Origin of the sequence: Bacillus sp. NPDC094064 (assembly GCF_050279585.1) — a bacterium.
Classification (GTDB): domain Bacteria; phylum Bacillota; class Bacilli; order Bacillales; family Bacillaceae_G; genus Bacillus_A.
In genome coordinates this window covers 230,687-288,357 of the sequence record NZ_JBNNUI010000003.1, presented here as the reverse complement: position 1 = coordinate 288,357, position 57,671 = coordinate 230,687, and the positions used below count along the sequence as shown (strand labels likewise).

Below are 57,671 nucleotides of genomic sequence, written 5' to 3'. Positions count from 1 at the left end.
TTTAAGCCAAGCAAAAACATTCCGCGAAGCAACGAATGTTACTGGTATTGTTTTAACGAAGTTAGATGGCACTGCTAAAGGTGGTATCGTATTAGCGATTCGTAACGAAATGGATGTACCGGTGAAATTCGTTGGATTAGGAGAGCAGATGGATGATCTGCAACAGTTCGATCCGGAACAATATGTGTATGGTTTATTTGCGAACTTAGTAGAAACAGAAGAAGTATAAGCGAAAGAAGCGGTATTTTCCGCTTCTTTTTCTATAAAAATATGTGATGTTAAGAAAAAAACTTGACACTCTTTTGTACTCCATGTAAACTAATTCATGTAAAGGGAAATCACTTAACAAAGGATGATCCAACATGCTCGAAAAAACAACGAGAATGAACTATTTATTTGATTTTTATCAATCGTTGTTAACGCAAAAACAAAGAAGTTATATGTCGCTTTATTATCTAGATGATTTATCTCTTGGTGAAATTGCGGAAGAATTTGATGTAAGTCGCCAAGCCGTGTATGATAACATTAAACGGACTGAAGCGATGCTTGAAGAATATGAAGAAAAATTAGTATTACTTCAAAAGTTTCAAGAGCGACAGCGACTTGTTGCAAAGCTAAAACAGCTAATCAGCGAAGAAGAGCATGTGAATGAAGAAATGAAACAAGTTGTTGAAGCTATCGAAAAATTAGATTAGGAGGGCGGCAATATGGCATTTGAAGGATTAGCCGACCGACTTCAACAGACAATGCAAAAAATCCGCGGCAAAGGAAAAGTTTCTGAAGCCGATGTGAAAGAAATGATGAGAGAAGTTCGTCTTGCTCTTTTAGAAGCGGACGTTAACTTTAAAGTAGTAAAAGATTTTGTAAAGCGTGTGTCTGAACGTGCTGTCGGACAAGATGTAATGAAAAGTTTGACACCTGGACAACAAGTAATTAAAGTGGTACAGGAAGAACTTACAGAACTTATGGGCGGAGAGCAAAGCAAAATTGCTGTTGCTAATAAGCCGCCAACTGTTATAATGATGGTTGGTCTGCAAGGTGCGGGTAAAACAACGACGACAGGTAAGCTTGCGAATTTGCTACGTAAAAAGCATAATCGTAAACCGATGCTTGTTGCAGCGGATATTTACCGTCCAGCAGCTATTAAACAGCTTGAAACATTAGGGAAGCAATTGGACATGCCTGTATTCTCTTTAGGAGATCAAGTAAGTCCTGTTGAAATTGCGAAACAAGCGATTGCAAAAGCAAAAGAAGATCATCACGATTATGTTTTAATCGATACAGCAGGTCGTCTGCATATTGATGAAGAACTAATGGATGAATTAGCGAAAGTGAAAGAAGTTGCGAAACCGGATGAAATTTTCCTTGTTGTCGATGCGATGACGGGACAAGACGCGGTAAATGTTGCACAAAGTTTCCATGAACAGTTAGGTTTAACAGGTGTTGTATTAACGAAATTAGATGGTGATACGCGCGGTGGTGCTGCATTATCTATTAAGGCGGTAACAAATACACCAATTAAATTTGCTGGTATGGGTGAAAAACTAGATGCAATTGAAGCGTTCCATCCAGAACGTATGGCATCCCGTATTTTAGGGATGGGAGACGTCTTAACATTAATTGAAAAAGCGCAAGCTACAGTTGATGAAGAGAAAGCAAAAGAACTTGAGCAAAAAATGCGTACGCTTTCGTTTACACTTGACGATTTCCTAGAACAACTTGGACAAGTGCGTCAACTTGGACCGCTTGACGAATTGTTAGGAATGCTTCCTGGTGCAAATAAAATTAAAGGGCTGAAAAATGCGCAAGTTGATGAAAAGCAAATTGGGCATATTGAAGCGATTATTCGTTCTATGACTAAATTAGAGCGAGAACAACCGGAAATAATCAATGCTAGTCGTAAAAAACGCATTGCCAAAGGTAGCGGTACAACGGTACAAGAAATCAATCGTTTAATCAAGCAATTTGATGATATGAAAAAGATGATGAAAACGATGACGGGAATGCAAAAAGGTAAGAAAAAAGGACTAGGTGGATTGAAGTTTCCATTCATGTAAGGAAAAAAGATGGCTCTGTTAAGAAAAAATACTTTACAAAGCAATAGTCTTTTTGCTAATATAATTATCTGTGTGAAATAAATTCGGAGGTGCTTTATAAATGGCAGTTAAAATTCGTTTAAAACGTATGGGAGCTAAAAAAACTCCTTTCTATCGTGTAGTTGTTGCAGATTCTCGTTCTCCTCGTGACGGACGTTTCATTGAGGAAATCGGTACTTACAATCCGGTTGCTCAACCAGCTGAAGTTAAGATCAACGAAGAAGCAGCATTAAAATGGTTAGGAAATGGTGCTAAACCATCTGATACAGTTCGTAACTTATTCTCTAACCAAGGTATCATGGAGAAATTCCACTTATCTAAACAAGGTAAGTAATTGAGGCAATGACTATGAAGAAGTTAGTCGAGACGATTGTCAAGCCTCTTGTCGATCATCCTGAAGATGTAAAAGTTACACAGGAACTTTACAACGGAGAGATAAAGTATCGATTAACTGTACATCCTGAGGATGTTGGAAAAGTCATTGGAAAGCAAGGGAAGGTTGCGAAAGCGATTCGAATGCTCTTGTATTCAGTGGGACATCATAATGATGAGAAAGTAACACTGGAAATTCAATAAACGTAAAAAGGGCGAGGAGTTAATTCCTCTCCCTTTTTTAACATTTAAAGAGAAGTTGCATGTTCCATATGTGAAATGGAGATGCTTAATTTATATAGAAACCAGGGGTGACATACTGTTTATGACAAAATGGTTTAATGTAGGGAAAATTGTAAATACTCATGGCGTAAGAGGAGAAATTCGTGTGATTTCTCGTACTGATTTTCCAGAAGAGCGATATAAAGTAGGAAACACTTTATACATATCGAATGAGAAAAGTACAGACTACCTTCCGGTAAAAGTAACTTCTCATCGTCAACATAAGACATTTGATTTATTAACATTTGAAGGATACAACAATGTAGATGAAGTAGAGAAGTTCAAAGGTTCTTTAATAAAAGTGCCAGAAGAGCAGCTAGGCGAACTAGCTGAAGGTGAATACTACTATCATGAAATTATCGGTTGCAGTGTTGTGACAGAAGAAGGAGAAGCACTAGGAACAATTAAAGAGATTCTATCTCCTGGTGCAAATGATGTTTGGGTAATTAAACGTCCAAAGGGTCAAGACCTTTTAATTCCTTATATTGATGACGTTGTACTTCAAGTTAATATTGAAAATAAATTAGTAACCATTCATGTAATGGAAGGATTGCTATAATGAAAATTGATATTTTAACGTTGTTTCCAGATATGTTTACGGGTGTGTTTGGATCTTCAATTTTAAAGAAAGCACAAGAAAAAGAAGCTGTAGAGCTTCGTGTTGTCAATTTCCGTGATTATACGACTAGTAAACATAATAGTGTAGATGATTATCCGTATGGTGGGGGCGCTGGGATGGTATTAACCCCGCAGCCTATCTTTGATGCGGTGGAAGATTTAACGAAAGAAACAGAGCGTAAGCCGAGAGTGGTCTTAATGTGTCCGCAAGGGGAAAGATTTACTCAGAAGAAAGCGGAAGAGCTTGCAGAGGAAGAACATGTAATCTTTGTATGTGGGCATTATGAAGGCTATGACGAAAGAATTCGTGAACATCTCGTAACAGATGAAATTTCTATTGGTGATTACGTATTAACTGGTGGAGAACTAGCTTCTATGGTTATTACTGATAGTGTCGTACGTCTATTGCCAGGAGTGCTAGGGAACCATGCTTCGCAAGTAGAAGATTCGTTTAGTACAGGTTTGTTGGAGCATCCACACTATACACGTCCAGCTGATTTTCGTGGTATGAAGGTACCGGATGTACTAATGTCAGGAAATCATAAAAATATTGATGAATGGCGCCATAAAGAGTCCTTGCGTCGTACGTATACACGTAGACCGGACTTACTGGAAGAACGAGAATTATCTAAACAAGAAGAGAAATGGCTAGAACAAATTAAAGAAGGCCGATAAGGACTTGATATATTTTCTATTGCAACAGTCCTAGCAATATGCTATTATAACATTTGTGCTACTGAAATCAGTAGCCGTATTAACGATGTTCCGCTGTAATTTATTAAGACTTTATAAGAACATCTGTTTAAAGGAGAGAATTTAATATGCAACAATTAATCGCAGAAATTACAAAAGGCCAATTAAAAACTGACCTTCCTTCATTCCGTCCTGGAGACACTTTACGTGTACACGTAAAAGTAGTTGAGGGAACTCGTGAAAGAATTCAGCTTTTCGAAGGTGTTGTAATTAAACGTCGTGGTGGCGGAATCAGTGAAACATTCACAGTTCGTAAAATTTCTTACGGTGTAGGTGTTGAGCGTACATTCCCAATTCACACGCCAAGAATCGCGAAAATCGAAGTACTTCGCCGTGGTAAAGTACGTCGTGCTAAGTTATACTACTTACGTAACCTTCGCGGTAAAAAAGCACGTATTAAAGAAATTCGATAAGACATGTATGGGAGCTTGTAAATGCGCAAGCTCCCTTTTTCCAATCTATATAAAATTTTGATATAATACGAGCAGCTTACATAACCGTGGAGGGGAAATACATGAAGAAAGAAAAGAGTTCACTTTGGGAATGGATCAAGGCAATTTTGATTGCTGTTGTATTAGCGGGCGTTATTAGACAGTTTTTCTTTGCACCAATTCTCGTAGATGGAGTATCGATGGCATCTACTTTACACGATCGCGATCGAATGATTGTCAATAAAATTGGTTATCACATAGGAGATCCAAAACGATTTGATATTATCGTATTCCGGGCAACGGAAGATAAGGACTATATTAAGCGTATTATTGGCCTACCAGGCGATGAAATAGAGTATCGTAATGATACACTATATGTTAACGGAAAGGCTTATGAGGAGCCATATTTAGACAAGCAGAAAAAACAAATTGCTGACGGACCGCTTACATATGATTTTACTCTTGAAGAAATGACAGGGAAGAAAACTGTTCCAGAAGGTCAATTATTCGTTTTAGGCGATAATCGTCGTTTTAGTAAAGATAGCCGTTCGATTGGTACAATTTCAATGGACCAAGTGATTGGAAAAGCAAATATACTATATTGGCCGTTAAAAGATGCTCGTATTGTGAAATAAAAGAAAAAGAAGGTGGCAACATGGTAATTCAATGGTTCCCGGGACATATGGCAAAGGCTAGACGCCAAGTAACAGAAAAATTAAAGTTAATTGATGTTGTAATTGAGCTTGTAGATGCTCGATTACCTTTATCATCTCGAAATCCAATGATTGATGAGATTATTACGCATAAACCGAGGCTTGTTGTTTTAAATAAAGCAGATATGGCAGATGATCGTTTAACGAAACAATGGATTGCATATTTTAAAGAAAAAGGTCATATGGCAATTTCAATTAACGCGCAAGCTGGACAAGGTATGAAGGAAATTGCAGCGGCTTGTAAAGTGTTGGTTAAAGAAAAGTTTGATAAAATGGTTGCAAAAGGTATTAGACCGAGAGCGATTCGTGCATTAATTGTAGGGATACCGAATGTTGGTAAATCTACATTAATTAATAAATTAGCAAAGAAAAATATTGCTAAAACAGGAGATCGTCCAGGTGTGACAACAGCCCAGCAATGGATTAAAGTTGGGAAAGAAATGGAACTGTTAGATACACCGGGTATTCTGTGGCCTAAATTTGAAGATCAATTAGTGGGTCTTCGATTAGCGACAACAGGCGCAATTAAAGATTCCATTTTAAATTTACAAGATGTTGCTGTTTACGCACTACGTTTTATGGAGAAACATTATCCAGAACGTTTGAAAGAGCGCTATAATTTAAATGACATTCCAGAAGACATCGTGGAGTTATTTGATGCGATTGGAAAAAATAGAGGTTGCTTAATGGGCGGCGGAATGATTGATTATGATAAAACATCTGAACTTGTACTTCGTGAACTTCGTGGTGGCAAACTTGGAAAAATGACGTTTGAAACACCAGAAGAGTTTGCAGAGCAGACAGAAGATGCAGAAAAAGTAGAAGAAGTATAAGACGTGCGTTTGTACGTCTTTTCTTTTTTGTATATAAAGGGAGTGGCATGAATGCAAAAAGTGACTATTCAAGAAGCGGAACATTTACTGCAAGAAATTATGAGTGAAGAAGATGACCGCTTTCAACTATTAATGAAAGATGAGCGAAAAGGGGTACAAAAGCTCATTTTGAAGTGGTATAAACAAAAAGAGTTAGCGCAGAAAGAAAAAGAAAAGTTTTTCGAAATGTCCAAGTATGAGATTGCATTACGTGAAAAAGGTCTCGCATATATCGCAGGTATTGATGAAGTAGGGCGTGGACCGTTAGCTGGGCCTGTTGTGACGGCAGCTGTTGTCCTTCCGGAAGATTTTTATATTCCAGGGTTAAATGACTCGAAAAAGCTGAGTGAGGCGAAGCGAGAGCGTTTTTATGATGAAATCAAAGCACAAGCAATTGCAATTGGAGTTGGAATTGTATCACCGCAAGTTATTGATGAGATAAATATTTATCAAGCGACGAAACAAGCGATGTTAGATGCTGTTGCGAATTTATCTTGTACACCACAATATTTATTAATTGATGCGATGAAACTCCCTACACCAATTCCGCAAACATCCATTATTAAAGGTGATGCGAAAAGTATTTCTATTTCAGCTGCATCCATTATTGCGAAAGTAACGAGAGATCGTATGATGAAAGAGCTTGGAGAAAAGTATCCTGCATATGGATTTGAACAACATATGGGGTATGGAACAAAACAACATTTAGAGGCGATTGAAGTGCATGGCGTATTAGAGGAACATCGAAAATCGTTTGCACCTATTAAAGATATGATTCAAAAATAAGCTGCGAAAACGCAGCTTATTTTTTATTTTGACATATAAACATTACTATTTTCAAAAAAGAATAAAGCGATTTCAGTTTTCTGACACTTTATTGTAGACAGCGTGCCAATCATCTTATACAATGGCAATGTAATGTTTTTTAAACATTAAAAAACTTTTCGAGTAAAACAGGAAAACAGGGGAGGATGGGACCATGAATATCCATGAGTACCAAGGTAAGGCAGTCCTTAGAAGCTATGGGGTTAGTGTTCCGAACGGGAAGGTTGCATTTACAGTAGAAGAAGCTGTAGAAGCAGCGAAAGAATTAGGAACGGATGTATGTGTAGTAAAAGCACAAATTCACGCTGGTGGACGCGGCAAAGCTGGCGGAGTAAAAGTTGCAAAAAATTTAGATGAAGTTCGTACATATGCAGAGAGCATTTTAGGAACTACACTTGTGACACATCAAACAGGTCCTGAAGGTAAGGAAGTAAAACGCTTACTTATCGAAGAAGGTTGCGATATTAAAAAAGAATATTATGTAGGTCTTGTGTTAGATCGTGCAACTTCTCAAGTTGTTTTAATGGCGTCTGAAGAAGGCGGAACAGAGATTGAGGAAGTAGCAGAAAAAACACCTGAAAAAATCTTTAAAGAATATATTGATCCAGCAGTAGGCTTACAAGGCTTCCAAGCGCGCCGAATCGCATTTAACATCAATATTCCAAAAGAGCTTGTAGGACAAGCTGTGAAGTTTATGATGGGCTTATACCGTGCGTTTATCGAAAAAGATTGCTCTATCGCTGAGATTAACCCGCTTGTTACAACAGGTGACGGTAAAGTAATGGCGTTAGATGCGAAATTAAACTTTGATTCTAATGCGTTATATCGCCATAAAGACATTTTAGAACTTCGTGATCTTGAGGAAGAAGATGCAAAAGAAATTGAAGCTTCTAAATATGACTTAAATTACATTCCTTTAGATGGAAATATCGGTTGTATGGTTAATGGTGCAGGTTTAGCGATGGCTACAATGGATATCATTAAACATTACCATGGTGATCCAGCTAACTTCTTAGATGTTGGTGGCGGTGCGACAGCTGAAAAAGTTACAGAAGCATTCAAAATTATCCTTTCTGACAAAAATGTAAAAGGTATCTTCGTTAACATTTTTGGTGGCATTATGAAGTGTGATGTTATCGCAGAAGGTGTTATTGAAGCAACGAAACAAGTAGGTCTTGAATTGCCTTTAGTTGTACGTCTTGAAGGTACAAACGTAGAGTTAGGTAAGAAAATTTTAAATGAGTCTGGCTTAAATATTGTTGCAGCAGAATCTATGGCAGACGGTGCACAAAAAATTGTTTCACTAGTGGGCTAATAGAAAGCGGGGGAGAAAAATGAGCGTATTAGTTAATAAAGATACAAAAGTTATTGTTCAAGGTATTACAGGTTCTCAAGGGTTATTCCACACAAAACAAATGATTGAATACGGTACGAAAATTGTCGGTGGTGTAACGCCAGGTAAAGGTGGCACTGATATTGAAGGTGTACCAGTATTTGATACTGTAGAAGATGCAGTGAAAGCAACAGGCGCAAACGCTTCAGTTGTATACGTTCCACCCGCTTTTGCGGCTGATGCAATTATGGAAGCGGTTGATGCAGAAATCGATTTAGTAGTATGTATTACTGAAGGAATTCCTGTATTAGATATGGTAAACGTAAAGAGATATATGGCGGGTAAACATACACGTTTACTTGGACCGAACTGCCCAGGTGTTATCACGCCTGATGAATGTAAAATCGGTATTATGCCAGGATACATTCATAAAAAAGGTCATGTTGGTATCGTGTCTCGCTCTGGTACATTAACGTATGAGGCTGTACATCAGTTAACACAAGAAGGTATTGGTCAATCTACTGCTGTAGGTATTGGCGGAGACCCAGTTAACGGTACAGACTTTATTGATGCGTTAAAAGCATTTAATGAAGATGAAGAGACACATGCTGTAATTATGATTGGTGAAATCGGCGGTACAGCGGAAGAAGAAGCAGCTGAATGGGTAAAAGCTAATATGACAAAACCTGTTGTGGGCTTCATTGGTGGCCAAACTGCGCCTGAAGGCAAACGTATGGGCCATGCTGGGGCAATCATTTCTGGTGGTAAAGGAACTGCTGCAGAAAAGATTAAAACAATGGAAGCTTGTGGTATTAAAGTAGCAGAAACACCAGCTGTTATGGGTGAAACATTAATCTCTGTTTTAAAAGAAAAGGGATTATTTGAGACTTGTAAAAACTATTAATCTTTTCGAAAGACACCTTCTTATTAGAGGTGTCTTTTTATAGTTCTTCTGTTTACATAATAAAAATTATGGGTAAGGAGAAATGAGATGAAACGAGAACGATTATTACACCTTCATTACATGTTAGCCGACCATTGGAAGGCGATAAAAAGGTTACTGTATGTCGATCCAGAATTGAAAAAAATATACACTTTTAATGCAAAACAAATGGAACACTACATGGGAATATCCTCGAAAAAATCTTCAGAATTAGTACATTTTCTTCAAAGTTCAAATCTATCGCAATATATATCTTATTTAGAGAAAAATCAAATCTTTTATATGACTATATGGGATGAAGAATACCCACAATTATTACGTGAAATACAAGATCCGCCCTTTGTTTTATATGGAAAAGGAGAGAAGGGTTTTCTCAATAAAGCAAATAAACTAGCGATTGTTGGAACGAGAGAGCCGACTTTATATGGTCATGAGAGTTTAGCGTCTATTGTACACCCGTTATTAAAAAGAGAATGGCTTATTGTTAGTGGGTTTGCAAGGGGGATAGATACAATGTCTCATGAAATTACAGTAAGACAGCATTGCCCAACTATTGCGATATTAGGACATGGATTATCTTATATGTATCCAAAAGAAAATAGGCATTTGTATGAAGCGTGGAAGGAATATATATTGTTATTGACAGAGTATCCGCCGCACTATGCGCCAAAAAAATGGTATTTTCCAAAACGAAACCGAATTATTAGCGGTATAAGTAAAGGTGTTTTAGTTGTAGAAGCGAAATCGAGAAGTGGAACACTTATTACTGCGGACCTTGCGTTAGAGCAAAATAGGGAGGTATTTGCGCTTCCTGGACCTATATTTATAGAGGGTGCATCGGGAACGAATCATCTTATTCAACAAGGTGCAAAACTAGTAAGAAATGCAGAAGATATCTTAGAAGAGATTTTAAATTAACCTTATATTTTTATGTTTTTATTAAACAATTATTGACAAATGGTAGATTGGCACTGTATGGTATATTCATTCTTGATTGACAAAAACAAGAGAAATCAATAAGATTAATGAAGACTTGAATCCACCTCTTAAGGAGGCACTAGCATGTCAGATTACCTCGTAATCGTGGAGTCGCCTTCTAAGGCGAAGACCATTGAGAAATATTTAGGGAAAAAATACAAAGTTGTCGCGTCTATGGGACACGTTCGCGATTTACCTAAAAGTCAAATGGGGATAGAAGTAAAGAACAACTTCACCCCGAAGTATATTACCATTCGTGGTAAAGGTCCCGTCTTAAAAGACTTAAAATCAGCGGCAAAAAAAGCAAAGAAAGTCTATCTCGCGGCCGATCCAGACCGCGAAGGGGAAGCTATTGCTTGGCATTTAGCCAATACGTTAAATGTGGACGTTGAATCAGATTGCCGAGTTGTGTTTAATGAGATTACAAAAGATGCAATCAAAGAATCATTTAAACATCCTCGTGCGATTAATATGGATTTAGTAGATGCACAACAAGCAAGACGTATACTTGATCGCCTTGTTGGTTACAATATTAGTCCTTTATTATGGAAGAAAGTAAAAAAAGGACTAAGTGCAGGACGCGTACAATCTGTAGCAGTTCGTTTAATTATCGAACGTGAAAAAGAAATTGAAAGCTTTGAACCTGAAGAATTCTGGACAATTAAGACAGAATTTGTGAAAGGGAAAGACACATTTGAAGCAAGTTTTTATGGTGTAGATAGTGAAAAAGTTCAATTAACGAATGAAACGCAAGTGAATGAAATAATTGAACAGATGAAAGATAATGCGTTTTCAGTTGAAAATGTAACGAGAAAAGAGCGCAAACGTAATCCTGCATTACCGTTTACAACATCTTCCTTGCAACAAGAAGCTGCACGTAAGTTGAATATGCGAGCAAAGAAAACAATGATGCTTGCGCAGCAATTGTATGAAGGGATCGATCTTGGAAAACAAGGGACTGTAGGTCTTATTACGTATATGAGAACTGACTCAACACGTATCTCAGAAACAGCTCAAACAGAGGCTCGTACTTACATTACTGAGGCGTTTGGTACGGAATACATAGGAACAGAAAAGAAGAAAGAAACGAAAAAATCAAATGCGCAAGATGCGCATGAGGCGATTCGTCCAACTTCGGTAATGAGAAAGCCAGAGGAACTAAAAAGTTTCTTAAGCCGTGACCAACTTCGATTGTATAAATTGATTTGGGAGCGATTTGTTGCAAGTCAAATGTCGTCTGCTATAATGGATACTGTGACAGCGAGACTCATTAATAACAATGTTCAGTTCCGTGCTAGTGGATCGGTTGTAAAGTTCCCAGGATTTATGAAAGTGTATGTAGAGTCAAAAGATGACGGGGCTGAAGAAAAGGATAAGATGTTGCCACCTTTAGAAGTAGGGGAAACTGTATTTTCTAAGGATCTAGAACCGAAGCAACATTTTACACAACCTCCACCGCGTTATACAGAGGCTCGTTTAGTAAGAACACTTGAAGAGCTTGGAATTGGAAGACCATCTACGTATGTGCCAACACTAGAAACGATTCAAAAACGTGGATATGTAGGCTTGGATAATAAACGTTTCGTTCCAACTGAACTTGGTGAAATAGTAATCGAACTTATTTTAGAATTTTTCCCGGAAATTATTAACATTGAATTTACTGCCAATATGGAGCAAAGCCTTGATGAAGTAGAAGAAGGAAATGCGAATTGGGTAAAAATTGTTGATGATTTCTACGTAGGCTTTGAACCGCGTTTAGAAAAAGCGGAAAAAGAAATGCGTGAAGTGGAAATTAAAGATGAACCAGCTGGGGAAGACTGTGAATTGTGTAACCACCCAATGGTCTTTAAAATGGGTAAGTATGGGAAATTTATGGCTTGTTCGAATTTCCCAGATTGTCGTAATACAAAGCCGATTGTGAAAGAAATCGGTGTTACTTGTCCGAAGTGTGATAAAGGTCAAATTATTGAACGCCGAAGTAATAAGAAGAAACGTCTTTTCTATGGATGCGGTACATATCCAGAATGCGACTTTGTATCTTGGGATAAGCCGATTGGCCGTAAGTGTCCGAAGTGCGAAGGTATGCTTGTAGAGAAAAAGTTGAAAAAAGGCGTGCAAGTACAATGTATTTCGTGCGATTATGAAGAAGAACAACAAATGTGAGCGTAACTGCTCACATTTTTTTCGGGAAGAAAAGGAAAGGTGATATATAATATGACAACACAAGTAGTAAACGTCATTGGCGCAGGTCTTGCAGGAAGTGAAGCAGCTTACCAAATTGCAAAACGCGGCGTTCAAGTTAAATTATACGAAATGAGACCAGTAAGGCAAACACCGGCTCACCACACAGATAAATTCGCTGAATTAGTATGTAGTAATTCACTTCGTGCAAACACATTAACAAATGCAGTTGGAGTTATTAAAGAAGAAATGCGTTTAATGGATTCAGTAATTATTCGTGCAGCGGATGAGTGTTCTGTACCAGCTGGAGGTGCTTTAGCTGTAGACCGTCATGAATTTGCGGCGAAAGTAACTGAGTATGTGAAAAATCATCCAAACGTAACTGTTATGAATGAAGAGGTCACTGAAATTCCAGAAGGACCAACTATTATTGCGACAGGTCCACTTACTTCTCCAGATCTTTCTGCACAATTAAAAGAACTAACAGGTGAAGATTATTTTTACTTCTATGATGCTGCAGCGCCAATCGTTGAAAAAGACAGCATTGATATGAATAAAGTATATTTAAAATCACGTTATGATAAAGGTGAAGCGGCATATTTAAACTGTCCAATGACAGAAGAAGAATTTGACCGTTTTTATGAAGCTTTAATTGCTGCTGAGACAGTGCCTTTAAAAGAATTTGAAAAAGAAATTTTCTTTGAAGGTTGTATGCCGGTAGAGGTTATGGCAAGTAGAGGAAGACAGACGCTAGTGTTTGGACCGATGAAGCCTGTTGGGTTAGAAGATCCGAAAACAGGGAAAACGCCATATGCTGTTGTTCAGTTACGTCAAGATGATGCAGCAGGAACATTATACAACATTGTAGGTTTCCAAACACATTTAAAGTGGGGACCACAAAAAGAAGTATTACAGCTAATTCCAGGGTTAGAAAACGCAGAGATTGTACGTTACGGCGTAATGCATCGTAATACGTTTATTAATTCACCTAACTTGCTTCGCCCAACATATCAATATAAACAACGAGATGATTTATTCTTCGCTGGCCAAATGACTGGAGTAGAGGGATATGTTGAATCGGCAGCATCAGGATTATTAGCGGGTATTAACGCTGCTCGACTTGTAAAAGGTGAAGAACCAGTTGTATTACCACCTGTAACTGCAATGGGAAGCATGGCGAACTATATTACAGCGACAAATGCGAAAAACTTCCAACCAATGAATGCAAACTTCGGTCTATTCGCACCGTTAGAGAAGAAAATTAAGAAGAAAGCAGAACGAAATGAAGCGTATGCTACACGTGCTTTAGAAACGATTCAAAATTTTGTAAATATTTAGTTAAATATCTTGCAAAGGCTACTAAGTTGTGATACGATTTAGTAGCCTTTATTGAGGTGAGTTATGTGAATGTGAAGAAATTGTTACAATTATTCGTTGGATATTTACAAATTGAAAGAAATTATTCAAAATATACAATTGCAAGTTATCAAAATGATTTAGAACATTTTGTGCAATTTATGGAGCGAGAAGGCATATCCTCTTTTTTAGATGTTACATACGCAGATGTTCGTTTGTACTTAACGACGTTGCATGATGAAAAGTTAGCCCGTAAATCTGTCGCAAGAAAAGTATCAAGCTTACGAAGTTTATATCGTTTTTTGATGCGTGAAGGTTATCGGACAGATAACCCGTTTGCACTTGCGTCACTCCCCAAAAAAGAATTGTCAATCCCAAAGTTTTTATATGCTGAAGAGCTAGAGGAATTATTTGAAGTTTCTGATACGGAAACACCACTGGGTCAAAGAAATCAAGCACTATTAGAGTTGATGTATGCGACTGGGATCCGTGTTAGTGAATGTGTCAATTTACAACTTACCGATATTGACTTCGCGGTGGGAACAATTTTAGTGATGGGAAAAGGAAAAAAACAAAGGTATATTCCGTTCGGAAGCTATGCACAAGATGCTTTAATTACTTATATAGAGAACGGGAGAAAACAGTTAGCTAACAAGACTGAAGAACACTCTCATATGGTATTTTTAAATGCGAAAGGTACGCCGTTAACAAGTCGGGGTGTACGTTATGTATTAAACGAACTCATTAAGAAGGCTTCAGTGACAATGCGGATAAGTCCCCATATGTTAAGGCATACATTTGCTACACATATGTTAGATGAAGGGGCGGATTTACGTACTGTACAGGAGTTGTTAGGTCATGAAAATTTGTCGACGACACAAATTTATACGCATGTCTCTAAAGAAAGATTGCGTTCTGTTTACATGAAGCATCACCCGCGGGCATAAATTGCTTTTAAAGCTATAAAAACATATAAAGGAGTTTTTTCTATGGGAAATTTCCACGCTACAACGATATTTGCAGTTCATCATAATGGAGAATGTGCAATGGCTGGAGATGGTCAGGTGACAATGGGAAATGCTGTTGTAATGAAACATACAGCTCGTAAAGTTCGCAGACTTTTCCAAGGTAAAGTTTTAGCTGGTTTTGCAGGTTCAGTTGCTGACGCATTTACTCTTTTTGAAATGTTTGAAGGGAAATTAGAAGAGTATAATGGCAACTTGCAGCGTGCTGCTGTTGAAATGGCAAAACAATGGCGTGGCGATAAAATGTTACGTCAGCTAGAAGCGATGCTCATTGTCATGGATAAAACAACTATGCTCCTTGTTTCAGGTACAGGAGAAGTGATTGAACCGGATGATGGCATTTTAGCAATTGGATCTGGTGGGAATTATGCACTTTCTGCAGGTCGTGCTTTAAAGCAATATGCAAGTGAACACTTAACAGCGAAACAAATTGCGAAAGCGAGTTTAGAGATTGCTGGCGATATTTGTGTTTATACGAACCACAACATAATTGTTGAAGAATTGTAGAATCGTAAGGGAGGCATTTTATATGCATTTACATTTTACTCCGCGCCAAATTGTGGAAAAATTAGATCAATACATTATCGGTCAAAAAGATGCGAAGAAAGCGGTTGCTGTAGCTTTGAGAAATCGATACCGCCGAAGTAAATTAGCTGAAGATTTACGTGATGAAATTGCACCTAAAAATATTTTAATGATTGGACCAACAGGTGTTGGGAAAACAGAGGTAGCACGACGAATGGCGAAACTCGTTGGAGCACCTTTTATTAAGGTTGAAGCTACGAAATTTACAGAAGTTGGATATGTAGGTAGAGATGTAGAGTCGATGGTACGTGACCTTGTGGAAACGTCAGTTCGTATTGTGAAAGAAGAAATGGTAATTAAAGTACAAGACAAAGCAGAAGAGCAAGCAAACCAACGACTTGTTGAAATTTTAGTGCCAAGTCCGGAGAAGCAATCTGGATTCAAAAACCCATTAGAAATGCTTTTTGGCGGCGCTCAAAATTCGAATCAAACATCTGATGCAGAGGAAGATGTTGAAATCGAAAAGAAACGTCAAGATGTGGAAAGAAAGCTTGCTGCAGGACTTCTTGAAGATGAAATCGTATCGATTGAAGTGACTGAACAGCAGTCTTCCATGTTCGATATGTTACAAGGAACTGGCATGGAACAAATGGGGATGAATTTCCAAGATGCATTAGGAAGTTTTATGCCGAAAAAAACGAAAAAACGTAAACTTTCTGTAAAAGAAGCAAGAAAACTCTTGACAAATGAAGAGGCACAGCGCTTAATTGATATGGATGAAGTTACACAAGAGGCTGTTTATCGTGCTGAACAGCTCGGGATTATTTTTATCGATGAAATTGACAAAATTGCTGGTAAGCAGTCGAATAGCGTAGATGTATCACGTGAAGGCGTGCAACGTGACATTTTACCAATTGTAGAAGGATCGAATGTTGCGACAAAATACGGATCAGTAAAAACGGATTATATTTTATTCGTTGCAGCTGGAGCGTTCCATATGTCTAAGCCGTCGGATTTAATTCCGGAATTGCAAGGGAGATTTCCGATTCGAGTAGAATTAACAAAATTATCGACAGATGATTTTGTGAAAATATTAATCGAGCCTGACAATGCGCTAATTAAACAATATATGGCATTATTAGCGACTGAAGGTATAGAAATTGAATTTTCAGACGAAGCTATTCGTAAGATTGCTGAGATTGCTTATCAAGTTAATCAGGATACAGATAATATTGGAGCAAGAAGACTTCATACGATTATGGAGAAACTCCTTGAAGATTTATCGTTTGAAGCATCTGAAATTACGTTAGAGAAAATAACGATAACACCTCAATACGTTGAGGAGAAATTAGCAACAATTGCTAAAAATAAAGATGTGAGCCAGTTTATTTTGTAATAGTGTCATCAGGTGACTCGCCCTAGTTTCCAAGTGATGAAAAAATATGTAAGTAATATGTAGGAGGAACTTTTGAAATGGAATTATTAGCAAAAACGAGAAAATTAAATGCGTTATTACAGAGCGCAGCAGGGAAGCCTGTAAACTTTAGAGAAATGTCTGACACGATGTGTGAAGTAATTGAAGCAAACGTGTTCGTTGTAAGTCGTCGTGGTAAATTACTAGGTTATGCAATTCACCAACAAATCGAAAACGAGCGTATGAAGCAAATGCTTGCAGAGCGCCAATTCCCAGAAGAATATACACAAAGCTTATTTAACATTACAGAAACATCTTCAAACTTAGATGTGAACAGTGCTTACACAGCATTCCCGGTAGAAAACAGAGAATTATTCGGTCAAGGTTTAACTACAATCGTACCGATCGTTGGTGGCGGTGAACGTCTAGGTACATTAGTATTAGCTCGTCTTGGTCAAGAATTCTTAGATGATGATTTAATTCTTGCTGAGTACAGCTCAACTGTTGTAGGCATGGAAATCTTACGTGAAAAAGCAGAAGAAATCGAAGAGGAAGCACGCAGTAAAGCTGTTGTTCAAATGGCGATTAGCTCATTATCTTACAGTGAGTTAGAAGCAATTGAGCACATCTTCGAAGAATTAAATGGAACAGAAGGTTTACTTGTTGCAAGTAAAATTGCTGATCGCGTAGGGATTACTCGTTCTGTAATCGTAAATGCACTACGTAAATTAGAAAGTGCTGGTGTTATTGAGTCTCGTTCTTTAGGTATGAAAGGAACATACATTAAAGTGCTAAATGACAAGTTTCTACAGGAACTTGCTAAATTAAAAACAAACTAATTTATAAAAACTCTCCTCACTTGAGGAGAGTTTTTTTGTATATAAGAGATTGATGTTGTTTGTGAAAAGCGCCATAATCATGTTTTGTTAGAAACTATTATGTGTATTTCACTTTTTTGCTTAAAAGAAATACAGGTTGGTAATACTAGAATTCGAGTGTGAATAAAGAAAGTTTTACATTGTTCGCATTTTCGACTTGATTGTAATATTTCAGTATGATATAGTAAGCAGTGGTGTCAGTACAAAGTACACACGTTTACCGATTTAAGTGTTGGTGCTACGTTTGTAGTTTCGCTTAGAGATGAAGTAAACGGAGGATATCAAAAACCATTTAGGAGGAACTATATTATGTCAGTAATTTCTATGAAGCAATTGCTTGAAGCTGGTGTTCATTTCGGACATCAAACTCGTCGTTGGAACCCAAAAATGAAGCGTTACATTTTCACAGAGCGTAACGGTATCTACATCATCGACTTACAAAAAACTGTGAAAAAAGTTGAGGAAGCTTACAGAACGATGCGCGACATCGCTGCTGAAGGTGGAGACATCTTATTCGTAGGTACTAAAAAACAAGCACAAGAAGCTATTAAAGAAGAAGCAACTCGTGCTGGTATGTACTTCGTTAACCAACGTTGGTTAGGTGGAACTTTAACAAACTTCCAAACAATCCAAAAACGTATCAAGCGTCTTAAAGACATCGAAAGAATGCAAGAAGATGGTACTTTCGAAGTACTACCTAAGAAAGAAGTTGTTCAACTTAAAAAAGAGTTAGAGCGTCTTGAGAAATTCTTAGGCGGTATTAAAGATATGAAAGGTCTTCCAAGTGCATTATTCGTAGTAGACCCTCGTAAAGAGCGTATTGCAGTTGCTGAAGCACGCAAATTACACATTCCAATCATCGGTATCGTTGATACAAACTGTGATCCAGACGAAATCGATCACGTTATCCCAGCAAACGATGATGCAATTCGTGCTGTAAAACTTCTTACATCTAAAATGGCAGACGCGATCCTTGAAGCAAAACAAGGTGAAGAAACTGTTACTGCGTAACAAAGTTGGAAAGGTGATAAGGGGTTCGGCCTTTTATCACCTTTTTTAAGGTATAAACACCTTTATAAAAGGTATAAATACATATTTTAGGAGGATGAAAAGTATGGCAATCACTGCACAAATGGTAAAAGAATTACGTGAAAAAACTGGCGCAGGTATGATGGACTGCAAAAAAGCTTTAACAGAAACTAATGGTGACATGGAGAAGGCAATTGACTTCTTACGTGAAAAAGGTATTGCGAAAGCTGCTAAAAAAGCAGACCGCATTGCTGCTGAAGGTTTAACTTTCATCGAAACAAACGGTAACGATGGTTTAATCTTAGAATTAAACTCAGAAACTGATTTCGTTGCGAAAAACGAAGGTTTCCAAACTTTAATTAAAGAATTAGCTGCTCACCTATTAACTAACAAACCAGCTAACGTTGAAGAAGCTATGGCTCAAACAATGGAAAATGGTAAAAAAGTAGAAGAGCACATCAACGAAGCAATCGCTAAAATTGGTGAAAAACTTACACTTCGTCGTTTCGAAATCGTATCAAAAACTGATGCAGATGCATTCGGCGCTTACCTACACATGGGTGGACGCATTGGTGTACTAACAGTTCTTGAAGGTTCAACTGATGAAGCAGCTGCTAAAGATGTTGCAATGCACATCGCTGCAGTTAACCCTAAATACATCGACCGCGATGCTGTAACAGCTGAAGAAGTTGAGCATGAGCGTCAAGTATTAACACAACAAGCATTAAACGAAGGCAAGCCAGAAAAAATCGTTGCAAAAATGGTTGAAGGCCGTCTTGGCAAATTCTTCGAAGAAATTTGCTTACTTGACCAAGCATTCGTTAAAAACCCTGATATGAAAGTTCGTCAGTTCGTTGAGTCTAAAGGCGGAACATTAAAAGGATTCGTTCGCTACGCTGTTGGTGAAGGTATCGAAAAACGCGAAGACAACTTTGCTGAAGAAGTAATGAACCAAGTAAAAGGTAGCAACTAATACAGATTAGGGAACACTTTGTGTTCCCTTTTTTAAAATAAAGATGTAAGCAATTGGAGGTTCATTATGAGTAAACCGAAATATAATCGTGTCGTTTTAAAGCTAAGCGGAGAAGCTTTAGCTGGCGAACAAGGATTTGGAATTAACCCATCTGTTATTAAATCAGTTGCGGAACAAGTAAAAGAAATTGCAGAGCTTGATGTAGAGGTTGCTGTTGTTGTTGGTGGCGGGAACATTTGGCGTGGAAAAATTGGAAGTGAAATGGGCATGGATCGTGCAGGAGCAGATTACATGGGCATGTTAGCTACAGTTATGAATTCGTTAGCACTTCAAGATAGCTTGGAGAATATCGGAATCCAAACTCGCGTACAAACTTCAATTGAAATGCGTCAAGTGGCAGAACCTTACATTCGTCGTAAAGCAGTTCGTCACTTAGAGAAGAAACGTGTTGTTATCTTTGCAGCAGGTACAGGTAATCCTTACTTCTCTACAGATACAACGGCAGCGTTACGCGCAGCTGAAATCGAAGCGGACGTTATCTTAATGGCGAAAAATAATGTGGATGGCGTATATAATGCGGATCCATCTATTGACCCGACAGCTACGAAATACGAAACACTTACTTACTTAGATGTATTAAAAGAAGGTTTAGGTGTAATGGATTCTACAGCTTCTTCTTTATGTATGGATAATGACATTCCATTAATTGTATTCTCAGTTATGGAAAAAGGTAATATTAAACGCGCCGTTTTAGGTGAAAATATTGGAACAGTTGTAAGGGGGAAATAAACATGGGACAACAAGTATTGAAGTCTTCGAATGAAAAAATGGAAAAAGCAGTTGCTGCTTATTCTCGTGAATTAGCAACAGTTCGTGCTGGCCGTGCAAACGCGTCTGTATTAGATAAGGTACAAGTTGATTACTATGGTGCACCAACACCAGTTGTGCAATTAGCGAACATTACAGTTCCTGAAGCACGTTTACTTGTAATTCAACCTTATGATAAAACTTCTATCGGTGATATTGAAAAAGCAATTTTAAAAGCAGATTTAGGCTTAAACCCTTCTAATGATGGAACTGTAATTCGTATTGCATTCCCTGCATTAACAGAAGAGCGTCGTCGCGATCTTGTAAAAGTTGTAAAAAAATATGCTGAAGAAGCAAAAGTTGCGGTTCGTAACGTACGTCGTGACGGAAATGATGATCTTAAGAAGCTTGAAAAAGCTGGCGAGATTACAGAAGATGATTTAAGAGGATATACTGAAGATATCCAAAAAGAAACAGATAAATATATTGCAAAAGTTGACGAAATCGCAAAAAACAAAGAAAAAGAAATCATGGAAGTGTAATAGCGATACTTTCGCAAATATGACCCTCTTCTTAAGGGGGTCTTTTTACACTTTTAGGCATACGTCTGCTTGCTGGAGGGTATGAATGATGTTTAAAAACTTTCCTTTTTTTAAAGGTAAAAAGGACACATCGTTTGATCATCTCGTTGAAGAAGTGAAAAAAGGATACATCCCAGAACATATTGCTATCATTATGGATGGTAATGGAAGATGGGCAAAGAGGAGAGCAATGCCTCGTATTGCGGGACATCATGAAGGTATGCAAGTTGTAAAAAAAATTACAAAATTTGCAAGTAAACTTAATGTGAAAGTATTAACTCTCTATGCTTTTTCAACTGAGAACTGGAAAAGACCGAAGAAGGAAGTTGATTATTTAATGAAGCTTCCAGAAGAATTTTTAGGTACATTTTTACCAGAATTGATTGAAGAGAACGTACAAGTCCGAGTAATAGGGCAACAAGATCGTCTTCCTACGCATACACGCAGAGCGATGGAGAAGGCCATGGAAGATACGAAAGAGAATACGGGATTAATTCTTAATTTCGCGTTAAACTATGGAAGTCGAGATGAAATCGTTTCTGCTGTGCAACATATGATGAAAGATAGTGAGGAAGGAAAGATTCGTGTAGAAGATGTAAGTGAAGAAATGCTTTCTTCCTACTTAATGACGAGTTCTTTACCTGATCCAGAGTTGTTAATCCGTACGAGCGGAGAGCTACGTATTAGTAATTTCATGCTATGGCAAATTGCATATTCGGAATTTTGGTTTACAGATGTGTATTGGCCAGACTTTACCGAGGAACATTTGCTAAATGCGATTACAGACTTTCAGCATAGAGGGCGCAGATTCGGAGGCGTGTAGAAAGAGAGGGTTTGGTAGTGAAACAGAGAATTATTACTGGAGTGGTTGCTGCCGCGCTATTCATTCCCATCGTAATTTACGGTGGCGTGCCTTTTACGGTTTTAGTGTATGCACTTGCTTCTATAGGTTTATATGAATTAATTCGTATGAATAAGCTTACGCTTATTTCAGTACCAACAGTTTTAGCTGCAATATTATTATGGATTATTTTAATTCCAAGTAGTGCATCAGAACTGTTTACGTGGATTGGGTTAGGTAAGTTAGAAATCACATTTGTGATTGTTCTATTACTTTTATCATATACAGTCCTTTCTAAGAATACATTTACTTTTGACAATGCTTCATTTTTACTAATGGCCACGACATATGTTGCAATGGGATTCTTATATTTAAATGAAACGAGAATATTAGGAATTAAATATGTGTTTTGCGCATTATTTGTTATATGGGCTACTGATTCAGGCGCATATTTCGTAGGAAAAGCATTAGGAAAGAGAAAACTGTGGCCAGAAATTAGTCCAAATAAAACGATTGAAGGCTCATTAGGCGGAATTGTTTGTGGAATTGTTGTGGCACTGGTTTACAATATGTTCTTCCCAGTTGAAGCGAATGTATGGATTTTAATTGTGCTGACAATTATCATTTCTATTTTTGGACAAATTGGTGATTTAGTACAATCTGCTTTTAAACGTCATTATGGCGTAAAGGATTCAGGTACAATTCTACCTGGACATGGTGGTATATTAGATCGAACAGATAGTTGGTTATTCGTTTTACCAATTCTCTACTTCTTATTACAATACAATTAATAAATGAACGAGGGGTTGGAGTCATGAAAAACATTAGTTTATTAGGTGCAAGCGGATCAATTGGTACACAAACTTTAGATGTATTACGCTCGCACCCAGACCAATTCCGTCTCGTTGCTTTTTCTGTAGGGAAAAACATTGACTACGCAGTAAAGGTCATTCAAGAATTTTCTCCGCAAATCGTCTCTGTGCAAAGAGAGGAAGATGTTTTAAAATTACAAGCTGTTTCTGGTAATACAAAAATTGTATATGGTAGTGAAGGGCTTTTAGAAGTAGCATTACATCCAGATGCGGAGATTGTAGTAAATGCTGTTGTAGGTAGTGTAGGGTTGTTACCAACACTTCGTGCGATTGAGGCGAAAAAAACAATTGGAATTGCAAACAAAGAAACGTTAGTAACTGCAGGGCATCTTGTAATGGAAGCGGCACGAAAACATAATGTTTCGTTACTTCCAGTAGATAGTGAACATTCAGCTATTTTTCAATGTTTGAATGGTGAAAATGAAAAAAGAATTTCTCGACTAATTATAACGGCTTCTGGTGGAAGTTTCCGTGATAAAACGAGAGATGAATTGCATCATGTGACCGTGGAAGATGCGCTTCGACATCCGAACTGGTCAATGGGTTCGAAAATTACAATTGATTCTGCTACAATGATGAATAAGGGACTAGAAGTAATTGAAGCACATTGGCTTTTTGATATCCCTTACGAGCAAATCGATGTTGTTTTACATAAAGAAAGTATTATTCATTCTATGGTTGAATTTGAAGATCGTAGTGTAATGGCACAGCTTGGCTCACCTGATATGCGAGTACCAATTCAATATGCACTTACATATCCTGATCGATTGCCTCTTGCAGACACAAAACAGTTGAATTTATGGGAAATAGGGACGTTGCATTTTGAAAAAATGAATCAAGAACGATTCCGTTGCCTACGTTTTGCGTATGAAGCTGGTAAAGCAGGTGGAAGTATGCCAGCTGTAATGAACGCAGCGAATGAAGTAGCTGTTGAAGCTTTTTTACAAAAGAGAATTGGTTTCTTAACAGTAGAAGACCTCATTGAAAAAGCAATGAACCATCACAATGTCATTGCACGTCCGAGCTTAGAGGAAATTCTGGAAATTGATGCAGCCACAAGACGGTTTGTGATGGAACAAATTTAGCAAAGGTGGTTATGGAATTGGATACAGCGATTGCCTTTATATTAATTTTCGGTGCACTCGTATTTTTCCATGAGCTAGGGCATCTATATTTCGCAAAAAGAGCAGGTATTTTATGCCGCGAGTTTGCGATTGGTTTTGGTCCGAAAATATTCTCATTTGAAAAGAATGAAACGGTGTATACGATTCGTTTACTGCCCCTTGGTGGCTATGTAAGAATGGCTGGTGAGGATGCGGACACAGTTGAGTTAAAGCCTGGGAAAAAGGTTGGTCTTGTATTAAATGAAAAAGACGAAGTTGTGAAATTAGTTTTTGATGGATATGAAAAGTATCCAAATGTTCGCGTTATTGAAGTCGAACAAGCTGAATTAGAACATAATTTAACAATTTCGGGCTATGAAGAGTACGAGGAAGAGCTACAAACATTCCAAGTGAATGAAAAGGCTCGTATCATTACTGCTGGCGAAGAAATTCAAATTGCTCCGTATAATAGGCAGTTCGGCTCTAAAAAATTGGGTCAACGCGCTTTAACAATCTTTGCAGGTCCTGCAATGAACTTCATTTTAGCATTTGTTATTTTTGTGATTCTTGGATTTGTACAAGGGGTTCCCGTTGACAAACCAATGGTCGGAAAAGTAATGGAGAATAGTGCTGCAGAGCAAGCTGGATTAAAAGAAAATGATACAATTCAAGCAATTGATGGGAAAAACACGAGTACATGGAAAGATGTTGTTGCTATTGTACGTGAAAACCCGAATAAAGAAATTACGTTACAAGTAAAGCGTGATAATGAACAGTTTAATGTAAAAGTAACGCCAACGCTCGATAAAGAAGGCAAAGACGAAGTTGGTAGAATTGGTGTTTACTCTCCTGTGGAGAAAACAGTAATGGGTTCTATTAAATCAGGATTTGAACAAACTTATCAGTGGACGAAGTTAATTTTTGAATCGCTTGTAAAATTAGTAACTGGTCAATTTTCTATTAACGAATTATCAGGTCCAGTAGGGATTTATAATCTAACCGATCAAGTAGTAGATTATGGATTTACACGTGTACTAAGTTTAGCGGCAGTTTTAAGTATTAACCTCGGTTTATTTAATTTATTACCAGTTCCAGCTTTAGACGGTGGACGTTTATTCTTCTTCTTAATTGAAGCATTACGAGGGAAACCTATTGACCGTCAAAAAGAAGGAATGGTTCACTTTATTGGCTTTGCATTATTAATGTTACTTATGTTAGTTGTAACATGGAATGACATTCGTAAGTTTTTCTTGTAAAATAAAGTGGAACTTATAATGAAATAGAGCTCGTAGAATAAAATCCCTCACCTAACTCGAGGTGAGGGGTTTTACTGCGTGTAAGAGTAAAATGAAGAGGTGCGAATAAATGAAACAAAGTATGGTATTCAGTCCTACATTACGTGAAGTTCCAGCTGATGCTGAAATTAAAAGTCATCAATTATTACTTCGCGCAGGTTTTATGCGTCAAAATGCTTCTGGTATTTATAGTTTTCTACCATTCGGTTTAAAAGTACTGCATAAGGTAGAACGTATCGTTCGAGAAGAAATGGAACGTGCAGGAGCTGTAGAATTATTAATGCCGGCTATGCAAGCTGCAGAATTATGGCAAGAGTCAGGTCGTTGGTATTCTTACGGATCTGAATTAATGCGTATGAAAGATCGTAATGCTCGTGAATTTGCATTAGGAGCTACACACGAGGAAGTAATTACTGATCTTGTACGTGATGAAGTAAAATCATATAAAAAATTACCGTTAACATTATACCAAATTCAAACGAAGTTCCGCGATGAACAAAGACCTCGTTTTGGTTTATTACGTGGAAGAGAGTTTTTAATGAAAGATGCATACTCTTTCCATGCTACACAAGAGAGCTTAGATGAAGTATACGATCGCTTATACAAAGCATACTCTAACATTTTTGCTCGTTGTGGTTTGAATTTCCGTGCAGTTATTGCTGACTCTGGAGCAATGGGCGGAAAAGATACACATGAATTTATGGTATTATCTGAAGTTGGTGAAGATACTATTGCATACTCTGATACATCTGATTATGCAGCGAACATCGAAATGGCTCCTGTTGTAGCTACGTATACGAAGAGTGACGAAGAGGAAAAAGCACTTGAAAAAGTAGCAACGCCAGATCAAAAAGCAATTGAAGAAGTATCTGCATTCTTAAACATTGAAGCTGATAAGTGCATTAAGTCTATGGTATTTAAAGTAGACGAGAAATTAGTAGTTGTACTTGTTCGTGGTGATCATGAAGTAAACGATATAAAAGTGAAAAATGTATACGGCGCTTCAGTTGTTGAGCTTGCTTCTCATGAAGAAGTAAAAGAACTATTAAATTGTGAAGTTGGTTCATTAGGACCGATTGGTGTAACAGGTGATATCGAAATTATCGCTGACCACGCTGTAGCATCAATTGTTAACGGATGTTCAGGAGCGAACGAAGAAGGATTCCATTATGTAAATGTAAATCCAGAACGTGACTTTAAAGTGAGTCAATATACAGATTTACGCTTCATTCAAGAAGGAGACCAATCTCCAGATGGAAACGGAACAATTCTTTTCGCACGCGGAATTGAAGTTGGTCACGTATTCAAATTAGGAACTCGTTATAGTGAAGCAATGAACGCAACATTCCTAGATGAAAACGGGAAAACACAACCACTTATTATGGGTTGTTACGGCATTGGTGTATCTCGTACAGTGGCAGCAATTGCAGAGCAGTTTAATGATGAGAGCGGTTTAGTTTGGCCTAAAGCTGTCGCACCGTTCCATGTGCATGTAATTCCAGTAAACATGAAATCTGATGCACAACGTGAAATGGGTGAAAACATCTACAACTCATTACAAGAGCAAGGTTATGAAGTATTATTAGATGACCGTGCAGAACGTGCAGGTGTTAAATTTGCAGATGCAGATTTATTCGGCCTTCCAGTTCGTGTTACAGTTGGTAAAAAAGCAGACGAAGGTATTGTAGAAGTGAAAGTACGTGCTACAGGCGAGTCTGAAGAAGTGAAAGTAGAAGAACTTCAAACATATATTGCTAATATTTTAAAATAAGAAGAGGTACCTCGTAATGAGGTACCTTCTCTTTCTTTGTAAACGTATTTTGTAAAAGAAGAAGGGAGAAATCTTTCTTTGTAGTACGTTTCAATTTATAATAGCAAATGGAAGGAGAGTGCTTATGTCTTTAACAAATGAACAACAAGAGCGATTTCAAATTTTGCTCCAGCAGTTGCAAATACCAGAAGACCTTATAAATCAATATTTACAAGGCGGTGGTATTGAAAAGCTAGTTATTGATAAAGCAAATAAAAGTTGGCATTTTGACTTACAAGTGCCGCGTATTTTGCCGACGGAATTATATGAATTGCTAGAAACAAAGCTTAAGCAATCATTTTCTCATATTGCAAGAACAACATTTGCATTAGAAACAGAGAATAAACAATTTACAGAAGAAGAAGTGAGGGCGTATTGGCCACTTTGTACGGAACGAATTACATTTTCACCTATGTTTGCGTACTTAAAAAAACAACTTCCACAAGTGAATGGCGTGAAGTTGCTAATAAATGTGAATAATGAGCTAGAATCTACTGCTCTAAAGAAAAATGTTGCGAAACCAGTAGGTGAACAATATGAAGCTTTTGGATTTCCACGTTTTCAGTTAGACACACATATAAAACAAAATGTAGAAGAGATGCAAAAGTTTCGTGAGCAAACGCAGCAAGAAGACCGCGAGCGTGTTATACAAGCTATGGAAGAAATGGCGAAGAAGCAAGCTGAAGAAAGCAGCGTTGTACATGAAGGACCGATTACACTCGGGTATCTTATTAAGCCAGATGAAGAGATTACACCGATGCGAGAAATTCAAGATGAAGAAAGAAGAAAAACGGTTCAGGGATATGTCTTCCATGTGGAAACAAAAGAGCTTCGTAGTGGACGTACTTTATTAACTTTAAAAATAACGGATTATACAGATTCTATTATGATCAAAATGTTCTCACGTGATAAAGAAGATATTCCAATGCTACAATCCTTGAAAAAAGGAATGTGGGTGAAGGCTCGTGGTTCTGTCCAAAATGATACATTCGTTCGAGATTTAGTAATGATTGCAAATGATATTAATGAAATAACAGGACCTTCTCGTAAAGATAAAGCGCCAGAAGGTGAAAAACGAGTGGAGCTGCACCTTCACACTCCAATGAGTCAAATGGATGCTGTTACGCCTGTCTCTAAGCTTGTTGCCCAAGCAGGGAAATGGGGGCATGAGGCTATTGCGGTTACAGACCATGCTGTTGCTCAGTCGTTCCCAGAAGCGTATTCCGCTGGTAAAAAGGCTGGGGTTAAAGTTATATACGGTGTAGAGGCCAATTTAGTTAATGATGGTGTGCCGATAGCATATAACGAAGCGCATCGTTTACTGGCAGAGGAAACGTATGTTGTTTTCGACGTTGAGACGACAGGTTTATCAGCTGTATACGATACAGTTATTGAGTTGGCGGCTGTAAAAGTAAAAGGTGGCGAAATTATTGACCGCTTTGAATCTTTTGCAAATCCGCATCAACCATTATCGGCGACGATTATTGAATTAACAGGTATAACAGATGATATGTTAACCGATGCGCCAGAAGTGGACGAAGTGTTTAAAAAGTTTGAGGAATGGATGGGCGACCATACACTTGTTGCTCATAACGCAAGCTTCGATATGGGCTTCATTAACGTAGGATTTAAAAAGGCGGGGTTAGAAAAAACGAATAACCCAGTTATTGATACGTTAGAACTTGCACGATTCTTATTCCCGGAAATGAAAAATCATCGATTAAATACGATGTGTAAAAAGCTTGATATTGAATTAACACAACATCACCGTGCGATTTATGATACTGAAGCAACGGGATATTTACTTGTGAAAATGTTAAAAGATGTGATTGAAAAAGGCTTTGAATATCACGATCAATTAAATGATAGCATGGGACAAGGGGATGCGTATAAACGTGGACGCCCAAGTCATATGACATTGCTTGCTACATCGGACGTTGGATTGAAAAATTTATATAAACTTGTTTCATATTCTCACCTGAATTACTTTTACCGTGTACCACGTGTACCAAGGTCACTATTAAAAAAATACCGTGAAGGAATTTTAGTAGGAACAGCTTGTGATAAAGGTGAAGTGTTTGAAGCAATGATGCAAAAAGCTCCTGAAGAGGTAGAAGAAATTGCACAGTTCTATGATTACATTGAAGTAATGCCTCCAGAAGTGCTACGTCATTTAGTAGAACGTGAACTTGTTCGAGATGAAGGACAATTAAAAACAATTATTTCTAACTTAGTAAAACTAGGTGAGACGTTAGATAAACCAGTTGTCGCTACAGGAAACGTGCATTACTTAGACCAAGAGGATGCAATGTATCGCAAAATTTTAGTAAGTTCACAGGGCGGAGCCAATCCGTTAAACCGACATTCGTTACCGCCTGTACATTTCCGTACAACAGATGAAATGTTAGAGTGTTTCTCATTCTTAGGTGAAGACTTAGCGAAAGAAATTGTCGTAACGAATACACAAAAGATTGCATCATTAATTGGCGATGTTCATCCAGTAAAAGACGATCTATACACACCGAAAATTGAAGGTGCTGATGATGAAACACGTGATATGAGTTATAAAATGGCGCGTAGTATTTATGGTGAAGAGTTACCTGAAATTGTAGAAGCGCGTATAGAAAAAGAATTGAAAAGTATTATTGGACACGGATTCGCCGTTATTTATTTAATTTCACATAAGCTTGTGAAAAAATCGTTAGTAGACGGATATTTAGTAGGTTCGCGTGGATCGGTAGGTTCATCATTCGTTGCAACGATGATGGAAATTACAGAAGTAAATCCATTACCACCGCATTATGTATGTCCGAATTGTAAGCAATCAGAATTCTTTAATGATGGTTCTGTAGGTTCTGGTTTCGATTTACCGGATAAAGAATGTCCGACTTGTAATATTCCATATGTAAAAGATGGTCATGATATTCCGTTCGAAACGTTCCTTGGATTTAAAGGAGATAAGGTACCCGATATTGATTTGAACTTCTCTGGGGAATACCAACCACGTGCCCATAACTATACGAAAGTACTGTTCGGTGAAGATTATGTATATCGTGCAGGAACGATTGGTACAGTTGCGGAAAAAACTGCTTATGGATATGTAAAAGGTTATGCAAATGATCATAATTTAACGATTCGAAATGCAGAGATTGACCGCTTAGTAGCAGGATGTACCGGTGTAAAACGTACAACTGGACAGCATCCAGGTGGTATTATCGTTGTGCCAGATTATATGGACATCTTTGATTTTTCGCCAATACAGTTTCCGGCAGATTCAATAGGGGCTGAGTGGAGAACGACACACTTTGATTTCCACTCGATTCATGATAATTTATTGAAACTTGATATACTAGGACACGATGATCCGACAGTTATTCGTATGTTACAAGATTTAAGTGGTATTGATCCGAAAACAATCCCAACGGATGATCCAGAAGTAATGAAAATTTTCTCAGGTCCGGAATCGTTAGGTGTAACGGAAGAACAAATTAACTGTAAAACAGGTACACTTGGTATACCGGAGTTTGGTACGAAATTCGTAAGGCAGATGTTAGAAGAAACGAAACCGACGACATTCTCAGAGTTAGTCCAAATTTCTGGACTATCACATGGTACGGACGTATGGCTTGGTAATGCAAACGAGTTAATTTATAACGGTACATGTACGCTGAGTGAAGTTATCGGTTGTCGTGATGACATCATGGTATATTTAATCTATCAAGGTTTAGACCCATCATTAGCCTTCAAAATCATGGAGTCGGTACGTAAAGGTAAAGGTGTACCAGAAGAATGGGAAGAGGACATGAAAAGTAATAACGTACCAGGTTGGTATATTGATTCATGTAAGAAGATTAAGTACATGTTCCCTAAAGCCCATGCGGCTGCTTATGTACTTATGGCTGTACGTATTGCATACTTTAAAGTACATTTCGCGCTTCTATTCTATGCGGCTTACTTTACAGTTCGTGCAGATGACTTTGATGTAGAGGCGATGGCGAAAGGCTCGGCATCTATACGTGCGAGAATTGATGAAATTGCGCAAAAGGGACTCGATGCAGCGCCAAAAGAGAAGAGTTTATTAACGGTACTAGAAATGACACTTGAAATGTGTGAACGTGGATACTCATTCCAAAAGGTTGATTTATACCGCTCGCATGCAACGGAATTTATTATTGATGGGGACTCATTAATTCCTCCATTTAATGCAGTGCCTGGTCTTGGTACAAACGCTGCTTTAAGCATTGTAGAAGCACGTAAAAATGGAGACTTTTTATCAAAAGAAGACTTACAGCAACGCAGTAAGGTTTCGAAAACGATTATTGAGTATTTAGATAGCCAAGGTTGCTTAGGCGACTTGCCGGATCAAAACCAGTTATCGCTGTTCTAATAGGTAGGAAAAGTCTTTGCAAATCAATATTTCCTATGATATACTATTAACCGAGATAACCATGTCATGTATATTTTGCAAAGAGAAGAGTGGGGAAACCCACTCTTTCGTGTTACTATCTATGTTTTATCTACGTGGGTAGGTGAGACATTTCTGTCGTATATACATATTTTGTTACAAGTTTTACTTCTTAAATTTGGTAATACTAAGACAGATAATCCCTGCTGAACAGCAGGGGCTTTTGTTAGCTAACGAGAAAGAATAAGATAGACCGTTTTTATATGGATGGAGTCTTTTTCTTTTAAATGGTACATGGCGGCAGGAAGGAGGCTGTTTATGGATAAGAAAGTCACAGAAGTTGTAGAAGCATTTGCGCAGCCGATCGTTGAAGAGTTAAATCTTGAACTTGTAGATGTAGAATATGTGAAAGAAGGACAAGACTGGTTCTTACGCGTATTTATCGATTCTGAAAAGGGAGTCGACATTGAAGAATGTGGTGCAGTAAGTGAACGTTTAAGCGAAGCTTTAGATAAAGAGGATCCAATTCCTCATCTCTACTTTTTGGATGTATCATCTCCTGGAGCGGAACGCCCATTAAAGAAAGAGAAAGACTTCCAGCAAGCGGTAGGAAAACAAGTGGCAATTAAAACATATGAGCCGATTGACGGCGAAAAAATGTTTGAAGGAAAACTGCTTTCTTACGATGGTACAACAATAACATTATTATTAACAATTAAAACACGTAAAAAAGAAATCCAAATTCCAATGGATAAAGTTGCAAATGCGCGACTTGCTGTTACGTTTTAGTTAGAAGGGGGATCTTCATGAGCACTGAGTTATTAGATGCTTTGCTCGTATTAGAATCTGAAAAAGGTATTAGCAAAGACATTATTATTGATGCAATTGAAGCAGCTTTAATCTCTGCTTATAAGCGCAATTTTAATCAAGCACAAAACGTTCGTGTGAGCTTTAACCCACAAGTGGGAACAATTCAAGTTTTAGCACGTAAAGACGTAGTAGATAATGTGTTTGATCCACGTCTTGAAATTTCTGTAGAGGAAGCAAGACAAATTAATCCAAACTACCAAGATGGTGACGTACTAGAAATCGAAGTAACACCAAAAGATTTCGGTCGTATTGCAGCGCAAACTGCTAAACAAGTTGTAACACAACGAGTGCGTGAAGCAGAGCGCGGTGTTATTTACTCTGAATTTAGTGACCGTGAAGAAGATATTATGGTAGGTATTGTACAACGTCAAGATGCTCGTTTCATCTATGTAAGCTTAGGGAAAGTAGAAGCTTTATTACCTGTAAGTGAACAAATGCCTAACGAGCAATACAAACCACACGATCGTATTCGCGTATTCATTACGAAAGTAGAAAAAACAACAAAAGGACCACAAATTTACGTATCACGTACACATCCTGGTCTTTTAAAACGTTTATTCGAAATGGAAGTTCCTGAAATTTATGATGGAACGGTAGAGATTCGCTCTGTAGCACGTGAAGCTGGCGATCGTTCTAAAATCTCTGTATATGCAGAGAACATTGATGTGGATCCAGTAGGTTCTTGTGTAGGACCGAAAGGACAACGTGTACAGCGCATTGTAGACGAATTAAAAGGTGAAAAAATTGACATCGTTCGCTGGTCAAATGATCCAGTTGAATATGTTGCAAATGCTTTAAGCCCATCACAAGTTGTTAAAGTACTTGTAGATGAAGAAGAAAAAGCGACAACTGTTGTTGTTCCAGACCACCAGCTATCATTAGCTATCGGTAAGCGTGGACAAAATGCGCGCCTTGCGGCTAAATTAACAGGCTGGAAAATTGATATTAAGAGTGAGTCTGATGCGAAACAACTTGGTATTGTAACAGAAGAAGATAGCGTAATCGCATTCGGATTCGATTCTGTTGAAGACGAAATCGAATAGAGGTGATGAGTATGAGCAATCGAAAAGTTCCGTTACGAAAATGTGTTGCGACGCAAGAAATGAAATCAAAACGAGAGCTCGTTCGCATTGTTCGTTCCAAAGAGGGAGAAGTGTCCATTGATTTAACTGGAAAAAAATCAGGACGAGGTGCATACTTGTCAAAAGATAAAGAAAGCATTCTTCAAGCTCAAAAGAAAAATGTTTTGGAACATCATCTAAAAGCGAAAATCGACGGTTCTCTATACGAAGAGCTTCTTGAGCTTGTTGAGAAGGAGTCGAAATAAGTGTCCGATTGGAAATCGTTTTTAGGACTAGCAAACCGGGCTCGAAAAATTATTTCGGGTGAAGAACTTGTTTTAAAAGAAGTACGAAGTGGCAAAGCAAAACTTGTATTGCTATCTGAAGATGCGTCAGTGAATACTACAAAACGCATCACAGATAAAACGACGTACTACAACGTACCAATGAGAAAGGTCGAAAATCGACAACAATTAGGGCATGCGATTGGGAGAGATGAGCGAGTCGTTGTAGCTGTGTTAGATGAAGGCTTTGCGAAAAAGCTGCGTAGCATGCTCGATACAAATTACCGGGGGTGAAGGTATGAGTAAAATTCGAGTGCATGAATATGCAAAACAACATAATATCTCAAGTAAAGATCTTATGACAAAACTAAAAGAAATGAATATCGAGGTTTCGAATCATATGACAATGTTAGACGATGAAGTAGTAAACAAATTAGATAATGAATACCAAGCAGAAAAACCTTCTGTTGCAGATGAGTTTGAAGTAGAAGAAAAAGTTGTTCGTAGTAAAAAGAACAGCAACAAGAAAAAGAAAAAAGGTAAAGGTAACGAAGACAAGCGTCAAGATAACTTTGCTGGAAGACAACAAACACAAATAGTAGAAACACCAGATAAAATTACTTTCTCTGGAAGCCTTACAGTAGGTGAGCTTGCTAAAAAATTAAGCAAAGAGCCGTCTGAAATTATTAAGAAACTCTTCATGCTAGGAATTATGGCAACAATTAACCAAGACTTAGATAAAGATACAATTGAGTTAATTGCTACTGATTACGGTATTGAAGTAGAAGAAGAAGTAATTGTAAGTGAGACTGAATTTGAAACATTCATCGATGAGCAAGATGATGAAGAGAACTTAAAAGAACGTCCAGCTGTAGTTACAATCATGGGACACGTTGACCATGGTAAAACAACATTACTTGACTCTATTCGTAACTCAAAAGTAACTGCTGGCGAAGCAGGTGGAATTACTCAGCATATTGGTGCATACCAAGTTGAAGTAAATGATAAGAAGATTACATTCTTAGATACACCTGGTCACGCGGCGTTTACAACGATGCGTGCTCGTGGTGCGCAAGTAACTGATATTACAATCCTTGTTGTTGCAGCTGATGACGGTGTTATGCCACAAACAGTTGAAGCGATTAGCCATGCGAAAGCAGCTGGAGTACCAATTATTGTAGCTGTGAATAAAATGGATAAACCAGCAGCAAATCCTGATCGCGTAATGCAAGAATTAACAGAATATGAATTAGTTCCAGAAGCATGGGGTGGAGATACAATCTTCGTACCAATCTCTGCGATTCAAGGCGAAGGAATTGACAACTTACTAGAAATGATTCTTCTTGTAAGTGAAGTAGAAGAATATAAAGCAAATCCAAATCGCTATGCAACTGGTACTGTAATTGAAGCACAGCTTGATAAAGGTAAAGGAACTATCGCGACATTACTTGTTCAAAACGGTACACTTCGAGTTGGAGATCCAATTGTTGTTGGAACATCATTCGGACGTGTTCGTGCAATGGTAAGTGATATTGGTCGTCGTGTAAAAGTTGCTGGTCCATCAACTCCTGTTGAAATTACAGGTTTAAATGAAGTACCACAAGCGGGAGATCGTTTCATGGCATTCGCTGATGAGAAGAAAGCTCGTCAAATTGGTGAATCACGTGCACAAGAAGCGTTACTTGCACAACGTGGTGAGAAGTCTAAATTAAGCCTTGAAGATTTATTCCAACAAATCCAAGAGAGCGATGTAAAAGAAATCAACTTAATTGTAAAAGCAGATGTACAGGGTTCTGTTGAAGCGATGGCAGCATCACTTCGTAAAATTGATGTTGAAGGCGTAAAAGTTAAAATCATTCACACTGGTGTAGGTGCGATTACAGAATCTGATATTATTTTAGCTTCTGCATCTAATGCAATTGTAATTGGATTTAACGTACGTCCAGATGTGAACGCGAAGCGTACAGCTGAATTAGAGAACGTTGATGTTCGCTTACACCGTATTATCTACAAAGTAATCGAAGAAATTGAATTAGCAATGCAAGGTATGCTTGATCCAGAATTCGAAGAAAAAGTAATCGGTCAAGCGGAAGTTCGTCAAACGTTTAAAGTAACAAAAGTTGGAACAATCGCAGGTTGTTACGTAATAGACGGTAAAATTACACGTGATAGTGGTGTTCGTATTATCCGCGATGGTATAGTAATTTTCGAAGGTCAACTTGATACGTTAAAACGTTTCAAAGACGACGTAAAAGAAGTTGCACAAAACTATGAGTGTGGTATTACAATTGAGAGATATAATGATCTTAAAGAAGGGGACATCATTGAAGCGTACATTATGGAAGAAGTGAAGCGATGATTATCGCTTCACTCTCATTCGAGTGTATGATTTACGATGTGCATTCTTTAAAAGAGAAACGAGCTATTTTGCAACGGGTGCTAACTCGTGTGAAGCAGCGTTATAACGTAGCTGTTTCAGAAGTAGGGCATCAAGATGTATGGCAACGTACAGAAATTGCAATTGTTTCTGTATCCTCCAATCGTGTTGTTTGTGAAAAAGAAATGAATCGTGTACTTGAGTACATCGATTCATTTCCTGAAATTGAACGTACGATAACACAATTGGAATGGTATTGAATGAGGTGAAGAGTTATGAAATTACGTGCAAACCGTGTAGGCGAGCAAATGAAAAAAGAATTAGGCGACATCATCAGTCGTAAAATTAAAGATCCACGTGTCGGATTTGTTACAGTAACAGATGTACAAGTGAGTGGAGATTTACAAATTGCTACAGTGTATATTTCTGTTTTAGGTGATGAGGAACAGAAAGAAAGTACACTAAAAGGTTTAGCGAAGGCAAAAGGCTTCATTCGTTCAGAAATTGGCCAACGTATTCGTCTTCGTAAAACGCCGGAAATTTCCTTTGAATTTGATGAGTCTATCGGATATGGTCATCGAATTGATACACTTTTACATGAAATTAATAAAGAAGGTAAACGTGAAGAATAATGGATAGACAATTGTCTATCCATTTTTTCAATGTAAAATAAGTTTTAGGTAATGATTATGAAAGAATTACGATGAGGTGAACATATATGGAAGGTGTAGTATTATTACATAAGCCAAAAGGCATGACATCACATGATTGTGTATTTAAATTAAGAAAGATATTGCGTGAAAAACGAATTGGTCATACAGGAACATTAGATCCAGATGTAACAGGAGTATTACCTATTTGTGTTGGACGAGCAACGAAGATTGCACAATTTTTAACAAGTGAAACGAAAACATATGAAGGTGAAGTGACATTAGGGTTTTCAACAACAACTGAAGATGCTTCTGGTGAAGTTGTGGAAACGAAAAATGTAGATCGTGTTATGACTCGTAAGGAAGTGGAAGAGGTTCTTATGGCATTAACAGGTACGATTGAGCAAATGCCTCCGATGTTTTCGGCTGTAAAAGTTAACGGAAAAAAATTATATGAATACGCAAGAGCAGGACAAGAGGTTGAACGTCCAGTTCGTACAATTACAATTCATGAATTTGTATTATTAGATGACCGCGAAGTTTTTGAAGGTGAAAATATTTCATTCCGTTTCCGTGTAACGTGTAGTAAAGGAACTTATGTAAGAACGTTAGCAGTAATGATCGGTGAAAAACTTGGTTTTCCATCACATATGTCTCACCTTGTAAGAACGGCTTCTGGTGAATTTTTATTAGAAGATTGCATATCATTTGAAGAAATTGAAGAAAACGTGCAAAATGGAACAGTAGAGTCTATCTTCATTTCAATTGATGAAGCATTAAGTAAGTTCCCGAAAATGGTTGTAGATGAAAAGCAAGCAGAGAAAATAAAGAATGGTATGTTCTTAAAAAATGAATTGCAAATAACGGCGCCATTTATAACAGTGTTTGATAAAAACGATCGCTGCCTTGCAATTTATGAGCACCATCCAAAACACCCTGGTATGCTAAAGCCGATGAAAGTACTTGTGAATAATCAAGAACTAAAGCTATAATGAATTATTGGAAGGATTATTACAGAAAAAGGTGAATTCAAGCGTGAAACTTATTCATTTAACTCATCCACATGAACAAAATAAATTAGAATTACCACCTACTGTAATGGCATTAGGATTTTTTGATGGCATTCATTTAGGACATCAATGTGTGATTCGAACTGCGAAGCAAATAGCGGATGAACGGGGATATAAAAGTGCAGTGATGACATTTTATCCGCATCCATCTGTTGTTTTAGGTAAAAAAGAAGCGCATGCCGAGTATATTACACCAATGTGTGATAAAGAAAAAATAGTCGAGAACTTAGGAATCGATATATTATATGTTGTTAAATTTGACGAATCATTTGCAGGCTTATTGCCACAACAATTTGTAGATGATTATATTATTGATTTAAATGTAAAGCATGTAGTAGCAGGGTTTGATTATTCATATGGACGTTTAGGAAAAGGAAAGATGGAGACTTTACCATTTCATGCAAGAGGGGAGTTTACACAGACTGTGATTGAAAAAGTTGAATTTCAAGAAGAGAAAGTAAGTTCTACAGCATTACGAAAATTAATTCGAAATGGTGAAATGGAACAAATTCCATCTATTTTAGGTAGAGCCTATACAGTAGGAGGAACAGTTGTACACGGTGATAAACGTGGACGTCAAATCGGTTTTCCAACAGCTAATATAGGTTTAAGTGATAAGTATCTATTACCACCTGTAGGTGTTTATGCAGTGAGATTAAAAGTTCACGATGAATGGTACGATGGTGTGTGTAATATTGGATATAAACCAACTTTTAAAGAAGATGAGCGTCAACTATCTATTGAAGTGCACTTATTTGAATTTAATAAAGACATATACGATCAAAGTGTTACAGTAGAGTGGCATATGCGTATAAGAGAAGAGAAGAAATTCAATGGCATTGATCAATTAGTTGAACAAATTGCAAAAGATAAGAAAACAGCACAAGAATATTTTGCGAACGAAAAGAATACACTTGCTTTTTCAAATGAAAAGTAGTATTCTATGTTATGTACTTTATGACAACCATTGCTTGGCATTGCGACTCACCGACGCTTGCTAGGTAATTGGGGGTTTAATTATTAGGAGGTGAAATAGGATGGCTTTAACACAAGAGCGTAAAAATGAAATCATTGCACAATTTAGAACTCATGAGACTGATACTGGTTCTCCAGAGGTTCAAATTGCTGTCCTAACGGAGCAAATTAACACTCTAAACGAGCACTTACGTACTCACAAGAAAGATCATCATTCACGTCGTGGTCTATTAAAGATGGTTGGTAAACGTCGTAACTTACTAACTTACCTTCGTAATAGCGATATCACACGTTACCGTGAATTAATCACAAAGCTTGGCTTACGTCGATAGTCAAAGAAGCGGGAATATTCCCGCTTTTTTGTTAGGTAAAAATATATCTTCTACTCTTTATAGCTTACTTCATTTTCGGTAATACTAGAGGTAGAATATTGTGATATACTATCCATTTACATAGAAGAATTGAATACTTTAAATTGAGAGGGGTACTTAAATGAGTCAAGAAAAGCAAGTCTTCTCGATAGATTGGGCTGGTCGTCAGCTAACAGTTGAAACAAGTCAGCTTGCAAAGCAAGCGAACGGAGCAGTATTAGTAAGATATGGCGATACAGCGGTTCTATCTACAGCAACTGCATCAAAAGAAGCAAAAAATGTAGATTTCTTCCCACTTACAGTAAACTATGAAGAGCGTTTATATGCAGTCGGAAAAATTCCTGGCGGTTTCATTAAACGTGAAGGTCGTCCAAGTGAAAAAGCAATTTTGGCAAGTCGTTTAATCGACCGTCCAATTCGTCCACTTTTCGCAGATGGTTTCCGTAACGAAGTACAAGTTGTCAGCATTGTAATGAGTGTTGATCAAGATTGTTCTTCTGAAATGGCAGCTATGCTTGGTTCTTCATTAGCGTTATCGATTTCAGATATTCCATTTGAAGGTCCAATCGCGGGCGCAACAGTTGGTCGTATTAACGGCGAATTCGTGATTAATCCAACAGTAGAACAGCAAGAACAAAGTGATATTCACCTTGTTGTAGCTGGTACGAAAGATGCAATTAACATGGTTGAAGCAGGAGCAGATCAAGTGCCTGAAGAAACAATGTTAGAAGCAATTATGTTTGGTCACGAAGAAATTAAACGTCTAATTGCATTCCAAGAAGAGATTGTACAAGCTGTAGGTAAAGAGAAATCAGAAGTGAAACTTTATGAAGTTGACGCTGATCTGAATCAAGCTATACGTGAAATGGCTGAGAAGGATATGCATTCTGCAATTCAAGTACATGAGAAACATGCACGTGAAGATGCAATTAACGAAGTGAAAAAACGTGTAATTGAGCATTACGAAGCGCAGGAAGCTGACGCTGATACATTAGGACAAGTAAGTGAGATTTTATATAAAATTGTAAAAGAAGAAGTACGTCGTCTTATTACAGTTGAAAAAATCCGCCCAGATGGCCGTAAAGGTGACGAAATCCGTCCATTAGCATCAGAGGTTGGCATTTTATCTCGTACACACGGTTCTGGTTTGTTCACACGTGGACAAACACAAGCATTAAGTATTTGTACATTAGGAGCATTAGGTGATGTGCAAATTTTAGATGGTCTTGGTGTAGAAGAATCAAAACGCTTTATGCACCATTACAATTTCCCATCATTTAGTGTTGGTGAAACAAGACCGATGCGTGGACCAGGTCGTCGTGAAATTGGTCACGGTGCACTAGGAGAACGTGCGCTTGAGCCTGTAATTCCATCTGAAAAAGATTTCCCATACACAGTACGTCTTGTATCAGAAGTTTTAGAATCAAATGGTTCTACTTCACAAGCAAGTATTTGTGGTAGTACTTTAGCAATGATGGATGCTGGTGTTCCACTTAAAGCTCCAGTTGCAGGTATTGCAATGGGTCTAGTTAAATCTGGTGAGCATTACACAATTTTATCTGATATTCAAGGTATGGAAGATCATTTAGGTGATATGGACTTTAAAGTAGCAGGTACAGCGCAAGGTGTAACTGCACTGCAAATGGACATTAAAATCGATGGTCTATCTCGTGAAATTTTAGAAGAGGCATTACAACAAGCGAAAGTTGGTCGTGTGCACATTCTAAATCATATGTTATCTGTTATTGCAGAGCCACGTACTGAATTATCAGCGTACGCTCCAAAGATTATTACAATGACAATTAACCCAGATAAAATCCGTGACGTTATCGGACCGAGCGGTAAACAAATCAATAAAATTATTGAAGAAACTGGCGTTAAAATTGACATAGAGCAAGATGGTACAGTATTCATTTCTTCAATAAATCAAGAAATGAATGACAAAGCTAAGAAAATTATCGAAGATATCGTTCGCGAAGTACAAGTAGGTGAAATCTACGAAGGAAAAGTGAAGCGTGTTGAGAAATTCGGTGCTTTCGTTGAATTATTCAGCGGTAAAGATGGATTAGTTCACATTTCTGAACTTGCACTTGAGCGTGTAGGAAAAGTAGAGGACGTTGTGAAAATCGGTGACGTAATTACAGTTAAAGTTATCGAGATTGACAAGCAGGGCCGCGTGAATTTATCTAGAAAAGTATTGCTAAAAGAAGAGCAAGAAAAAGAAGCTGCTAAAGAAGAAAACAAACAAGAGCAGCAATAAGTAAAAGCCAGTTTAACTGGCTTTTTTTGTTATGTAAAAAATATGATTTACATATATTTTTATGTCAGCATAGGTATAGTTTTCATTATAACGCTCAAATTAACAAAGATAAGAAGAAAAATGTTTTTATATAGTTAATGGGAGGGTTTATATGAAAACTCGTATATTGGCATACATATGTATATGTTTTTTATATGTCAGTGTAGGCTCTTATTCCGTTTTTGCACAGGATAATTTATATGATGAAATTCAAAAACATGCAAAACAATATGAGATTGCACCTCAAAATGCGATGATTGATAAAATATGGAAGGCGACACCGGGGTATAATGGCAGACAAGTGGATATGGAAGCATCGTATAATAATATGAAAAAGCTAAAGAAATTTGATCAAAAACATCTTGAATTCAAGGAAGTATCACCAAGTGTCCATTTAGAAGATTTATCACCGGCCCCAATTTATAGGGGACATCCAAACAAAAAGATGGTGGGATTAACAATAAATGTTGCATGGGGAAATGAGTATTTGCCTCGTATATTAGAGATTTTGAAAAAACATGATGTGAAGGCGACCTTCTTTTTGGAAGGACGTTGGGTGAAAGAAAATTTACGGTTTGCAAAAATGATTGTTGATGCAAATCAAGAAGTCGGAAATCATTCTTACACGCATCCAAATATGAAAACGCTATCGTCTGATGAAATACGAGATCAGTTACAAAAAACAAATCGAATGATAGAAGCTGCTACGAATCAAAAAGTGAGATGGTTTGCCCCGCCAAGTGGCAGTTTTCGAGATGAAGTCGTGAAAATTGCAGATGATTTTCAAATGGGCACGATTATGTGGACAGTGGATACAATTGATTGGAAACGACCAGAACCAGACGTATTATTGCAGAGAGTGATGCGAAAAATACATCCAGGTGCTATTGTATTAATGCATCCTACCTCGTCTACAGCAGAAGCATTAGATACAATGATTACAAAATTGAAGGAACAAGGATATAAAGTAGGGAATATAACAGAATTACTGGATGAAAAACGTGTAGATTAAATACATTTGCATGACATTCATCCTTAAACTTGTTATCATTAAATAATAGCATTTATTTAGAGAAACTGGCAGTAGGAGGAAAGTTTTTGATTAAAAAATATACTTGTAAAAATGGTGTAAGAATAGTTATGGAGAATATACCAACCGTAAGATCGGTTGCGATTGGTATTTGGATCCATGCAGGATCAAGAAATGAAAATGAAAAAAATAACGGGATTTCCCACTTTTTAGAGCACATGTTCTTTAAAGGAACAGAAACACGTAGCGCACGAGAAATTGCAGAATCATTTGATAGCATTGGTGGGCAAGTAAATGCTTTTACTTCAAAAGAATATACATGTTACTATGCAAAGGTGCTAGATGAGCATGCCAAATATGCTTTAGATGTTTTAGCAGATATGTTCTTTAATTCAACATTTGATGAGGAAGAACTGAAAAAAGAGAAGAATGTCGTATGTGAAGAAATTAAAATGTACGAAGATGCTCCAGATGATATCGTGCATGATATGTTGACGAAAGCAACATATGAAACGCATCCGCTTGGATATCCTATTTTAGGAACAGAAGAAACGCTTGATACGTTTACAGGTGATACGTTACGTCAATATATAAAAGATCATTACACACCTGAAAATGTAGTTGTATCAATTGCAGGAAATATTGATGAAGCATTTTTACAAACGGTAGAGCAATATTTCGGTAGTTATGAAGGAACGACAAACCGCGAACAAGTACATAGCCCAATTTTCCATTTTAATAAGGTAGCACGTAAAAAGGAAACAGAACAAGCTCATTTATGTTTAGGATATAAAGGCTTGCAAATGGGACACGAAGATATTTATAACTTAATTGTATTAAATAATATTTTAGGCGGCAGTATGAGTAGTCGTTTATTCCAAGAAGTACGTGAGCAACGCGGATTAGCCTACTCGGTATTTTCTTACCACTCTTCTTATGAAGATACAGGCATGTTAACACTGTACGGTGGAACAGGAAGCCAACAACTAGATACACTGTATGAAACAATGCAAGAAACGTTAGAGACATTGAAAAATACAGGTATTACAGAAAAAGAGCTTATTAATAGTAAAGAGCAATTAAAAGGAAACTTAATGTTAAGTTTAGAAAGTACGAATAGTCGTATGAGCCGTAATGGTAAAAATGAATTGCTTCTTCGTAAGCATCGTTCACTTGATGAGATTATTGAAAGTGTTAACACTGTGACAAAAGAAAATGTAGATGGATTAATTCGTAACATGTTTACAGATGAGTTCTCTGCGGCACTTATTAGTCCAGATGGAAAACTTCCAAAAGGAATTAAACTATAATTGTTTTTTTATGATGTATTCGAAAATAACCGTATTTCTTTTAAAAGAGATACGGTTATTTTTTTTAGCCATACAGAATAGGTACTACATATAGATAGCTAACATTAAAAATTAAATAGGAGGAGAGTATATGCGATTAAGTGAATTAAGTGGTAAAGAGATTGTGGATTTAGAAAGAGCAGAAAAAATGGGGTTTTTAGGTTATGTGGATTTAGAGATTAATGAGAGAGATGGACAAATACAAACGCTTATCATACCTGCTGGGAAATGGGGAGGTTTTAAAAAAGAACCACAAGAAATAAGGGTAGCGTGGAGGCAAATTAAGAAAGTGGGACACGATATGATTCTTTGTGATAGTATAGATCATTCAAATTTAAAATGAAAGATGACCATTTTGGTCGTCTTTTTTTATATCTACATATAAAGCTGATAAATCATATGTGCTTTTCGTTTTTCAATCACCTAAAACTCGTACATTACATATGATGTGGAGGAAAAAGAAAAAGTAGGCACTTTTCTTATAAATGACAGAAAAAGAAGGTGAATTAGGGAATGTTGACTGAGATGCATATTGCTATCATAGGAGGAGATGCAAGACAGCTAGAAGTAATTCGCAAGCTAGTCGAATTGGATGCAAAACTTTCATTGATAGGGTTTGATCAGTTAGATCATGGTTTCACAGGGGCAGCAAAAGAAAGTATACAAAATTTAGATTTCACTTCTGTAGATGCAATTATTTTGCCAGTTGCAGGTACAAATGCCAAGGGAGAAGTAGATACTATTTTTTCAAATGAAAAAGTTTCTATAACGAAAGAACAAATTGAAAATACACCAGAGCACTTTACTATATATTCAGGTATTGGTACGCCTTACTTGGAAAATCTCGTATCTACTACGAATCGGAAACTTGTTAAATTATTTGATCGTGATGATGTGGCAATCTACAATTCTATTCCGACTGTAGAAGGTACATTAATGATGGTAATTCAACATACCGACTATACAATTCATGGGTCCAATGTAATGGTTTTAGGATTTGGTAGAACAGGGATGAGTGTTGCCAGAGCATTTCAATCATTAGGAGCCCACGTCAAAGTTGGAGCAAGACGATCTGAACATATTGCACGTATTACAGAAATGATGTTTTCTCCTTTCCATATGCAAGATATTGAGAAAGAAGTAGGAAATATCGATATTGTGATTAACACAATTCCGCATCTCGTTGTAACAGCGAATGTTATTTCAAAAATGCCAGCTCATACGTTAGTAATTGATTTAGCTTCTAAACCAGGCGGTACCGATTTTAGATATGCGGAAAAAAGAGGGGTTAAAGCGCTGTTAGCACCTGGATTACCGGGCATTGTTGCTCCGAAAACGGCAGGACAAATTTTAGCAAACGTTCTTTCTCAGTTATTAACAGCAGACGCAATCGCAAAGGGGGAGGAAAAGAAATGAATTTGAAGGGGAAACGAATTGGTTTCGGGTTTACAGGTTCACATTGTACGTACGAGGAAGTTATGCCACACTTAGAAAAATTAATTGCTGAGGGAGCAGAAGTACGTCCCGTTGTTTCTTACACTGTTCAATCAACAAATACGAGATTTGGAGAAGGGACAGAGTGGATTAAAAAGATTGAAGAAGTAACAGGTTTTAAAGCGATTAATTCAATCGTTGGAGCGGAACCACTTGGGCCTAAAATTCCGTTAGACTGCATGGTAATCGCTCCTTTAACAGGGAATTCTATGAGTAAATTTGCGAACGCAATGACAGATTCTCCTGTACTAATGGCAGCGAAAGCGACACTTAGAAATGGCAAGCCTGTCGTATTGGCGGTTTCGACGAATGATGCTTTAGGGTTAAATGGGGTAAATCTAATTACACCAACAAGGTGACGACAAAGCGCGAACGCTTATATGTCGCCATCTTGAGGGAGCTTAGGGTAAAGCACAAGTTCGAAATCATCGAGTCTTTGCCACTTTTCTTTCTTATAAACAGCCTTTTCTAAAACCGACTTTAGGAGGCTGTTTTTCTTTTTCGGATCATCTGTTTTAAAGTACAGATCAAGAACATGCTCTACTTGAGGTATAGTATCTTTCTTCACTTTTTCCTTCGTAATTTCTGTTTTTATTTCTTTCTTTAAGTTTTCCATTGTGGAAGTAATTTCATTGATACGGTCGGAAACGGCTTTCGAACGTTCTAAAAATATATCTACAGTGTAAACACCACGCTCTAATAAATCGTGTAAATTATTTTTTTGTTTTTGGACATCCACTAATTCTTTTTCTAGCTTTCGTAATGCAGCTTCATTCATCTGAATAACTTGTGTTTCTTTTAATTTGTCATCTTGCTTATGTTTTTCAAAATCAGCTTTATAATTAATATACCATTCTTTTAATGCCTCGAGTAAACGCTTCTCAATTAACTCAGTATAGCTTGATTTGTTTTCGCAACCGCGATGCTTACAATCCATCGTTTCCTTTCGGTTTTTCGGATAACGTTGGACCATACTATAACCACATTTACTACATTTAATAATGCCAGCTAGAGGATTTTTAATTCCATTCGTATTGTAAGGAACGTGATATCTTGAGTTTAATTTTTCTTGTACTTGCTCAAATAAGCTTTCAGGTATGATTGGCTCATGTTTGCCATCAGCAATAATCCAATCTGACTTATCTTGACGTGCACAACTTCTTTTTACAGCGTCAGGACGTTTTACTTCTTTTCGTTTTTGCCACGTTACTTTTCCGATGTACACATTGTTCTTTAATATATCCAAGATGCTATAAGGATTCCATTCATTGCCTAGCTTACTTTTGTAGCCAAGATCATTTAACTTGCTTCTAATTGCACTCGCGCCCATATCCTCGTTTGCATACCAATCAAATATCATTCTTACGACAGAAGCTTCTTCTGAATTAATCGTTAACGTACGTTCTCGTTTATTTAAACGATGGATATCATATCCGAAGGGCGCATGTGTACCAAGATAATTACCAGCCTCTACACTAGCAATACGACCGCGTTGCATACGGCGTGTAATAATCTTTAACTCCTTACGTGCCATAAATGCTTCAAATTCGCTGTATTCTTCATCCCATTCATCATTAAGGTCATAAGTCTTCCTTGGTGTCATAATCTTCGTATTCGAGCGTTTAAACGTCTCTAAAATGATTCCTTGCTCTTTCATACCACCACGACCTAAACGGTCCATATCCATGCAAAGAACAGCATCATATTTGTTATCTTCAATTTCTTCAAGTAGCGCCAACATTTCAGGGCGTTTCACTAAGCTCTCACCAGAAACAATTTCCTCACGGACAGCTAAAATATTTAAGTTCATTTCTTTCGCGATTTTCAGTAGAGTAGTGCGGTGCTTTGCTAAAGTTTCACCTTCGCCGCGTGCCTCGGCTTCGAGATCGGCACGGGATTTTCTTAGGTAGATTGCGGTTTTCATGGTTAGACCTCCTTATATAGTTAATTCATATACGAGAAATGTATATATAAGAAGTAGAAACGGCTATTTGAGGTAGCGAAAGTAATGACATGTTTGATTTAAGAAAGCATGTAAGCCTCTGCACTGTTTTCCGATGCTTTTAATATTTCGATGATTGGTCTGCTTTGAAATGCTTAGCAACTAATATGGCAGTACTAACAAATCAGCGGCATACAAATATAGAAAGCACTTCAAGAGGTGATACCATGAGCCAACAAGAAGAATATGCCGCGTCTTATGAATTTGGGAAAACGAAAGTTTATGTTGTGGCTCCAGAGCCGAAACCACAAAAGGATATTGATAAAATCCTTCGAGCATATTACAAGGCAGGTTGGGCCATCATCGATGAATTGCAAACAAAAGAAAATATTGAGGAGTAATTCCTCTTTTTTGAATAGAAAATAGACAGGTTGTGTATGTACTGATAATTTTAATACTTTAACAACTTAATATGGAGGCGAACAAATATGGGAACAAGCATATATTGTAATTCATCAATAGGTGCGTTATTGCGAGGAGCAAGAGAGTGTTGTGAAGATACAACGTTAACAACGAAGAAAGGACTTGCAGCGCATCTTGGAATTACATATGAGCGCTTGAAAAATATTGAAGCTGGTATTTCACAGGTTCCATTTGAATTAGCAATGGATTGGTGTGATGCGACGAAAGCGCCGTTAAACAAACACGCTGTTTTAAGGACTGGAGTAAGAAAGGGTCATCGCCACGTGGGGTGATCCTTGAGGAGTATGTCGATGGATTCCATTTCATTTTATCTTTAGGTTTGTATATGGAGTATGATTCACACCCACAAGAATTAGTTGATCATTACAAAGAAAATGCGCATATTTTCAGATACAGTTCACTAACAAGACAGTTCATTATGATTTATGATGCGGTTTTAAATTTCGCTATTCGTGATGTTTTATATACAGAGTTATTTACATTGTATTTGTGCCTTGGTGATATGTTGGGATTCACACATGCTGAAATACAACAAGCTTACTTATTGAAAAACAAAGTTAACCACGAAAGACAAGATAACGGGTATTAATACTAAAATTTGAACTTTATAAGAATCGGAGAGTGAAAAAGATGCATGCATCAGCTGATTTCCTATTAGCGTTATCTACAAAGTTACAAGAAATTGCAGATAATACATCAGACATGGAAACATTAACGGAGCTAAGTGAGCTTATCGATAAGATTAATGAAAGTATTTAAAACTAAACCAAAGCGTTATTTTACCGGGAGGATTTTTGAATAATAAAAAAAGAGAGCTATATAAGTTCTCTTTAAAAGTTTTATCCGGTAATAAAACGATTACTATTTAGAAAATTTTCTTTATAGTTAGAGCGCTATTAGAAACAGTACCACTGACGCCTGTACCACCAAATATACTGACTCGGAGATCAAGAACGTCATTAGTTGCAAGTGATATTTGAATTGTTTTGGCAGCTTGTGAACCTAAAGATGTTGAAGTTTGGCCAAAATATCTACAGACTACTCTTGAAAATGATATAGGTAAATCATTTATAAAAACATGTCCATCTATGAGAGCGTTAGTTGCTTGTGTGCCTGTAGAAATTGTAGGGAATAGACTAATAGAAATTTCATAAATTCCAGATTGAATAATGGTGAGGTTGCTATTAATAGTATCTACTAACACGTTTAAAGAAGGACCGGGTAATTGGAATTGAATTTTCGTATCTAAGCCAATCACGGATTGAAGGTCAGTTTGATAGAGGGAACCAAAAGCTGTAAGGGCACTAGTTCCGGTGGGACCAGTCGGTCCTATACTTCCTGTGATTCCTATTCCGGTGGGGCCAGTCGGTCCTGTATTGCCTTGCAGCCCTTGAGGGCCAGTAACACCAGTAGATCCGGTAGGCCCAAATTCAGGTAAAGGAAAACCACATGAAAATGGTATGTTCATGAATGTCGCCTCCTTATTATTAAATGTCTTATTAATATATGCATTTAGTATTTGAGTTGATTGGGATGAACCCTATATCATCAATTAATAGTAAACATTAAAAAAGTAGTTATTATGTGAAGAAAAAATAAAAGAACCCGCTAGTTATAAACGGATTCTTTGTACAGGAACATCAGGAACGCCAGGAAGCTGGTCCAAGGTAACCTGTGTATTTACTTGGGTAATAATACTATATTCGAAGGGGATAAAAAGGTTAATGGAAATTAAATAAAATCGTTATTTGGCAATGTGAGGTGAAGAAAGATGGGCGGTATCACAAATTTAGAATGCCCACAGTGTGGGAATAGGTTATGGAAGTATGATCACGGAGAAACAATCAAGTTAGAATGCGATTTATTGGAATGTGATTACGAACTAGAGATTGACCTGGAAGAAGTCATTTCTATATACGCAAGAGATTAAGACAAAAACGCTATTTTATAGAGTATAGATGATGTGTCTAGGAATTTTAAAAAATTCAAAAAGAACTATTTTGTTTCCTAGATACATGTATAGCTAACAAGAACTCGTTGATTGGTCTATTAAATTGAATTAAATACAACTTGGCGTAATCGCTATATTTAGAGCGTTTTGTCCAACCTTAACGTTACTAATAACAGTGTTAGTAGTAGTATTAACAACAGAAACTTCAGGGATGAGCCGATCTAAAACATAGAGCCGTGAGCCGTCAGGTGTAAGAGCTAAGGTGTGAGGATTATCGTTTACTACAATAGGAGATCCAATGATTGTGTTAGTAGAGGTATTAATGATTGATACAACAGAGTATAAGATACTAGCAAAATAACCACGAGATCCATCAGGTGAAATTGCTATGCCAATAGGAGTATCAGCTTCAATAGGAGACCCAATAACTGAGTTAGTAGAGGTGCTAATGACTTCTATATTATGGGCAGTGGAAACATAAGCGTGAGAGCCATCAGGCGTAATGGCTATACCTTGAGGAAAGGTTCCAACTTGAATGGGAGACCCGATAATTGTGTTAGTAGAAGTGCTTATGACTGAAACCGTATTATCATTCATGTTTGTAACATAAGCGCGAGCACCATCAGGTGTAATGGCTATAACTTTAGGGTTTTTTCCAACTAGAATAGAAGACCCAATAACAGTGTTAGTAGAAGTATTAATGACTGAAACCGTATTATCACCATTATTTATAACATAAGCGCGAGAGCCGTCAGGTGTAATGGCTATGGAAGTAGGAATTTGTCCAACAGTTATAGGTTCACCAATAATAGTATTAGTAAAAGTATCAATTATTAATACTTTACCTCTGGTGGTGACATAAGCACGAGAGCCATCAGGTATGATTGCTATGCCGAAAGTTCCAGGTCCCGTTAATATAGGCGGACCTATTACGGTGTTAGTAAAAGTGTTAATGATAGAAACTATCCCATTTGTTTCGGAATTATCAACTGTAATATATGCAAGAGGAATTGGGGTAATTGATAAAATATTGCAGATAGAAATTACACTTGTTGCATTCTCAGAAACAAAGACTATACTTCCTTCACCTACGCTAGAAATTCGGCCTTGGATTGGGTCGTTCTTTCCTGAAAGAAGAAGAGATACTATACGACCTGTACAGTGTTGGAGTGTATTTTTAATATCTTGAAAACAATCTGTTTCTGGTGAGGATGGTCCAGTAGGTCCAGTAATCCCTTGCGGTCCGGTAGCGCCAGTAGGCCCAGTAGGACCTGGGATGTAACAAATGTGACAACTTGTGTCATTACATGAGCAAGATTTCCGATGTTTTTTATGAGGACTCAAAAAATTCCATCCTTTCTTTTTGAGAATACTTTCATAATTTATTTTATTGAATATAAACTTGTTGGCTTGTATGCTTGTCCATTTGTAATGAGTTTTATAATGAAAATTTCATTTTGTAGCAAAGGGTGGTGAAAACGATGTTTATTAAAGAATTTAAAGTAAAGGGCAACATGATCGAAGGACAAGTCATTGGTAATTGGTCCAATAAAAGTTATTACGCCCTCAAGATTGAGAAACTAGAAACGTTAAATTTAGATGTAAATGAATTGGATACATTGATAGCTGATTTGGAGAATATAAGTGCAAAAATAAAAGAATCTAATGAAGAATATGAGGCTAAAAGAGCAGCTAGCAAAAGCTAACTGCTCGGTTCTCCAAGGGGGAGAGGGAAATGACAGGAAAAATAGATCCTAAAATTGTTCCTATGGCATCTTACGGATGGAATCCAGAGAAACAATGTGTAGAGTTGCAGCTATTAATCAATGAAGAAATATATGTAATGCCAATACATGAGAAAGATGTAAAAGGCATGGGGCAATTTTTCTGGTTAAGGAAAAATAACTTAATAAAATAATCCTTTTGAGCAGAAAGGAGGGATATGATGGAAAAGGATATTAAGAGGTTAATTGAGTTAATATGGTCCGATGTCACAGATGATGAGGTTGTAAATGAAGTGGTTTCGTTCTTACAAAGTGATGAAATTAACAACGGTTATAAGGTGGACTTGTTAGCAACATTAGCTGAGAGGGCTAATCATAATTATTACGTAGATAAGATGCGTGAGTTTGATGAACGTAATAGTCAATAAAAACTTCATTTTCTAATAAAAAGTTACTAAAATATGAGAAAATGATATAATAATACCAATTACACATTTAGTCCTACTGGAAGAACCAGCGGACACTGAACTATAAAGAGCATTAGTGATATGCTCTATAGTTTGGTGTCCGCTTTTTTGTTTTTATTAACAAAATAGATAAGGGGTGTTTTTATATATGGCGCAATTAACGTTCTTACCTAAAATTGATCGCAAAGCAACACAGGTTTGTTTAGAAGAGATTCTTGAAAATGTTCGTATTTATAGACAATTTGGGATGATTAGAAATGAGATGAAGGTTACAGCATCTAGTGAGGTAAGATATCATGGTCCAACAAATATAGTAGGAAAGCCAGCTGAAGATATCGCTTTAGCAAATGTTGCTATGAGTGAAAGAGAAGTGAAATTACAGCGTTTATCTTTTCAAATTGATAAGGCATTAAGTCGTTTTAGCAAAAGCCAAAGAGATATTATTGTAAAACGATATTTAGAAGATGAAGAAGTTTTTGATTTTTACAATTACCCATTTTTTATGCGTTGTGTAACTCAAAAGGGAGAGTATTATGAAGTTATGAATATCAAGGGGTTCAGCGACAGGGACAGTTACACAAAATATCAGATATGGGTAAGTCATTAGGATAAAGCATATAAAGGTTAAGAATAAAAATAAGTGGCAGAGTCGTGACCGTTTTTTGGCAGGAAATGTGCCGGTTATTTTGGAATCAACGTGATATATTTGTATTGTGAGAAGTGGTGGAAAACACAACTCACTATGTTGTTCTTATATTTCTAAACGGCTTCATTATGACGGCGCATAAAATCCGAAACCAGCAAATGGTACTGATTGGATGTTACCGTTAATAAGGAGAGTTTTTGCTCTTCTTTGAGCTAACAACATCCTAGGTAGATGGAATGAGGGAAACCTGATAAGTTTGCCGAGGGTGTCTGTCGTGGTTGTTAGCTGAAAGAAGCGTGAAAATACCATAACCAAACTAAATGAAATATGTGATACAAAAACAAGACTTGTTTATTTTTGAAACTGTTATTCTAGTGAATAGCAGTTTTTTTATTTGTTAATAGTAAAGCTTCATTTACCGTATTTATAGTAGGAACAGCTGATGCAAGGTCGCTCTTTTGATATAGAAAGCTTTTATTGAAAGTGACTTAGACTAGATAATAAACCTATAACTATCAAAATTGTGGATAGAAGATAAATGCAAAATGGATAATACAATTATAATCAGTCTAATTACTGCAGGCGAGGCCATTGGCGGTGAGTTTGTGACAGGTCATATGAATAATAGGAATGCTAAGCTTAATAGTAAGAATGACAGAATAAAATAATATAATAATTCTTTACTTCGAAATAAGATTGATATCATGAGTAAATGTCAATTAAACTTAGTAAAAATTATCCATGCTATAGAATATTTTTGTGGGGATACGGGTAGTTTTGAAATGAAAATGTGTCACTAATAAAAAAGATACGATGTTATGAATAAAATTACGATAAGAGTGTGTTTGGATAGATATTTATTCAAAAAACGCACTCTTTTTGGTTTATCAAGGTAAATAGCATTAATTTGATAAAACTTAAATCTAAAGCAATATAAAAGTTTTCTAATTAGATAATTATGTAAAAGCGTACAAGAAATAAAGTTTAGTACATCATACATATAATACATATGATAAACAAAGGAGCATGATTGTAAAAGAATTCATACTATAAAAATAATTGTAATCCATGTGCTTTTCCTATTCCAGGAGTGCAAGGGATTCCAGGAGTACAAGGCCCAACGGGGTCAACGGGAGTGCAAGGGATTCCAGGAGTACAAGGCCCAACGGGGTCAACGGGAGTGCAAGGGATTCCAGGAATACAAGGCCCAACGGGGTCAACGGGAGTGCAAGGGATTCCAGGAATACAAGGCCCAACAGGGGCAACGGGAATAGAACCACAATCTGCATTTAGTGCTAAAAAAAACATTCCACAACAATATGGGAATTTTGATTCTTCCCTAGTTACTTATGAATCCGAAGTATTTGATTTAAATGATGAGTATGATCCTATTACCTCTACATTCATCCCTAAGCAGAGTGGGGTGTACTCAGTTTTAGCAAGCATTTCTATATCTACCAATGTAGCTGATAAAGCTTTGGTATTAATAATTGAAGTAAACAGTAGTGCTGAACTGGTTGATAATGAAGCTGTTCCATCTTTCTTCCTATTTGATCCTGTTATCAGTGTATCTGGAATTTTATTTTTAAATGCAGGAGATAAAGTTACAGTACGTCATAGTTCTAGTGGTCCCGGTTCAATTAATAGCACACAGAGTACAGTACACTTCGAAGCTGCTAGGTTTCCATCTCCGCTATAAATTATTTCGGAGAAGATTAGAAAAATCATTTAATCTCTTTTTTTATATAAATATCCGCTTAGAATTAAGTGTTATCTAATGGGGAGATATACCAGTATTAACATTAATTTAAGGTAAGTAGATTTTATACAAACCATTGAAAATATCAATTATAGTAATAACATAAGAAATTGACGAAAGGGCAACTGATGCATGGTTGCTCTTTTATCATGTAAAAAGTCCTTCATTTTTCTCTGACCTTAGAATCTAGCAAAATAGTATAATAACTAATTAAAAAAGACAATAATTCTATTTATAAAACTATCCACTAGGTTATTACCTTAATTAATCTTCAGAATCCTTATCGCTCATAATATATTCGATATTTTCATCTGTAAATTCATTGCCTTTAAATACTGGATGCCCATTTGGATCGAGCATACCCATCACTTTTTTATCCTTATCAGACACAATTAGTGTATAGTCCTCCATAAGAAAAGGTTTGTTGGGTAAATCCACTAATATTCTCCAAGCTGGTCTTATATCATCGTTGTTTCTATTTTCTTTCTCAATTTTAAACGTATAAGCCTCATCAAAGAAAAGATGGTTGATATCTTCATTAACTACTCCGTCTAATTTATTTTTCTTATGATAATGTTTAGCGATTTCTATTGCTTCCTGAGGTTTTAACATCACATCTACAGTAATTTCATTTATTTTCCTATAGTGTCTTGAAAAATCTTCTTGTTTTAATCTTATATAATTTTGAAATTCTTCAGTAGACAATTGTTTAAACTCTTCATCAGACATACTTTTATACTTGTCTAAAGACATATAAAATTCTCCTTTTACTTCCATGAAATCAGAATTTACTTTTAATAGATCAAAAAAGAAGAATGTTTACCCTCACTACAAGATACTCTTCTTGTATTCTTTTATTCTTCATCTTCGAAATCATGTAGACTATCAAGTAATTCTGTGAATGTTGAGCAAACAGGAGAGGTAGCTACTTCTATCTCCTCCTCCTCGTGATCCCAAAATACGATTGTTGGTGATATAGGATTATTTCGATAATCAAAGCATAAAAGATTTCCGAATGGGTCCCGAGCGAAAGGATATATTTTGTTAGGTAATCTATCTTTCGTATGATTATATGTTTCCAAAATGGAATATTTTCTATTAGAATCTACCGTCAAAAGGTTATTAAGTGAATTTTCATCTTGGTTTGGGATGGTAAATGTATCTGGTGTAGGATATCCACCATCATATTTTTGCACACACTCAATAAAATCATTTGGAAATTTCACACCCAAGTTTTGTTCTAATTGTTTTATTTGTTTGTCTGTTATTGTATTTTCATTTACATGGATCCATGTAATATGGTTCATAATCAGAAACCTCCGTATTTATCGCTATCTTTCCCCAAAATTTTATATCCACCTGTATGACCAGTGTCATGATGAGTCTGATAATCTACAAGTTGCATCTTTCCAGTGTCTTAGTGGTGATGCCATGTATAATGCTCTTGTGTGCCTTCAAATTTACCGGTTTGCGGTTTATATGCAGGTCTCACATTAAAATGGGGTCCCTGTCCACCTTTAGAGTGGCCTGCACTATGATCCTGAATTATTAATTTTTTCCATCTTTATTAGTAAAATGATATTCCTTCGTGTAAATTACTTTACCATTCTATAGGTGTTAAATTTAAACAGTGTATTTAATAATATGTTCTTATTTAAATGTTCAATTTATTTAATAATTTTTCTATTCTCTTTAATTCATTATTACTCTGTTCTACAAGATATTCATCAGGACATTCTTTCAATATATCAAAAAAGTTTTCTGCTTCTTTTAATAAAGTTAATAATAATTCATCTTTATTAAAACATGTTTTTTCTCCTGCAATAGATAATAAAATTTGCTCTTGCGAAATAACCTGCATTTTTACCTCTAAAGGTTGGTCTGGAAAATAAAAACTTACATCGTTTTGATTTTCAAACAATTCTTCAATTGCATTTATGAAATATGACCATAACTGATCAATCATATCCCATTCTTTAAATCCTAAAATAGCATTTCCGTAGTAGTTTATTATTATTGCACCTTCCAAATAATCAAAATCAATAACTAGTTCTAAACATTTCGCGTTATCAAAATGTATGAAATATTCAAGAAAGTTATTTTCAATATTATCTAATGAAGTTATTATTTTATCATTTTTTATATATGATTTTACACTAATCATATTAACGTCTCCTCGGATTTCTATTTAGGATATAATTGTCCTATTCTGCCATTTTTAAATCCAACAATATATGTTATTCCATCTACTTTCCCCTTAATTTGATACATATCTTTTGTTCTTATTTCTATGAACGTATCAAGGAAGGGGAGTGCCTAGTATGTATGTCCATTATCTTACTGTTCTTCATAGGGCCCCTCCTGGGAAAATATTGCAGATATAATTATAACAATAAATGGTTAAAGTTTCCTTGAAAAAAATGTATTTTACAACATATGTGTTTGTTATAGTTTTAAATAGGTAATGTAGTATAACGTAGAGGTAAAATACTAATGGGAAAGTAATAAATTGATGCTAATGATTTATATTATGCTGTATGGGCTGAAAAGGATGGTTGGTTAAATCTTAGTGGAGAACAATGGATTAAGAACGATCCATCTTATGTGAAGTTTAACAAGAAAAGTACAGTGGATTCTTCTATTGTAGGGAAGCGCGTTGTTTCAAAAGTTAACAATCTACGTTTCTATGATGCTCCTTCTTGGCAGGATAAAGATGTTGCTGGTACAGTTGACGTAGGATTTGGATTTACAATCGACGCAAAGGTAAATGTCAATGGGTATCCACAGTATCGTGTTTATTATTCGAAGGGGCATAAGTACTATATTACGGCGAGTGATTTTTATGTAAGTTGGCTTAGATTTAGATAATGAAGAAAGCCGCCCATTTTTAGGTGGGCAGCTTGTCCTTTAATATTTTATTTCTCTTCTTTTTCTTTGTAGTTCAAAGCAATCTCTACTATTTCTTCTGGAGTTAAGTCTCTAAAATCCCAAAAAATCAAGTCACTTGGAGCTGGGTGAGGCACATTCGCCTCTAAGATATCAATATACTTACTACCCAACTCATCTGGTAATTTAGGATCACATATTTGTTCTACAAGTGTAATAAGCTCATCTTTAGTCATTTTACTGTTCATGTTATCTACCCCTTATAAATTTATAACCCTTTTTTTCCAAAATGATAAGCAGGGTCTAAGATGGTGCAGGCTCTGTAGATACTATTATTTGTGTCCCTAGTTATGACTCTTCGTCACTTGAACCAACTCATCTAAGGCATCTTCCTGAGAAGAAATTGCTTCAGTTATCGTAGACATTCCTTTTAAATAATCACTATGCGTTTTATCGTCTACGTTTAATAATGTCAACTCAATACCTTCACGCATAGTCTCCATTGTGTGGACTATCTTTTTATGAACTTTTTCGTACTTACTATCAGGCTCTAGTTCTTCGAATTTATAAGTTAAATTCTTTAAATCTTTGAGTGTATCCTTGTAAATATCGTCATCACCTGCATTATTCATCAAGGTATACGTAGCTTTATTCCAGTCATTTTGTAGATCA

At 36.8% G+C, this 57,671-nt stretch carries 62 protein-coding genes and 5 pseudogenes (2 of these 67 running past the window's edge); 57 read left to right on the top strand and 10 right to left on the bottom strand.

What is annotated here, in order from left to right; all coding sequences use genetic code 11:
* The 46 genes and pseudogenes from ftsY to dpaB form a co-directional block, all read left to right on the top strand.
* Positions 1-229 carry the end of a signal recognition particle-docking protein FtsY gene (ftsY, locus tag ACQKNI_RS09255; protein WP_000007653.1) on the top strand. It extends 761 nt beyond the left edge of the window, so only the last 229 of its 990 coding nucleotides appear in the window; its start codon lies beyond the left edge, outside the window; it ends in the stop codon at positions 227-229.
* A gap of 133 nt (positions 230-362) precedes the next feature.
* On the top strand, positions 363-695 hold the full coding sequence (locus tag ACQKNI_RS09250) for a putative DNA-binding protein (RefSeq protein WP_000891062.1): 333 nt from the start codon (positions 363-365) through the stop codon (positions 693-695).
* 12 nt (positions 696-707) lie between these two features.
* Positions 708-2,057 carry a signal recognition particle protein gene (gene ffh, locus ACQKNI_RS09245; protein ID WP_000863460.1) on the top strand — a complete coding sequence of 450 codons (1,350 nt, stop codon included), beginning with the start codon at positions 708-710 and terminating at the stop codon, positions 2,055-2,057.
* 100 nt (positions 2,058-2,157) lie between these two features.
* Positions 2,158-2,430, top strand: a complete 273-nt coding sequence (rpsP, locus tag ACQKNI_RS09240; protein ID WP_000268750.1) for a 30S ribosomal protein S16 — start codon at positions 2,158-2,160, stop codon at positions 2,428-2,430.
* Between the two features lie 14 nt (positions 2,431-2,444).
* Positions 2,445-2,672 carry a KH domain-containing protein gene (locus tag ACQKNI_RS09235; protein WP_000737397.1) on the top strand — a complete coding sequence of 76 codons (228 nt, stop codon included), beginning with the start codon at positions 2,445-2,447 and terminating at the stop codon, positions 2,670-2,672.
* A 121-nt stretch (positions 2,673-2,793) separates the two neighbouring features.
* Positions 2,794-3,309 (top strand): ribosome maturation factor RimM, encoded by a 516-nt coding sequence (rimM, locus tag ACQKNI_RS09230; protein WP_088230132.1) that lies wholly within the window; start codon positions 2,794-2,796, stop codon positions 3,307-3,309.
* Entirely contained in the window at positions 3,309-4,043 is a 735-nt protein-coding gene (gene trmD, locus ACQKNI_RS09225) for a tRNA (guanosine(37)-N1)-methyltransferase TrmD (RefSeq protein WP_088230131.1), read from the top strand. The genes rimM and trmD overlap by 1 nt, the downstream gene beginning before the upstream one ends.
* 146 nt (positions 4,044-4,189) lie before the next feature.
* Positions 4,190-4,534: a 50S ribosomal protein L19 gene (gene rplS / locus ACQKNI_RS09220; RefSeq protein WP_001186515.1), complete on the top strand. Its 345-nt coding sequence runs from the start codon at positions 4,190-4,192 to the stop codon at positions 4,532-4,534.
* A 101-nt stretch (positions 4,535-4,635) separates the two neighbouring features.
* The gene (gene lepB / locus ACQKNI_RS09215) at positions 4,636-5,187 is read left to right on the top strand and encodes a signal peptidase I (protein ID WP_088230130.1); all 552 of its coding nucleotides are present in this window, start codon (positions 4,636-4,638) and stop codon (positions 5,185-5,187) included.
* Positions 5,188-5,207: 20 nt separating this feature from the next.
* Entirely contained in the window at positions 5,208-6,098 is an 891-nt protein-coding gene (gene ylqF / locus ACQKNI_RS09210) for a ribosome biogenesis GTPase YlqF (protein ID WP_000236700.1), read from the top strand.
* A 51-nt stretch (positions 6,099-6,149) separates the two neighbouring features.
* Positions 6,150-6,923 (top strand): ribonuclease HII, encoded by a 774-nt coding sequence (gene rnhB, locus ACQKNI_RS09205; protein WP_088230129.1) that lies wholly within the window; start codon positions 6,150-6,152, stop codon positions 6,921-6,923.
* A 193-nt stretch (positions 6,924-7,116) separates the two neighbouring features.
* Complete coding sequence (gene sucC, locus ACQKNI_RS09200; protein ID WP_001020788.1) at positions 7,117-8,277, top strand: ADP-forming succinate--CoA ligase subunit beta; 1,161 nt, start codon at positions 7,117-7,119, stop codon at positions 8,275-8,277.
* Between the two features lie 19 nt (positions 8,278-8,296).
* The gene (gene sucD / locus ACQKNI_RS09195; protein ID WP_000115179.1) at positions 8,297-9,199 is read left to right on the top strand and encodes a succinate--CoA ligase subunit alpha; all 903 of its coding nucleotides are present in this window, start codon (positions 8,297-8,299) and stop codon (positions 9,197-9,199) included.
* Between the two features lie 87 nt (positions 9,200-9,286).
* On the top strand, positions 9,287-10,156 hold the full coding sequence (dprA, locus tag ACQKNI_RS09190) for a DNA-processing protein DprA (protein ID WP_088230128.1): 870 nt from the start codon (positions 9,287-9,289) through the stop codon (positions 10,154-10,156).
* A gap of 144 nt (positions 10,157-10,300) precedes the next feature.
* The gene (topA, locus tag ACQKNI_RS09185) at positions 10,301-12,379 is read left to right on the top strand and encodes a type I DNA topoisomerase (protein ID WP_088230127.1); all 2,079 of its coding nucleotides are present in this window, start codon (positions 10,301-10,303) and stop codon (positions 12,377-12,379) included.
* A 51-nt stretch (positions 12,380-12,430) separates the two neighbouring features.
* Positions 12,431-13,735: an FADH(2)-oxidizing methylenetetrahydrofolate--tRNA-(uracil(54)-C(5))-methyltransferase TrmFO gene (gene trmFO, locus ACQKNI_RS09180; protein WP_098253116.1), complete on the top strand. Its 1,305-nt coding sequence runs from the start codon at positions 12,431-12,433 to the stop codon at positions 13,733-13,735.
* 65 nt (positions 13,736-13,800) lie between these two features.
* Positions 13,801-14,700 carry a tyrosine recombinase XerC gene (xerC, locus tag ACQKNI_RS09175; RefSeq protein WP_088230125.1) on the top strand — a complete coding sequence of 300 codons (900 nt, stop codon included), beginning with the start codon at positions 13,801-13,803 and terminating at the stop codon, positions 14,698-14,700.
* A 42-nt stretch (positions 14,701-14,742) separates the two neighbouring features.
* Positions 14,743-15,285 (top strand): ATP-dependent protease proteolytic subunit HslV, encoded by a 543-nt coding sequence (gene hslV, locus ACQKNI_RS09170; protein WP_000526274.1) that lies wholly within the window; start codon positions 14,743-14,745, stop codon positions 15,283-15,285.
* Between the two features lie 22 nt (positions 15,286-15,307).
* A complete protein-coding gene (gene hslU, locus ACQKNI_RS09165) occupies positions 15,308-16,699 on the top strand; it encodes an ATP-dependent protease ATPase subunit HslU (protein WP_088230124.1) in 1,392 nt (463 codons plus the stop codon).
* A 77-nt stretch (positions 16,700-16,776) separates the two neighbouring features.
* Complete coding sequence (gene codY / locus ACQKNI_RS09160; RefSeq protein WP_000421290.1) at positions 16,777-17,556, top strand: GTP-sensing pleiotropic transcriptional regulator CodY; 780 nt, start codon at positions 16,777-16,779, stop codon at positions 17,554-17,556.
* A gap of 348 nt (positions 17,557-17,904) precedes the next feature.
* Entirely contained in the window at positions 17,905-18,606 is a 702-nt protein-coding gene (rpsB, locus tag ACQKNI_RS09155; protein ID WP_000111485.1) for a 30S ribosomal protein S2, read from the top strand.
* Positions 18,607-18,709: 103 nt separating this feature from the next.
* Entirely contained in the window at positions 18,710-19,597 is an 888-nt protein-coding gene (gene tsf, locus ACQKNI_RS09150; protein WP_060631984.1) for a translation elongation factor Ts, read from the top strand.
* Between the two features lie 66 nt (positions 19,598-19,663).
* Positions 19,664-20,386 carry a UMP kinase gene (gene pyrH / locus ACQKNI_RS09145; protein WP_088230123.1) on the top strand — a complete coding sequence of 241 codons (723 nt, stop codon included), beginning with the start codon at positions 19,664-19,666 and terminating at the stop codon, positions 20,384-20,386.
* 2 nt (positions 20,387-20,388) lie between these two features.
* Positions 20,389-20,946: a ribosome recycling factor gene (gene frr / locus ACQKNI_RS09140; protein ID WP_000531501.1), complete on the top strand. Its 558-nt coding sequence runs from the start codon at positions 20,389-20,391 to the stop codon at positions 20,944-20,946.
* A gap of 85 nt (positions 20,947-21,031) precedes the next feature.
* On the top strand, positions 21,032-21,808 hold the full coding sequence (uppS, locus tag ACQKNI_RS09135; protein WP_088230122.1) for an isoprenyl transferase: 777 nt from the start codon (positions 21,032-21,034) through the stop codon (positions 21,806-21,808).
* Positions 21,809-21,825: 17 nt separating this feature from the next.
* Positions 21,826-22,617: a phosphatidate cytidylyltransferase gene (gene cdsA / locus ACQKNI_RS09130; protein WP_088230121.1), complete on the top strand. Its 792-nt coding sequence runs from the start codon at positions 21,826-21,828 to the stop codon at positions 22,615-22,617.
* 23 nt (positions 22,618-22,640) lie between these two features.
* Positions 22,641-23,783, top strand: a complete 1,143-nt coding sequence (dxr, locus tag ACQKNI_RS09125) for a 1-deoxy-D-xylulose-5-phosphate reductoisomerase (RefSeq protein ID WP_088230120.1) — start codon at positions 22,641-22,643, stop codon at positions 23,781-23,783.
* 17 nt (positions 23,784-23,800) lie between these two features.
* Positions 23,801-25,057: an RIP metalloprotease RseP gene (gene rseP, locus ACQKNI_RS09120; RefSeq protein WP_140417315.1), complete on the top strand. Its 1,257-nt coding sequence runs from the start codon at positions 23,801-23,803 to the stop codon at positions 25,055-25,057.
* Between the two features lie 109 nt (positions 25,058-25,166).
* Positions 25,167-26,867, top strand: coding sequence for a proline--tRNA ligase (locus tag ACQKNI_RS09115; RefSeq protein WP_088230118.1), 1,701 nt, complete (start codon positions 25,167-25,169; stop codon positions 26,865-26,867).
* 124 nt (positions 26,868-26,991) lie between these two features.
* A complete protein-coding gene (locus ACQKNI_RS09110; protein WP_088230117.1) occupies positions 26,992-31,293 on the top strand; it encodes a PolC-type DNA polymerase III in 4,302 nt (1,433 codons plus the stop codon).
* Between the two features lie 336 nt (positions 31,294-31,629).
* On the top strand, positions 31,630-32,100 hold the full coding sequence (rimP, locus tag ACQKNI_RS09105; protein WP_000359095.1) for a ribosome maturation factor RimP: 471 nt from the start codon (positions 31,630-31,632) through the stop codon (positions 32,098-32,100).
* Between the two features lie 17 nt (positions 32,101-32,117).
* On the top strand, positions 32,118-33,224 hold the full coding sequence (gene nusA, locus ACQKNI_RS09100) for a transcription termination factor NusA (RefSeq protein ID WP_088230116.1): 1,107 nt from the start codon (positions 32,118-32,120) through the stop codon (positions 33,222-33,224).
* Between the two features lie 11 nt (positions 33,225-33,235).
* Positions 33,236-33,508, top strand: coding sequence for an RNase P modulator RnpM (gene rnpM, locus ACQKNI_RS09095; RefSeq protein WP_000071127.1), 273 nt, complete (start codon positions 33,236-33,238; stop codon positions 33,506-33,508).
* The gene (locus tag ACQKNI_RS09090) at positions 33,509-33,820 is read left to right on the top strand and encodes a YlxQ family RNA-binding protein (protein WP_001286523.1); all 312 of its coding nucleotides are present in this window, start codon (positions 33,509-33,511) and stop codon (positions 33,818-33,820) included.
* A gap of 4 nt (positions 33,821-33,824) precedes the next feature.
* Positions 33,825-35,885, top strand: a complete 2,061-nt coding sequence (gene infB, locus ACQKNI_RS09085; protein ID WP_088230115.1) for a translation initiation factor IF-2 — start codon at positions 33,825-33,827, stop codon at positions 35,883-35,885.
* The gene (locus ACQKNI_RS09080) at positions 35,882-36,163 is read left to right on the top strand and encodes a DUF503 domain-containing protein (RefSeq protein ID WP_017151268.1); all 282 of its coding nucleotides are present in this window, start codon (positions 35,882-35,884) and stop codon (positions 36,161-36,163) included. Before infB ends, ACQKNI_RS09080 begins: the two co-directional genes overlap by 4 nt.
* Before the next feature lie 15 nt (positions 36,164-36,178).
* Positions 36,179-36,535 (top strand): 30S ribosome-binding factor RbfA, encoded by a 357-nt coding sequence (rbfA, locus tag ACQKNI_RS09075; protein ID WP_000776443.1) that lies wholly within the window; start codon positions 36,179-36,181, stop codon positions 36,533-36,535.
* A gap of 86 nt (positions 36,536-36,621) precedes the next feature.
* Positions 36,622-37,545 (top strand): tRNA pseudouridine(55) synthase TruB, encoded by a 924-nt coding sequence (gene truB, locus ACQKNI_RS09070; RefSeq protein ID WP_088230114.1) that lies wholly within the window; start codon positions 36,622-36,624, stop codon positions 37,543-37,545.
* 43 nt (positions 37,546-37,588) lie between these two features.
* Positions 37,589-38,560, top strand: coding sequence for a bifunctional riboflavin kinase/FAD synthetase (gene ribF / locus ACQKNI_RS09065; RefSeq protein WP_088230113.1), 972 nt, complete (start codon positions 37,589-37,591; stop codon positions 38,558-38,560).
* Between the two features lie 100 nt (positions 38,561-38,660).
* Entirely contained in the window at positions 38,661-38,930 is a 270-nt protein-coding gene (gene rpsO, locus ACQKNI_RS09060; RefSeq protein ID WP_001229392.1) for a 30S ribosomal protein S15, read from the top strand.
* A gap of 160 nt (positions 38,931-39,090) precedes the next feature.
* Positions 39,091-41,229, top strand: coding sequence for a polyribonucleotide nucleotidyltransferase (gene pnp / locus ACQKNI_RS09055; RefSeq protein WP_088230112.1), 2,139 nt, complete (start codon positions 39,091-39,093; stop codon positions 41,227-41,229).
* A gap of 151 nt (positions 41,230-41,380) precedes the next feature.
* On the top strand, positions 41,381-42,280 hold the full coding sequence (locus ACQKNI_RS09050) for a polysaccharide deacetylase family protein (RefSeq protein WP_088230111.1): 900 nt from the start codon (positions 41,381-41,383) through the stop codon (positions 42,278-42,280).
* Positions 42,281-42,366: 86 nt separating this feature from the next.
* Positions 42,367-43,608 carry a M16 family metallopeptidase gene (locus ACQKNI_RS09045; RefSeq protein ID WP_088230110.1) on the top strand — a complete coding sequence of 414 codons (1,242 nt, stop codon included), beginning with the start codon at positions 42,367-42,369 and terminating at the stop codon, positions 43,606-43,608.
* Positions 43,609-43,738: 130 nt separating this feature from the next.
* Positions 43,739-43,990 carry a YlmC/YmxH family sporulation protein gene (locus ACQKNI_RS09040; RefSeq protein WP_088230109.1) on the top strand — a complete coding sequence of 84 codons (252 nt, stop codon included), beginning with the start codon at positions 43,739-43,741 and terminating at the stop codon, positions 43,988-43,990.
* A 170-nt stretch (positions 43,991-44,160) separates the two neighbouring features.
* Positions 44,161-45,063 (top strand): dipicolinic acid synthetase subunit A, encoded by a 903-nt coding sequence (gene dpaA, locus ACQKNI_RS09035; protein ID WP_088230108.1) that lies wholly within the window; start codon positions 44,161-44,163, stop codon positions 45,061-45,063.
* Positions 45,060-45,485: pseudogene (gene dpaB, locus ACQKNI_RS09030) on the top strand (dipicolinate synthase subunit B); the annotation flags it as partial. The gene dpaA and the pseudogene dpaB, both read left to right, overlap by 4 nt.
* A gap of 32 nt (positions 45,486-45,517) precedes the next feature.
* On the opposite strand, the gene ACQKNI_RS09025 reads toward dpaB, so the two are convergent.
* Positions 45,518-47,065 (bottom strand): recombinase family protein, encoded by a 1,548-nt coding sequence (locus ACQKNI_RS09025; protein WP_427282328.1) that lies wholly within the window; start codon positions 47,063-47,065, stop codon positions 45,518-45,520.
* A 185-nt stretch (positions 47,066-47,250) separates the two neighbouring features.
* Here ACQKNI_RS09025 and ACQKNI_RS09020 point away from each other — a divergent pair, with 185 nt between their 5' ends.
* The 4 genes and pseudogenes from ACQKNI_RS09020 to ACQKNI_RS09005 all read left to right on the top strand — a co-directional run bounded on the left by ACQKNI_RS09020 (position 47,251) and on the right by ACQKNI_RS09005 (position 48,325).
* Positions 47,251-47,484 carry a hypothetical protein gene (locus tag ACQKNI_RS09020; RefSeq protein WP_088230106.1) on the top strand — a complete coding sequence of 78 codons (234 nt, stop codon included), beginning with the start codon at positions 47,251-47,253 and terminating at the stop codon, positions 47,482-47,484.
* An 87-nt stretch (positions 47,485-47,571) separates the two neighbouring features.
* Positions 47,572-47,796 (top strand): annotated as a pseudogene (locus ACQKNI_RS09015) (sporulation sigma factor-processing peptidase); the annotation flags it as partial.
* A 38-nt stretch (positions 47,797-47,834) separates the two neighbouring features.
* Positions 47,835-48,155 (top strand): dUTP diphosphatase, encoded by a 321-nt coding sequence (locus ACQKNI_RS09010; protein WP_088230104.1) that lies wholly within the window; start codon positions 47,835-47,837, stop codon positions 48,153-48,155.
* Positions 48,156-48,196: 41 nt separating this feature from the next.
* Positions 48,197-48,325 carry a hypothetical protein gene (locus ACQKNI_RS09005; protein ID WP_283162075.1) on the top strand — a complete coding sequence of 43 codons (129 nt, stop codon included), beginning with the start codon at positions 48,197-48,199 and terminating at the stop codon, positions 48,323-48,325.
* A gap of 106 nt (positions 48,326-48,431) precedes the next feature.
* Here ACQKNI_RS09005 and ACQKNI_RS09000 read toward each other — a convergent pair whose 3' ends face one another.
* Positions 48,432-49,034, bottom strand: a complete 603-nt coding sequence (locus ACQKNI_RS09000; RefSeq protein ID WP_140417314.1) for a collagen-like protein — start codon at positions 49,032-49,034, stop codon at positions 48,432-48,434.
* A gap of 303 nt (positions 49,035-49,337) precedes the next feature.
* Here ACQKNI_RS09000 and ACQKNI_RS08995 point away from each other — a divergent pair, with 303 nt between their 5' ends.
* Positions 49,338-49,496 (top strand): hypothetical protein, encoded by a 159-nt coding sequence (locus tag ACQKNI_RS08995; RefSeq protein ID WP_170933754.1) that lies wholly within the window; start codon positions 49,338-49,340, stop codon positions 49,494-49,496.
* 129 nt (positions 49,497-49,625) lie between these two features.
* On the opposite strand, the gene ACQKNI_RS08990 is transcribed toward ACQKNI_RS08995, so the two are convergent.
* Positions 49,626-50,861: a PQQ-dependent protein gene (locus ACQKNI_RS08990; protein WP_088230102.1), complete on the bottom strand. Its 1,236-nt coding sequence runs from the start codon at positions 50,859-50,861 to the stop codon at positions 49,626-49,628.
* Between the two features lie 137 nt (positions 50,862-50,998).
* Between ACQKNI_RS08990 and ACQKNI_RS08985 the strand changes: the two genes are divergently transcribed.
* The 5 genes from ACQKNI_RS08985 to ACQKNI_RS08965 all read left to right on the top strand — a co-directional run bounded on the left by ACQKNI_RS08985 (position 50,999) and on the right by ACQKNI_RS08965 (position 54,053).
* Positions 50,999-51,223 (top strand): hypothetical protein, encoded by a 225-nt coding sequence (locus tag ACQKNI_RS08985; RefSeq protein ID WP_088230101.1) that lies wholly within the window; start codon positions 50,999-51,001, stop codon positions 51,221-51,223.
* Positions 51,224-51,252: 29 nt separating this feature from the next.
* Positions 51,253-51,435 carry a hypothetical protein gene (locus ACQKNI_RS08980; protein WP_088230100.1) on the top strand — a complete coding sequence of 61 codons (183 nt, stop codon included), beginning with the start codon at positions 51,253-51,255 and terminating at the stop codon, positions 51,433-51,435.
* Between the two features lie 27 nt (positions 51,436-51,462).
* Entirely contained in the window at positions 51,463-51,669 is a 207-nt protein-coding gene (locus ACQKNI_RS08975) for a hypothetical protein (RefSeq protein WP_088230099.1), read from the top strand.
* Between the two features lie 187 nt (positions 51,670-51,856).
* Positions 51,857-52,315, top strand: coding sequence for an ArpU family transcriptional regulator (locus ACQKNI_RS08970; protein WP_249278318.1), 459 nt, complete (start codon positions 51,857-51,859; stop codon positions 52,313-52,315).
* Between the two features lie 1,174 nt (positions 52,316-53,489).
* Complete coding sequence (locus tag ACQKNI_RS08965; protein WP_140417313.1) at positions 53,490-54,053, top strand: collagen-like triple helix repeat-containing protein; 564 nt, start codon at positions 53,490-53,492, stop codon at positions 54,051-54,053.
* Between the two features lie 324 nt (positions 54,054-54,377).
* Here ACQKNI_RS08965 and ACQKNI_RS08960 read toward each other — a convergent pair whose 3' ends face one another.
* From ACQKNI_RS08960 to ACQKNI_RS08940, 5 genes and pseudogenes are all read right to left on the bottom strand, one after another.
* Positions 54,378-54,866: a hypothetical protein gene (locus tag ACQKNI_RS08960; RefSeq protein WP_088230096.1), complete on the bottom strand. Its 489-nt coding sequence runs from the start codon at positions 54,864-54,866 to the stop codon at positions 54,378-54,380.
* A 101-nt stretch (positions 54,867-54,967) separates the two neighbouring features.
* Positions 54,968-55,420 (bottom strand): SMI1/KNR4 family protein, encoded by a 453-nt coding sequence (locus ACQKNI_RS08955; RefSeq protein WP_088230095.1) that lies wholly within the window; start codon positions 55,418-55,420, stop codon positions 54,968-54,970.
* A 2-nt stretch (positions 55,421-55,422) separates the two neighbouring features.
* Positions 55,423-55,566 (bottom strand): annotated as a pseudogene (locus ACQKNI_RS08950) (HNH endonuclease); the annotation flags it as partial.
* Between the two features lie 39 nt (positions 55,567-55,605).
* Positions 55,606-55,659 (bottom strand): annotated as a pseudogene (locus ACQKNI_RS08945) (hypothetical protein); the annotation flags it as partial.
* 108 nt (positions 55,660-55,767) lie between these two features.
* Positions 55,768-56,277, bottom strand: a complete 510-nt coding sequence (locus ACQKNI_RS08940) for a hypothetical protein (RefSeq protein ID WP_088230094.1) — start codon at positions 56,275-56,277, stop codon at positions 55,768-55,770.
* 365 nt (positions 56,278-56,642) lie between these two features.
* Between ACQKNI_RS08940 and ACQKNI_RS08935 the strand changes: the two are divergent.
* Positions 56,643-56,981 (top strand): annotated as a pseudogene (locus tag ACQKNI_RS08935) (N-acetylmuramoyl-L-alanine amidase); the annotation flags it as partial.
* Between the two features lie 47 nt (positions 56,982-57,028).
* Here ACQKNI_RS08935 and ACQKNI_RS08930 read toward each other — a convergent pair.
* Positions 57,029-57,247, bottom strand: a complete 219-nt coding sequence (locus ACQKNI_RS08930) for a bacteriocin immunity protein (RefSeq protein ID WP_088230092.1) — start codon at positions 57,245-57,247, stop codon at positions 57,029-57,031.
* A 96-nt stretch (positions 57,248-57,343) separates the two neighbouring features.
* Positions 57,344-57,671, bottom strand: partial view of a DUF6376 family protein gene (locus tag ACQKNI_RS08925; protein ID WP_088230091.1) — the 3' portion only. Its footprint extends 143 nt past the window's final position; only the last 328 of its 471 coding nucleotides appear in the window; the start codon falls outside the window, past its right edge; the stop codon is at positions 57,344-57,346.

Bases quoted from the DNA above. Each gene is read 5' to 3' on its own strand.
- ACQKNI_RS09250 (WP_000891062.1), top strand. From the start codon at position 363: ATGCTCGAAAAAACAACGAGAATGAACTATTTATTTGATTTTTATCAA.
- ffh (WP_000863460.1), top strand. From the start codon at position 708: ATGGCATTTGAAGGATTAGCCGACCGACTTCAACAGACAATGCAAAAA.
- rpsP (WP_000268750.1), top strand. From the start codon at position 2,158: ATGGCAGTTAAAATTCGTTTAAAACGTATGGGAGCTAAAAAAACTCCT.
- ACQKNI_RS09235 (WP_000737397.1), top strand. From the start codon at position 2,445: ATGAAGAAGTTAGTCGAGACGATTGTCAAGCCTCTTGTCGATCATCCT.
- rimM (WP_088230132.1), top strand. From the start codon at position 2,794: ATGACAAAATGGTTTAATGTAGGGAAAATTGTAAATACTCATGGCGTA.
- trmD (WP_088230131.1), top strand. From the start codon at position 3,309: ATGAAAATTGATATTTTAACGTTGTTTCCAGATATGTTTACGGGTGTG.
- rplS (WP_001186515.1), top strand. From the start codon at position 4,190: ATGCAACAATTAATCGCAGAAATTACAAAAGGCCAATTAAAAACTGAC.
- lepB (WP_088230130.1), top strand. From the start codon at position 4,636: ATGAAGAAAGAAAAGAGTTCACTTTGGGAATGGATCAAGGCAATTTTG.
- ylqF (WP_000236700.1), top strand. From the start codon at position 5,208: ATGGTAATTCAATGGTTCCCGGGACATATGGCAAAGGCTAGACGCCAA.
- rnhB (WP_088230129.1), top strand. From the start codon at position 6,150: ATGCAAAAAGTGACTATTCAAGAAGCGGAACATTTACTGCAAGAAATT.
- sucC (WP_001020788.1), top strand. From the start codon at position 7,117: ATGAATATCCATGAGTACCAAGGTAAGGCAGTCCTTAGAAGCTATGGG.
- sucD (WP_000115179.1), top strand. From the start codon at position 8,297: ATGAGCGTATTAGTTAATAAAGATACAAAAGTTATTGTTCAAGGTATT.
- dprA (WP_088230128.1), top strand. From the start codon at position 9,287: ATGAAACGAGAACGATTATTACACCTTCATTACATGTTAGCCGACCAT.
- topA (WP_088230127.1), top strand. From the start codon at position 10,301: ATGTCAGATTACCTCGTAATCGTGGAGTCGCCTTCTAAGGCGAAGACC.
- trmFO (WP_098253116.1), top strand. From the start codon at position 12,431: ATGACAACACAAGTAGTAAACGTCATTGGCGCAGGTCTTGCAGGAAGT.
- hslV (WP_000526274.1), top strand. From the start codon at position 14,743: ATGGGAAATTTCCACGCTACAACGATATTTGCAGTTCATCATAATGGA.
- hslU (WP_088230124.1), top strand. From the start codon at position 15,308: ATGCATTTACATTTTACTCCGCGCCAAATTGTGGAAAAATTAGATCAA.
- codY (WP_000421290.1), top strand. From the start codon at position 16,777: ATGGAATTATTAGCAAAAACGAGAAAATTAAATGCGTTATTACAGAGC.
- rpsB (WP_000111485.1), top strand. From the start codon at position 17,905: ATGTCAGTAATTTCTATGAAGCAATTGCTTGAAGCTGGTGTTCATTTC.
- tsf (WP_060631984.1), top strand. From the start codon at position 18,710: ATGGCAATCACTGCACAAATGGTAAAAGAATTACGTGAAAAAACTGGC.
- pyrH (WP_088230123.1), top strand. From the start codon at position 19,664: ATGAGTAAACCGAAATATAATCGTGTCGTTTTAAAGCTAAGCGGAGAA.
- frr (WP_000531501.1), top strand. From the start codon at position 20,389: ATGGGACAACAAGTATTGAAGTCTTCGAATGAAAAAATGGAAAAAGCA.
- uppS (WP_088230122.1), top strand. From the start codon at position 21,032: ATGATGTTTAAAAACTTTCCTTTTTTTAAAGGTAAAAAGGACACATCG.
- dxr (WP_088230120.1), top strand. From the start codon at position 22,641: ATGAAAAACATTAGTTTATTAGGTGCAAGCGGATCAATTGGTACACAA.
- ACQKNI_RS09115 (WP_088230118.1), top strand. From the start codon at position 25,167: ATGAAACAAAGTATGGTATTCAGTCCTACATTACGTGAAGTTCCAGCT.
- ACQKNI_RS09110 (WP_088230117.1), top strand. From the start codon at position 26,992: ATGTCTTTAACAAATGAACAACAAGAGCGATTTCAAATTTTGCTCCAG.
- rimP (WP_000359095.1), top strand. From the start codon at position 31,630: ATGGATAAGAAAGTCACAGAAGTTGTAGAAGCATTTGCGCAGCCGATC.
- nusA (WP_088230116.1), top strand. From the start codon at position 32,118: ATGAGCACTGAGTTATTAGATGCTTTGCTCGTATTAGAATCTGAAAAA.
- rnpM (WP_000071127.1), top strand. From the start codon at position 33,236: ATGAGCAATCGAAAAGTTCCGTTACGAAAATGTGTTGCGACGCAAGAA.
- infB (WP_088230115.1), top strand. From the start codon at position 33,825: ATGAGTAAAATTCGAGTGCATGAATATGCAAAACAACATAATATCTCA.
- ACQKNI_RS09080 (WP_017151268.1), top strand. From the start codon at position 35,882: ATGATTATCGCTTCACTCTCATTCGAGTGTATGATTTACGATGTGCAT.
- rbfA (WP_000776443.1), top strand. From the start codon at position 36,179: ATGAAATTACGTGCAAACCGTGTAGGCGAGCAAATGAAAAAAGAATTA.
- truB (WP_088230114.1), top strand. From the start codon at position 36,622: ATGGAAGGTGTAGTATTATTACATAAGCCAAAAGGCATGACATCACAT.
- rpsO (WP_001229392.1), top strand. From the start codon at position 38,661: ATGGCTTTAACACAAGAGCGTAAAAATGAAATCATTGCACAATTTAGA.
- pnp (WP_088230112.1), top strand. From the start codon at position 39,091: ATGAGTCAAGAAAAGCAAGTCTTCTCGATAGATTGGGCTGGTCGTCAG.
- ACQKNI_RS09050 (WP_088230111.1), top strand. From the start codon at position 41,381: ATGAAAACTCGTATATTGGCATACATATGTATATGTTTTTTATATGTC.
- ACQKNI_RS09040 (WP_088230109.1), top strand. From the start codon at position 43,739: ATGCGATTAAGTGAATTAAGTGGTAAAGAGATTGTGGATTTAGAAAGA.
- dpaA (WP_088230108.1), top strand. From the start codon at position 44,161: ATGTTGACTGAGATGCATATTGCTATCATAGGAGGAGATGCAAGACAG.
- ACQKNI_RS09025 (WP_427282328.1), bottom strand. From the start codon at position 47,065: ATGAAAACCGCAATCTACCTAAGAAAATCCCGTGCCGATCTCGAAGCC.
- ACQKNI_RS09020 (WP_088230106.1), top strand. From the start codon at position 47,251: ATGGCAGTACTAACAAATCAGCGGCATACAAATATAGAAAGCACTTCA.
- ACQKNI_RS09005 (WP_283162075.1), top strand. From the start codon at position 48,197: ATGCATGCATCAGCTGATTTCCTATTAGCGTTATCTACAAAGTTACAA.
- ACQKNI_RS09000 (WP_140417314.1), bottom strand. From the start codon at position 49,034: ATGAACATACCATTTTCATGTGGTTTTCCTTTACCTGAATTTGGGCCT.
- ACQKNI_RS08995 (WP_170933754.1), top strand. From the start codon at position 49,338: ATGGGCGGTATCACAAATTTAGAATGCCCACAGTGTGGGAATAGGTTA.
- ACQKNI_RS08985 (WP_088230101.1), top strand. From the start codon at position 50,999: ATGTTTATTAAAGAATTTAAAGTAAAGGGCAACATGATCGAAGGACAA.
- ACQKNI_RS08980 (WP_088230100.1), top strand. From the start codon at position 51,253: ATGACAGGAAAAATAGATCCTAAAATTGTTCCTATGGCATCTTACGGA.
- ACQKNI_RS08975 (WP_088230099.1), top strand. From the start codon at position 51,463: ATGGAAAAGGATATTAAGAGGTTAATTGAGTTAATATGGTCCGATGTC.
- ACQKNI_RS08970 (WP_249278318.1), top strand. From the start codon at position 51,857: ATGGCGCAATTAACGTTCTTACCTAAAATTGATCGCAAAGCAACACAG.
- ACQKNI_RS08960 (WP_088230096.1), bottom strand. From the start codon at position 54,866: ATGTCTTTAGACAAGTATAAAAGTATGTCTGATGAAGAGTTTAAACAA.
- ACQKNI_RS08955 (WP_088230095.1), bottom strand. From the start codon at position 55,420: ATGAACCATATTACATGGATCCATGTAAATGAAAATACAATAACAGAC.
- ACQKNI_RS08940 (WP_088230094.1), bottom strand. From the start codon at position 56,277: ATGATTAGTGTAAAATCATATATAAAAAATGATAAAATAATAACTTCA.
- ACQKNI_RS08930 (WP_088230092.1), bottom strand. From the start codon at position 57,247: ATGAACAGTAAAATGACTAAAGATGAGCTTATTACACTTGTAGAACAA.